The organism is Streptomyces sp. NPDC056222 (assembly GCF_042264065.1).
Taxonomy (GTDB): domain Bacteria; phylum Actinomycetota; class Actinomycetes; order Streptomycetales; family Streptomycetaceae; genus Streptomyces.
Window position 1 is genome coordinate 111,660 of record NZ_JBHJTL010000004.1, and the last position, 56,116, is coordinate 167,775.

Here is a 56,116-nt window from a genome sequence, read left to right on the forward strand (position 1 = left end):
CCTCGCGGTCGGGTGCGGTCGGAGCCGGCGGGTTGGTGGATGCGGCGGCCTCGGTTCCGTCGGCGAACGCCGGCGACGCGAGGAGGACGGCCGGAGCCAGAGCAGCAGTGGTCACAGCCGCGGCGATCCGGGACAACTTCACAGAAAATACCCCCAGAGGGAATGGTCTTTGCGCTGCAAGGACTCACCACTCCCACAGAAGGTTGTAGTGGCCAGCTGTATTCGTTTCGCATGTGGCCATCTCGCCACCCTCTGCACGAGGGCGCGATCGGCACGTACCCGGTGCGGGTGGTGTCCTGGCGACTACCTGATGCTCATTCCGCTCGGATGACTCCTCGGCGTCCGAGCCGGTTTCGGCCTGCCTGGCCGCTACATGGCCTGGACCGCGCTCTACGCCCCCATTACGTCTTGCCGATCCCCCACCACCGGCGCCTGTTCGGGCGGGACAACCCGGCACAGAAGGCGGTGTCGAAGACTCCGCACACGAAGGACCCTGACTGAGGCGGCAACTCGGTTCCCATACGCAGGTAGTGCCGCCCTTTCGCCCAGACACGGTGCCACTCTTCACGTTCTGCACTTGGCCTTCCACGCGGCGAGGGGCATCGATCTCGCTCAGCAGCGGGGCTGACACTTCTCCGCGAAAGACACCCCACGGAAGATCGCCAGTGATCGCCGCATGCGGCAGGCAGCACCTCAGGGGGGAGCTTGCCCTTCGGGCCGCGGACTCGGCTCGGCCTCCGGCGACCGCTTCTCCGCTTGTGCGACTTCGGGGCAGGAGGGGTTCTCGCAGCGGGTGTCAGCGTACTGCGGGACGTAGATGCCCATCGTCTTGTGCCGATGGACTGTCGCCGGCAGCGGCTCCTTGCAGGACGGGCAGAGATGCCCGGGGCGGGTTGCCGCATGGTGCTCTTCTTCGTACATGCACTGACTTTACGTCCATTTTGCCCTGCTTTGAAGAGATATTAGGCAATCGTTACTTGCTGTGCGCCGCGTCATCACTGTCTGTCGGCGGTGGCCGCAGCAGGCTCAAGGCTACGGACGCGGCAAGGACGACAACGATCACAGCAAGGCTCACCGGCGAGGGGATCTCCGGGATCGCGGGGCTGATGAGCTTGTGGGAGGCCTGCAGGGCCAGTTTCACGCCGATGAAGGCAAGGATCAGGGCCAGCCCCTGACCGAGGTAGTGGAAGCGGTCCAACATGCCGGCCAGCATGAAGTACAGCGCCCGCAGCCCGAGGATGGCGAACGCGTTGCTGCTGTAGACGATGAAGGCGTCGCTGCTGACCGCGAGCACGGCGGGCACACTGTCCACAGCGAAGACCAGGTCGGCCGCCTCGATCGCGGCCACCACGGCGAGCAGCGGTGTCGCGACCCACTTCCCCGCCTCCTTGACGAAGAACTTGGTCCCGACGTAGTCGTCCCGGACAGGCATGATCTTCCGGAGCAGCCGGACTGCGATGCTCCGACCCGGGTCGAAACTGTCGTCCTCCTCCTTCAGGATCTTGTACGTGCTGTAGAAGAGGATGGCGGCGAAGACGTACAGGACGGCCGTGAACCGGCTGACGACGGCGACGCCGGCGGCAAGGAACAGGCCACGGAACACCAGGGCGCCGAGCACGCCGAGGAAGAGCACGCGGTGCTGGTATGCCCGCGGGACCTTGAAGTAGCCGAAGATCAGGGCGAAGACGAAGAGGTTGTCGACCGACAGGCTCTTCTCCAGCAACCACGCCGTGGTGTACTCGACCCCGGCCTGCGTGCCCACGACGGTAAAGACGACACCACCGAAGACGAGGGCCAGGCTGATCCACACTCCGCTCCACGCGGCAGCCTCGCGGAAACCGATGACGTGGGCCTCTCTGTGGGCAAGGAGATCGACCGCCAGCGACAGCAGGACGGTGGCGGCGAAGGCGATCCACAGCCAGTAGGGCACATCGTGCACGGCGGGCCCCCGCGGGACGGCAGGTGGGGCAGCTTCCCTTACATATGAGTCTGGGGGACCCGCGCGGAGTTGTCCTCCGGCGGGTACGGTCCCGGTCCTGCCGTCGTGCAGCACCGTCCGCTGCGGCCGCAGCTGACGGTGCCCCCCTCGTCACAACGTGGTCCGTGAGGCTCACTGCCAGCGGAGGATCCCTCCGCCGACAGCGCGGGGTGACCGTGGACGAGCAGTGTGGGGTCCTGGCTCGAGCCGCTACTCCCGGAGATACGCACGAACCCGGGGCAGCTGCCGTGACAGCCGAGTGGCACGATCTCTTCCCGCTCGGACCGGGCGTTCGTGCACCCTGGTTCCAGCGGGCATCCAGGTAGGGCTTGAAGGCTTCGACTCGGATGGCTGGCCCTACCACTCCCCGCGGAACAGGTCCTTCGGGATGACCGCGTCGGCGAAGAGCTTGGCGGCGCGAAAGGTCGGCGGAGTCCCCGGCCGATGACGGATCACGGCCGGGCCGCCCGGTGGCCCGGCCGCCGGGCCCCTCTGCGCCGCCCTGCCCCTCGGCGCCGCCGGGCCTTCAGGCAGGACGGCCGGTTCCCCCACCCAACCCCCGTGCGGTCCACCAAGACGATCAACTGGGACCTGATCCACCAGCGGCACGACCCTCCCGACGGGCTCAGTCACCGCTGCGCGGTCGGTGGGTAGGAGCCCGGCGGGCTCAGCCCCAGGTCTGGCCGGCCGGTTCCTTGATGGTGCGGTTGATCCGGTTGAAGAAATTGGTCAGCGCGATCTCCAGGTTGATCGCGCCGATCTCCTCCTCGATGAAGTGGGCGTTGACCTCTTCCCAGATCGCGTCGGTAACCCCCTCCGCACCATCCTGCAGCCGGGTGGCGGCCTCGGCCAGGGCCAGTGCCGCGCGCTCCGCGTCGGTGTAGAACGGCGCCTCACGCCACGTCGCCACGTTGTGCAGCCGCTCGTCGGTGTCACCGGCCTTCTTCCCCCCGGCGACACTGGCGTACACGCACGCCGAGCAGCTGTTGATCTGGCTGACTCGCAGGTGGACCAGTGCGAGCAGCTTCGGGTCGACGCCACCCGCGGCGATCGCCTTCTGCAGGTGCCCGACCGCGGTCCAGACGTCGGGGTTGGTCGTGTTCTTGTTCTTGAGCCGGTTCTCCATGTGAGAGGTGCTCTCCTTGATCGGGGTTACGTTCCGGGGCTCGTGCCCGTCACCCCTATGACGGAGCAGTTTCGAGGAAGGTAACAACATGCCCGACGCCCACCCCACGGATACGGTCTCCGAGGCCTTCGAGGCCCACCGCGACCGGCTCCGAGCCGTCGCCTACCGCGTGCTCGGCTCACACGCCGATTCGGAAGACGTGGTCCAGGAGGCATGGCTGCGTCTGTCCCGACAGGACACCGGCACCATCGACAACCTCGGCGGCTGGCTGACCACTGTGGTCGGCCGCATCAGCCTCGATGTCCTGCGGTCGGGCCGGACACGCCCGCAAGTCGCCCTCGACGACCAGCTGCCCGAATTCACCGTGACGCTGGACGACGCTGCTGCTCCCGAAGACCTCGTGGCGCTCGGGGACTCCGTCGGCCTCGCGCTCCTCACGGTCCTCGACTCGCTGCGCCCGGACGAACGGCTGGCGTTCGTGCTGCACGACGTGTTCTCCGTACCCCACGGGGAGATAGGAACGATTCTCGGCAAGTCCGCCGACGCGACCAAAATGCTCACCAGCCGCGCCCGCAGGAAAGTACAGGCCGCCCCGCAGCCGGCGAGCGCCGGACGCCCGCAACGCGAGGTGGTCCAGGCGTTCCTGGCCGCGGCCCGCAACGGTCAGTTCGAGCAGCTGCTGCAACTCCTGGACCCCGAAGTGAAGTTCACCGTCCACGCTCCGAACGGCCGGTTCGTCACGCTCGGAGCCACCGAAGTCGCCACCCGCGCGCGGGTGGCCGGCGGCACAGCTCGAGCGCATGCGGCGACCGTCAACGGCTGCCCCGGTGTCATCGCCTGGAGCGAGGACGGCACCCCGCTCTCCGTCCTCGCCTTCATCGTCACCGACGGCCGGATCACCGAGATCACCGCGGTGATCGATCCGGCCGAACTCGCGCTCATGAACCTGCCGGATCCGGTGTGACTTCCTACCGGCGACAGGCCGCTCGCCCTCGATGTGGCCCACGCCGGACCCCGCAGAGACGGTGAACGTATCCACCTGATGGGCGGAGAGTGCTGGCTTGGGATCGCCGTGAGTGCCCCCGCACCGATCGCCAGGGTGCCCTGAAGTGAGACGACCGCCCGACCCGGTGCCGGGTGGTCGACATCCCTCCGTCGTTGAGCCCGCCGCTTCCCACCCCTGGCTCACAGGATCCTTGCCACCAGGCACCACAGACATCCGATGAACCCTGACGGCGGCGGCATGTCGATGCGGGAACGGGAGCGGGAGTGTACGCACGACGTGACGCGGTGGACCGTGCTCAAGACGATGGACTCCGCCTGGCCGGAACCCCGCCAAACCTGCTGCCGCAGGCTGAAGCACGGTCCACGGACGACCCGGCCCGCGTGGGACTTGAGAGGATCGTTCCATGGCAGACAAAGATGATCAGCTGACCCAGGTCGCCTTTGGCGTGTCAGAAGTGTCGGCCGCGGCTCGCAACCAAGCCCTGCGGCTGCTTGAAGCCGACACCTCGCTGCACGCGGCGTGGATCTCGGGGGTGGCAACGAACCGGTCGGCGCCGGAGGAGATCCTCCGCCGCGTGTTCACGCTCGACCCCCTGCCCGACGGCGTCCTCCTGTGGCTCCGTCACGGCCACCTTCCCCCCGCAGCCGTGAAGGCCGCGATCACTCACCGCGACCCTCAGGTCCGCAGGGACCTCGCGGGAAACGGCTCCCTGCCGGCGGACGCGCTCGCCGTACTCGCCGAGGACTCTGACCCGAAAGTGCGGTGGATCGCCGTCATGATGGCGGGCGAGTACAACGTCACGCTCCCGACGGAGCTGACCGTACGACTCGCCACCGGACCGGAGGCCCGGCTGCGGTTCGCCTCCATCGGGCTGCCCGGCCTACCGGACGAGACGCGGCTCGCACTGGCCGAGGACCCCGACCCTCACGTCCGAGCGGGCGCCCTCGGTTCCTGGAGCTGGCCCAGGCTGCGCCCCGAGGTCCGAGCCGCGGCCGAGGCGGACCCCCACCCCCGGGGTACGCAAGGCGGCCGAACGCGCCGCCCACATCGAAATGCCCCTGCCGACGACGCTCGCCTACTTCCTCGCAGAAGCGGACGAACGCCGCCGCAGCGACGCCGCGTACAAGGCACCCGTCGACGCCGCCCTGGCTGCCCATCTCGCCACCCACGACGACAGTTCGCTGCGCCGCGGAGCCGTCTGCAACCCGCACGTGTCCACGGCGCTCGCCCTCACGCTGGCCGCCGACCCCGAGCCCGCCGTCCGTCTTGCCCTGTCCATGCGCGGCGACATCACCGAGGAGCAGCGGGCAGCGATCGACTACACCGTGCACGAAGGCCGCTTTGGGGTGCCGGGCTGGGTGGAGGAACGCTTCGGTGACCCGGGCGCGCTGCGGGAGATCGCGGCCTCCAGTCACGTCCTGCTGCGCCGGGGCGTCACGTGCGCGCCCGAGCTTCCCGCGGATGTGATCGAGAAGTTGGCAGCGGACGAGGACTACTTCGTCAGGCTGATGCTCTGCGAGAACGACCACGCCCCGCACGAGCTGCTTGTGGAGATGTTCGCCGACTGGAAGGGGCTGAGCTGGGGGATGCTGGCCCGCCGCCGGAACTTCGCCCGGCCCGGCCTGGCCCGGTACGCGGACGACCCGAACTACCGACTACGACTCGCCGCGCTCGCCGACCCGGAGGGCACACCGGAACTCGTCGAACGACTCTCCCACGACCCGGACGACACCGTCCGCGGCCGAGCGGCCGCCGACCCACGCCTTCCGCACGCACGGCTCGTCGAACTCCTCGGCAGCAACCACATGCCGTACACAGCAGCTGCCAACCCCGCGCTGCCCACCGAACTCATGCACCCGCTACTCGACATCGCGGGTGTTCAACGCTGATGCGTCGAGTGACAGCACCAGGGTGCCGTCCACGATGAGCACAGCGTCCTGTGCCGAACCGCTCGGGAGGCTGAATTCCCAGTTTCGTAACCAGCAGCTGCGGAACGGCCCTTAAAGTGGCTAACACGATGAACTGCTTGGCCACCAGTTATAGGCATCCCGGCTCGCCATCGGCGACGAACCGTGTCAAGGACTGCTCCAGCAGCTCGAGAAACTGTCGTAGGTCATCAGCCACCTGGTCGAGCTCGGGTTCGTCCAGCGACGCAGTTCGCGTCCGGTAGATCACTCCGCCAGGGCTAGCAACATAGGACAGGCCGCCACCGTTCGAGCCGATGACCAGGCCACCGTCCTTCTGATCCGCGCCGACACCGACAGCTCCGTACTGCTGGAACCGGAGCAGGACATCGGCTGCCGGGTCGACGAAGTAGCCGTTGCCAACGTCCTCCCAGGTGACGTCGCCGATGCTGTCGTAGAAGGTGCCCAGATCGGCAGGCATGATGCTGACCTGAGCAAGCGTGCGAGCCGCGACCTGGTCGGCGTGATCGGCCACCCGGACCTCATTGGCTCCTGAGGGAAAGCCGTGCCGGCGCTCGAACTCGTCTGTCATTGCCTTCAGGGTCTTCGAGACCCTGCTGGTCCACGAGGTCAGCCAGGCGGGCGAAAGCGAACGGTCACTCATGATGCCGGATCATGGCACGAGCTGCGGACATCTATACGCGCCCGGCAACCCTGCGTTGAAGGTCAGCGCAGTGCCCTGAGCTGTCGGTGGGTGATGAGGCAGCAGGCGAGTTTGAGGAAGGCTTCGTGCATGTCGGCCCTGCGTTCCCAACGGATGCGCAGGCGCCGGAAGCCGTGCAACCAGGAAAACGCCCTCTCAACCACCCAGCGGTAAGTGCCCAGCCCAGTGCCGTGCCGTGTCCCTCGCCGGGCGATCGCCGGAACGATGCCACGGGCTCGGACCTGATCACGGTAGACGTCATGGTCATAGCCGCGGTCTGCGCACAGCGAGTCGGGCTTGCGGCGCGGCCCCGGACAGGCGGGACCGCGTCGAGTAAGGGCAGGAGCTGGGTGACGTCGTTACGGTTGTCGCCAGTCAACAGGACCGCAAGCGGAGTGCCGTGTCCGTCGGTGATGAGGTGGTGCTTCGAGCCGGCCCGCCCACGGTCGACCGGCGACGGGCCCGTCTGGCTCCCCCTTCTAGCGCCCTGACGTGTGAGGAGTCGACCACGCAGCGGGACCAGTCCACCCGGGAGGCCGCGTTGAGCTCGGCCAGCAGGACCTCATGCAAGCGGTGCCAGACGCCGGCCTCGTTCCAGTCCCGCAACCTACGCCAGCACGTCATGCCGGAGCCGAAGTCGAGCTCCTGAGGCAGATGTTCCCACTGGACTCCGGTGTGCAGCACCTACGGGATCCCGCAGAGCACCTCCCGGTCCGGCAGCGGCTTGCGGCCGGGATGTCGAAAGCGTCGCTCGCGCTGCGGCAGCACCGGCTCCAAGCGGTCCCACGGCTCATCCGACACGATCCACGGTGACGTCCCCACATGGGGTCGAAGGCTCAACCCCCGTCCCGGGCACGGCCGTCACTGCCTGCCCATCTCAATCCGTCCGTGTCGTATGGCGGGGACGGAAGGTTCCATTCGGCGTCTGAGCGGCAGACAATCTGTCGAAGTTCGCGGGCGCTTCGTGGCGATATGGCCTGCATCACGGTGTCGAGGAGGGCCCGGGCTTCGAGAGGGTTGCCGCAGCAGTACCAGTGCACGTTGCCCCACTCGTAGTCGTGCCACAGAGCGCGCTCGGGCTGGTGGACGTAGTCCTTCCACAGGCCCACCGCTGCGCTGACGTCGCCTGGCTGCAGATAGTTGCGGGTGCGCTCGAGATGGATGATCTCGGACAGTGCACGCGAAGACAGTCCATCGATGACCGGCCTTGCACCCGTTGTCTGGTGGCTGCCGGGGGCGCCGGCACGGATCTGTCCTGGCCGTCTACGCGGCATGGACCTTTCGGTTCGTCGTCATGCGGTACATGGTGCCACGTCCTCGAATGGCATCTCGGACGGATCCGCTCGCAAGGGGATTCGCCGGACCTGGGGGCGGCCTTCGTCTGATCATGCTCCGACCAAGGTGCAGGTGACCACGACGAAGGCCGCGACGGTGAGTCTGCTGCCTGATGTAGCGCGGAGGGAAGCGTTCGAGGAGGCATCACGCTTCCGGGGCGAGTCCTACGAGTGTCTGACCGCTCGGCGCGACGAGTTGTTCGAGTTGGTGGACGCGGTGCTGTGTGCGGGTGCGGTGAAGTCTGTGGTCGATCTGACGCTGTCGCCCGAGCACCGCCGTGGGGCGTAGCGATGTACGGCGGCCTGAACCACGGCCGGATCGACGTCGATCGGCTGCGGACGGTGCTGGCCGGGCTGTCACTTCCGCGCTTCGATGGCGGGCGCCTGGTCCTGTCGGTCGATGTGTCGCCGCGGTTTCGTTCGGACGCACCGCGCTCGGCCGAACGACTGTTCTGCCACGTCTACGGCCGAGCGAAGACAGCGTCACAGTTCATTCCGGGCCGGCCCTGCTCTTTCGTCGCCATTCTGGAGCCGGGCGCCACGTCCTGGACCGCGGTCCTGGACGCGGTCCGGCTCGGGCCGGCGGATGACGCGTCAGCGGTCACCGCCGATCAGCTAAGGAGTGTGGTCGAGCGGCTCATCACCGCGGGCCAGTGGGAGAACCGGGGACCCGGCCATCGTGATCGTCAGCGACGCGGGCTACGACGTTACCCGCGTGGCCTGAATCCTGCGCGACCTCCCCGTCGAGCTCGTCGGCCGGGTCCGCTCCGACCGGATCATGCGTCTGCCGAAACCACCCAGAATGCACGGCGGCAACGGCCGGCCGCCCAAGCACGGCCCGGAATTCCGCTTCACCAAGCCGGAAACCTGACCCGAGCCCGCGATCCCCACCGCCACTGATCCACCAACTACGGCAGGGCCCAGACCCAGGCGTGGGACCGGAAGGGTACACCCCCGGCTCACCCACAGGTCTTCCTGGCTAGACCATGAAGGTGAACTACCGGTGGTTGAAGAGACGTTGATGCGGCTGAAGGTCGAGCATCTGTCGAAGGGCCGGGATCCCCGGCCGGTGTGGTTGTGGTCCTCCAAGACCGGCGCCACCCGGGACGACGTGGACCGATTCTGGCAGGCACTTCTTCGCCGCTTCGATCTGGAGCACACCTTCCGGTTCGCGAAGCAGACCCTGGACCACTCCGAAATTCCGTGCTCCCGAGGCGGCGGACCGCCGGACCTGGATCCTGATCGTCGCTCACACCCAGCTCCGGCTCGCCCGACCACTCGAACCAGATGTCCGCCGGCCCTGGGAGAAACCCACCACCTCCGGCCGGCTTGCCCCGGCCCTGGTCCGCCGGGGGTTCAGGAACATCCGCGCTCATCTCGCCTGCCCAACGCGTGTTCCCAAACCCCGAGGAACCGGCGCCGGACGGCGCCCGGCGCCAAGAACAAACAGCGGGCACCCCGCTACGACGTCGGCAAGACCGTCAAACGCCCCGAAACCCTCAAGGTCATGGGCAAGCCTGGAAGATCTTGGTGGATGAAGAACAGGCTTAGACGTGGTTTCTTATGGCGTTTCCCAGGGTCACGGGCCATGCGGGGATACTGCTGTGGTGCTGTTGACGTGGATCTCTGAGGTGGCGGACGAGCCCCTGGTGCTGGAGCCGGCTGACCGTCGGGTGGAGTGGGAGACCAACACCTGGTGGCTGAGCGCGGAGGACGAGGACAGGAGGTCGTTGTACGTCTCCGCCGTGGTGGCCGCCTTCGAGCGGACTGCCTCAGCCATCCAGGTCCGTATCCGCGAGCTAGGCTTTCCCGGGGTCGCGACGTTCTACGTGTGGCATGACGAGCAGGCCGGTCAGCTCCGGTGCTCGACGGGATCGGTGCTCGCGGAAGCATTGCCGTTCGGCGGCGCCTACGAACCTTCCGACGACCTCGGGCCGGTCATCGAGGGGTTTCTGGCCGACAGCGAGCCGGGCGCCATGGACTGGTCGGGCCTGAAAAGCGGGCAGAAACACTCGGAGCCGACCGCGGCCGAGCCTGAGGTGGTGCCCATCCGGGTCTGGGCTCGCAGCGTTGGAGCAGCCTCACGCTGATCGGTGCTGTTGGCCCGGAACGAGGTGCGGGCGGCGGCAACCTGATGCGGATGGCCCGGGATGAAGCCCAGGGGTTCCCATGGAAGCACCGACAGGACGCCCGGCGGCACTTCATCGGTCCGACCCGGGCCGCAACCCGCCTGAGGTATTGGATTGTCACCGCCCCAGGATGATGAAGCAGGTTCCGCATGCAGTCGACGTGAGCCACTGCCGGCAGAGGAGGCCTGGTAGCCGGCGGGAGTTGACCACGACCAAACGCGGCAGTCCGGCAGGCCGCAGCCTCGGCGATACAGACAATCCATGCGCGGCACCGCCCCTCGCCGCCGCCCTTGGTTCCTATCCGGGGCAGTCGTCCGCAGCCCCTATTTCGGAACGCGCGGCCACATGCCCAATTCGGAAAGAATGATCTTTCCGAACACGGCCGGCCGCTGCTGCCCGAGTCGTTGCGGGGGCGGAATCGACTGGACGGTCGCAGGGTCCTCAAACGGGATCGTGTGGCGGTTCCGTACCGGGACTGCGTGGCGGGATGTTCCTGACCGGTGGGGGGCACGCTCAGCGCAGAAGGCGCCTTCCGCTTGAACCGGCAGAACTCTTCGACAAGGTTCATCGTCCCAGCTCAGAAGGCACTTTCCTATGCCTCGCCGCTTCCGGCCTCATCTCAATCGAAACGGCAAGGTCAGTCGCTGCGGACCCGCTCCCACAACAGCCCGTCCCGCCAGCTCCCGTCGAGAACGATTGAGGAGTGGGCGACGCCGTACGGGCTGAACCCGTTGCGGCGCAGCACCCGCTGCAACGGCAGATTCTCCAGATTCGTGGACGCCTCTGCTCGGTGCAACCCGAGTTCGTCCCTCATCACCCGGAGTACAAGCCCGACGGCGCGCCCGGCGTGCCCTTGATGCGCCCCGGAGCTATCCACGTCGCGTGCGGTGAACGGTTGCGCCCTATTCGCTCAGCCCCACAACTCCCCAGCCCCGCCGGGCGGCTTCGGACAGGACGCGGCCCCAGTCGTCCAGCAGGGTGGTGAACTCGTCGAAGTCACTGACCCATCCCCGGGAAACGGCGGCGTGCTCGTTGTAGGCCTCACGCAGCCCGCCGAGCCGGGGCCGTACCCGGTCCGACGTCGAGGCCAGCCCCCGGACGGTGTCCGGCGACCGCGCGAGCAGCACTCCATGGGTGCCTGATGGGTCGTCGCCGAAGAAGCCCGGATCCATGTGCTCCGCCTCGCCGTCCGGCCCTCCCCAGATCAGCCCGAGCAGCAAGGAGTCCAAATCGGCCCTCACCAACGGGTCGGCATGGTGGCGTACAGACTCCCACCGCTCCCCGGCCCAGAAGTGCGCCTTGAACGAACCGAGGGTCCCCCGGAACTCGTAGACGGCGAAGGAGGTGCTGTGAGGCCCTCGCGGCCAGTCCCAGCCACCTTCGATCACCGGTGCGTCGTGATCCCACAACCCGGTCTCGTCGGCGTACCAGGCATCCCGCAACCGCGACAACCTCTCCCTGGGCGGAACCTTTCCCAGCCAGGCCCAGTCGGCGATCAGTACATTGATGTCCAGCCCCATACCCGTGAGCGTACCGATCACCCGTTCGGCAAGGTGCCGTGCTGGAGCCTCGCCTCGGATGCCTGCCGGCGACGGCATCGCTGTCGAGTTCGGCGGTGCCGTCGTTGTTGAGGGCGTTGCTGATGCGGCCGTAACTGGTGTCGGTGTCCAGGGCGGCGAAGACTTCGCGGGGCGCCGACCTGACGTTGCCGTGGTGGGTGCTCAGGGGGCGGTGCCGCGCACGGCCTCGGTGATCCGGATGTTGCGTCTGTGAGTGCTGATTTCCCCGGGGTCGTCGGCCGACCTCGGCGTCGCAGCTACGCCTGTCACGGTGAGGCGGACGCTCGTGGCCTCGTCGATCTTGACCTGGCGGTACGCGCCTTCAAGAGCGATGCCAACGAGCCGTCCCACGCCGCGAAGCTCGGGGGTGCCGACACTCGCCTCGACGCTGGGGCCGGGGGCTGACGGTGGAGGTTGGCTAGATAGAGATGAGACCTGGCTAGGACGGTTGTTCCGCGGGTGTGAGCTCGATCGCGACGGCCGGGATCGCGGCGGGATTGCGTCCTGCAAGACGGCAACCAAGGCAGTCGGGGTGGCCTCGCCGTGCCGCTGTGTCACGGACGCGCCAGTGCTGTTGATCGACCGGACGCGGTCCGGTGGCCTTGCCCCACCCTGCCAGGTGAAGGAACCAGGTGGTGAGCGCGGCGAGGGCAACCACAGCTCCACCCAGCGCCAACCCCATGGTCGAGCGGGCTGCGAATGCCACGCCCATCGCCGTGCAGCCGGCAGTGGCTATCCCGGTGCCTGTCCAGCCGGCAACCGTGTGGCCCATGTCGTGGTCTCCGTGCACACTCACGGTCGTCTCCTCAGGAAATGGGATGCTGGGGCGGCGAGCCGTGGCTCACCCGCCAGAAACATCTTATCTCGCAAGATAATTTACTTAGATACTAAGGGGATATGTGGTGCAGGGCAAGGTGCGACCGGCGGCGACAGCCGAGCAAGCGCTGTACGCGATGGACCGGATGATCGCGACCGCACAGTTCGGGCAACAGGACATCGCGCGGCTGCTTGGCCTCAATGTCACGGATCTGACCTGCCTCGGCTTCCTCGTCGAAGCCGCCACGGCGGGCGAATCTCTGGTGGCCGGCGACCTCGCCGACCGGGCGCGGCTGACCACCGGTGCGGTGACCGGCGTCCTCAACCGCCTCGAGAAGGCCCAGTACATCCGCCGGCAGGCGGACCCGCAGGACCGCCGTAGGGTCCGGGTGGTCATGGAGGAGTCCGCACTGGAGCGCATCCTTGAGGCCTACGGCCCCTTCTACGAGCGCCTGGGCTCGCTCTTCGCCGACTACAGCCCGGACGAAATCGCCGTACTGGCGGACTGGTTCACCCGCGCCAAAGCCCTGCTCCAGGACTCATTGGACGAGATCCGCCAGGGCGTCTCCGGATGGTCTCCGTCTGACCGCTGAACACCCCGTCGATTCACGCGACCCCACCATCGCCCCCGCGGTGGAGCGTTGGTGCAGGCAACGCAACGACGAGCTCCCCCGCACGACTCCATGGCAACGGCCGGCCGGTGACAGCGCCGAAGCCGAGGCGGACTGCACCGGGCGCCGCGTGGAGAGAAGCTGGTCGCCGGGCGGGCTCATGAAGTGGCCCTCCCGCTCCTGGGGCAGACCTGTTTGGCGTTCGGCAGTGACCATCCGCTTCCACCCCTCGCTGTCCGGAGCGGGCTCGTCGGGCTGGTTGCATCACCTGACGCCGGAGGCTGCGGCGCGCCACCGGGCGCTGGTGGAGCTGTCCGCCAGCACTCCATTCTCTGCACCCGCAAGGCCGGACAAGACGACACGACTGACAAGCCGTTGCGGGAGGGCGGGCAGCGGACAGCTGGTATCGAGGGGACCCGTCGATCTGAGACGCCTCCAGCCGCTGGGCCGGTGAGGACACCGAAATTTGCCTGGTCAAGGCAGCGTTCAAGATCGTAAAGTCGGGCCATGCCTCAGGAAATACCCACCGAGACCCTGTCCGCCGCGCCGTTCCGGCCGGTGCTGACCCGTCATGCCGACGCCGAGACCTGCGCCGATCCCAGCAGTGTGATGACGCTGCTCGCCGACTCGGACAGCACGGCCGACGGCTTCACCAGCTACCGGTCCACCTTCGCCAAGGGGGCCGTGGGGGCACCCGCACACTTCCACACCAAGGCGACGGAGCTGTTCTTCGTGATCAGCGGATCACTCCAGGTGCTGGTGGGCGAGGAGGTCACTGTCCTGGAGGCGGGCGACTTCCTGGCTGTGCCGCCCCATACGCCGCATGCCTTCGCGGCCGCGCCCGGCTGTGAGGCGGACGTTCTGTTCGTGTTCACGCCGGGCATGGGCCGCTTCGACTATCTGCGGCTGCTCGGGCGGGTCATGCGCGGCGAGGCCGACCCGAAGGAGATCGCCGAGTCGGCGGAGCGGTTCGACAACCACTACGTCGACAGCCCGGCCTGGCGCGCCGCCCTGGAGGCGTCGGCGTGATCGCCTCCACTGTTCATGTCAGGGTGGCGCGGCCCTCGCGGGACCTGGCTGCGGCCGAACGCTTCTATGTCGACGGCCTGGGCCTGAACGTCCTGTGGCGTACCACCGAGCGCGTCCCCGGCAAGCACGACCTCGTGATGGTCGGCCCGTCCGACGCCGGCTGGCATTTCGAGCTGACGCACGACCCCGAGCACCCGTTGGAGCCCACCCCGACCGTGGACGACCTGTTCGTGCTCTACCTCGGCAAACCGGCGGACGAGGAGGTGGTCGACCGTTTGGTGGAGGCCGGTGGTACACGTGTCCCGGCCCACAACCCGTACTGGGACGAGCACGGAGTGACGATCGCCGACCCGGACGGCTACCGTCTGGTGCTGTGCTCCCGTACCTGGACCTGAGCAGTGTCCGGCGAGTCACGGAGCCCAGCCAGGGCCGCATGCGGCAAAGCTTGACGTGCCGTGAATGAGGTGGGCGCGCTTGCCATACCTCGTCGCGACGGCCGGCGGTTCCTGCGTACGTCGATCGTCCGCTCGACTTCATTGCTGCATTTGCAGCTCGTCTTGTCGAAGCCGGTGGGCCGTCCGCCCCGGTTGCCGCGTACCAGCAGTTGTCCTGCTGGTACGCGAGGTTCGGGACTGGTGGCGTACACGTGGGCAGTCGCGGTCACGGCAGCACGGGAGATGTCCGTTGAGGGCTCTGGAGGGGCTGCCCGGCCCCTCCTCCAGAGCCCGAATCGCCGGCAGGTCCCGGCGTCCCTCACCGGTGGGCTTCCGGTTGGGGGAAGCTGTCGATCACCTTGCTTCGATCGGCCCAAGACCCGTTCTGCTGACCGGCCTTGGTCGGATGCACCTTCAGTCGGACCCTGTCGTCGTACGTCACGCCTCCACGCCCCAAGGCTGATGCCGACGCCCCGCACCAAAGACGGGTCACATTGCCCGCCGGACAGGCATAACTCCTCACCGCTGCCGCACCCAACCGCTCACCCGACCGAAGGACGATATGAACCTCTTCGACCGCCGCGTGGTCATCACCGGTGCGGGCCGCGACTTCGGCCGCTCGCTCGCCCACCACTTTGCCGGTCTCGGCGCCGAACTCTTTCTCGCCGCACGCACCCTGGAAGCGGCCGAGCGCACCTGCGGTGAGATTCGCGACCGTGGTCACGACCAGGTGCACGCTTTCGCCTGTGACCTCGCCGACTCCGCCTCAATCCGTGAATTCGCCGCGTCGGTCGGCCGCCGCACCGATCGCATCGACGTCCTCGTGAACAACGGTGCCCGCTGGTTGGAAGGCCCCGACCTCCTTTCTGTCTCCGACGAAGACGTGGCCGACACACTCGCCTCGGGCAGCACCGGCACCATCCTCGTGACCAAGAACCTGCTGCCGCTGCTTCTCGCCTCCGACCACCCCGACGTGGTCACGATGGTCTCCGCCTGTGGTGTTCCCGGCGCTCAGCACCCCGTGGCACACGAGGCCTACCACGCGGCCAAGCACGGCCAGAGGGGCTTCACCGAAGCCCTCTCGCGACGTCTGCGCCCTCAGGGCGTCCGCGTGATCTCCCTGTTCCCGCCCGACTTCGACAGCGGCCGCGACCCGCTGTCCCCGGAGTGGGACGCCACCCCGCGCGGCGCCCAGGACCCGCTCGCGGCACAGTCGGTGATCGACTGCGTGACCTTCGCGATCCAGCAGCCACGCGACTGCTACATCAGCGCCTTCCACTTCGAGTCCCTGCACCCTTCCACCTCGGCCGACGGCACGTCGCAGCTCTGAGCGGCCCCGCCCTCTCCACGGTGTCGCGCCGACGGGGGTGAGCGCCGACGCAACAGGCTCCCGCGCGTCGGCGCCTCGGCGAACGCCGCGGCGGATGCGAGATCAACTCCGTGACCACAAACCACAGTTACGACTCACCGAACCAACCCCAGACTCACACACGCGGAGGCGCTGCCCAGCCGAAACGCTCCGCATCACGAGATCAGGGACAGAGCCGGTGGACGTGCCCCGGCCCGGGCGATTCAACGGAAGGCGTCGGCGTTCTCCGAAGCCCACTGCTGGAAGGGGCGGGCCGCCGATCCAGTGACCTGCGAGACAGTGTCGCGCACCATGAGCAGCTCATCGTTCACATCGCCGCCCGTGACGTCGAGCACTGCGTCTGCGGCCTCGGCTCCGAAGACCGCGGCCATCTGCGCGAAGGCCTCTTGGCGGCTGATCTCGGCGAAGGCAACCTCCCGCCCCAGTGCTGCCGCGATGGCCTCGACCTGCTGTCGGGCGGTCACCGGCTCGGGACCGGTCAAGGCGTATGTGCATCCCTGGTGGCCGGGCTCGGTCAGTGCCACCCTTGCCACCGACGCGATGTCGGCAGGATGGATGGTCGGCAGTGCGATCGCGGCGTACGGCGCACGGACGGTCTCACGGTCACGAATGGCAGCCGCCCACATCAGGGAGTTCGAGGCGAACTGCGTCGGCCGCAGGATCGTCCAGGCCATGCCGCTCGCCTTGAGCAGTTCTTCCACCGCCAGGTTCTCGCCCGCGGGGCCGAGGTGGAGGTGGGTCTGGACGGTGATGGACGACACCAGCACGACGTGCTCCACACCCGCCTGCCGGGCGGCTTCGAGTATGTCGGCGTCCGAGCCCAGACGCGACACAAGAAACAGCGAGCGCACCCCTTCCAACGCGGGCTTCAACGAGGCCGGCTCCGCGAAGTCGCCCTCCACGGCCTCGACGCCTTCGGGGAAGACAGCCCGTGAAGCATCACGGGTAAGGCCTCTCAGCGGCCCGACACCACGTGCCTGCAGCTCGTTCAGCAGGGCGCTGCCTATGTTTCCGGTTGCTCCGGTAACGAGGATCATGTGCATGTTTCCCGTCGTCAGATGATCAAGTAACGACACTAGAACCTCAACTGCGCTTCAGGTCAACTAAGCGCCTGGTGATCCCAGCGGCTGGGCACGTTCTGATCACTCCCATCTGCAGGTAGGGCCCACTCGGGATGCGCTGGACGTGTTCACCCGCCTTGGATCGAGCGAGGTGGGAAACGATCTCCGGTGATTCAAGAAACGATCTTCACGTAACTCCGAAATGCCTGGTCAGACACCCTGGTGGACACCCCTGTGGTGGGTGGCGACAGGCGCCGACAAGCACGCCGGCTCACCCGGGCCTAGCGTGGACGTGCAGCCGGTCCACCAGAGAAGGGATCACGGCCATGAGCAGCGCCATGGACAAGGCCAAGGGCAAACTCAAGGAGGTCGCCGGAAAGATCACCGGCAACGAGCGACTTGAGGCCGAGGGCAGGACCGACCAGGCAAAGACCAAGATCCACGATGCGGTGAAGAGCGTCCGCGAGCGCGCCGAGGGCATCAAGGACTCACTCAAGCGCGACCGCTCCTGATCGAGCCGACGCAATGAGGCCCGGTTCCGCGTGGTCTTCTTCGCCGGGTCTCCCTGACGGCCGTCCTCTTCGCCGGCGTCACTGTCTTGGCCGCGGCCTTCTTCTTCGGCTTCGACATCTCGTGGACGGTGACAGTCTCGCCGGTCTCGCCGAGGGAGGCCTTCGCCGTGGCTACGGGCCGTCGAGCGGGTGGATCCACGTCAGATCGGCCGACTGAGCGTTCGTACCGGCTGACGAAGTCCGCGCGGTTGCGAGTTTCTCTGCCGGGTGGTGCTCTCTGTGGCCAGGCGGGGGTGGTCGTCGACGGCGGAGGGTACGTAGTCGCGGCCCCTATGGCTGTGGGTGGCCGGGACGGCCTGTCGGCCCAGCGTCCTGTGTCCGACTCCGTCGGCGATCCGGCCCGGTTTCCGCACGTCAACTCGCCGCTACAGCTCGTAGTCCTGGGCCAGCTCCTCCCAACGAATGCTGCGAAGCGCAAGATCAGCATCCTCACCCGCCGGTACCTCCGGTGCTGCCTGGAACCAGGCAAGGACGAGGGTGGAACCGTCCATTGCCGGGTCGAGCGCCGTGGAGTCGAAGACACCGACGCAGGCCACTGCAGGCAGCACCTCAACGGGGCCGAAAGCGCCGGCGGTCTCGTCCGGGTACTCGCGGGAGGGCGGAACAAGATGGACCGGTGTGGAGGAAAACGCGCGTTCGGCCTGCCGCTGGAGCCAACTGACCTTCAGGTCGTTAATGCGCTTGCACGGGTATCCCTCCAGCATCCCCCCGTAGGTCGAAGACATCCGCAGCTCGGTGAGCCGGATCGAACGACCGGACGAGAGGACTATGTGACCCAGTGACATGCCGACACCCTATGCGCACAGTTCACTTCCGAGGTTCGGGTGGTGGGGAACGGGTCGCGTACAGCGATCATCAGCTGACCCGCCTGGGTGAGTCTGCGACCGCCATGCTCTTCCGCTGCACGGTCTGCATGATCCACCTCGCCTACGTCGACGCATCGTAGGAGTGGCTACGTCGGCAGTCTGCGGTAGCAGATGAGGGTGCAGGCGATGCTGGTGAAGGCGAGGAAGTGGTCGGCTTTACGTTCGTAGCGTCCTTGGAGACGGCGGCAGCCGGCGAGCCAGGCCATGGTGCGTTCGATGGTGCAGCGGTGACGGCCCAGCCGCTGCGAGGACTCGACACCCTTGCGGGCGATGCGGTGGGTGATGCCACGTTCGCGTACCCATCTCCGCAGGTGAGAGTGGTCGTAGGCCTGTTGCCGTGGAGCTTGCCCGGCTTGCGCCGTCTGCGTCTGCGGCGGGACCGGATCGGCGGTATGCCCTTCACCAGCGGAATCAGGGCCTGACTGTCGTGCAGGTTCGCCGCCGAGATCCGGACAGAGTTGGCCCGACAGAGATGGGCAGCCTGTCCGCTCAGTGATCAGGGGGATCTTCGAGCCGTACTTGCCCCAGTCGACAGGATTCGGACCTGTCAGGTGCCCCTTTTCAAGGCCCGCATGTTCACCGAGTCGATCGCACAGCGGGACCAGTCCAGCTCGCCTCGGGACCCGAGTTCGTCGAGGACCCGGCGGTAGGGCTTGGCCCACACCCTGGCCTTCGTCCACTCGGCGAAACGCCGGTGGGCCGTTGCTCCCGATGGTCCGAACGACGCGAATGGCAGCTGCTGCCACGGGCAGCCCGACGTGGCCACGAACACGATCGCGGCCAGCACCTCCCGGTCGCCTTGCCGACGCCGGCCACCACCCTGAGACCGCGAAGGAGCCTCCGGCACCACCCGCTGGACCAGCTCCCACAACTCGTCCGGCACCAGCCGCTCAACAATCCCCACCACGGCCCGCAACCTACCGACCGGCCACATGAGATGACCTCCAAGTGGTCGGCGCGCCGGAAGTCCTTCGGGGGTAGACGTGACGGTTGGCTATGTGGTCTGGGGTCTCAGGCGGCGGGCAGACCGCTAAAAGGTCGCGATCACCGTGGTTTTAGTGGGGCAGCCCCAACTCGCCTGCACGCAGCCCGGCCTGGAAGCGGGAGTTGGCCTCGAGTTTGGCCATCAGCTCGGCGACATGTCGCCGGTAGGTACGCAGTGAGAGGCCGAGCCGTTTGGCTGCCGATTCGTCGGTGAGGCCCGAAGCGAGGGCTTTGAGAATCATGCGGCCGTCGGCATCGAGGTGCGGGACGTCGCTGCGCAGATAGGTTTCGAGATCGATGGCGGCGTCCCAGGTCGCCCGGAACAGCGAGTGAACACCGTCGATCAGGATCTGAGACGTCGTCACGGTGTACTCGCGGCCGGTGGGGGTCTCCTGGCCGGCAAGAATCATCACCCGCCGGTCGATGAGGATGGTCTCGTGCGGCAGCGGCGAACGGCTGATCCGAACGAGAGCGCCCTTGCTCCGCACCAGCCGCAGATGCGCGCGGGCCTCCTCGTCGGCGAGTGCCACAGGGCTGAGCAGCTTCCGAGGGGTGAAGTCAGCGGAATCCGCAGCGCGCATCCGATTCCGGACCGCAGCCCTGGCTCCCGGTTGCGACCAAGTCTTGAGATCCCGGGCGGCGCACAGGAACTCGGTCCGCGCGGACTCGAAGAGATGACCTGCTCGCGCGGTCAGCTCTGCGTCTCCTCGCACTGAAAACACCTCTTCGTTCCGCATCCCGCCAGTCTGGCAGCAAGCTGCCACGAGCTCGCTGGGCGTCGTGACGGCGGACACCATGAGCGTCATGACGACCAAGACTTTCTCCCTCGGCGGAGAGCTGACGATCAACCGGCTCGGCTTCGGCGCGATGCGCCTGGCGATGGGCACCTTCGCCGGTCCTGCGCGAGATCCCGAGACGGGCATCGCGGTGCTCCGCCGGGCCGTGGAGCTGGGCGTGAACCACATCGACACGGCCGGCTTCTACGGCAGGGACGCGGTGTGGGCCAACGAGCTGATCCGTACGGCATTGAACCCCTACCGTGACGACCTGGTGATCGCGACGAAGGTGGGGCCTTTGCCCGGACCGAACGGTGTGCCGAGCGGGCAGGCGACGGCTGATCAGCTGCGCGGCCTGGTCGAGGCAGATCTGCGCTCTCTAGGCGTCAACCGGCTCGACCTGGTCTATCTGCGGGTCGGCGGGATGACCGGGCCAGGTGACGAGTCGATCGCCGAACGGTTCGCGGTGCTGGCCGAGCTCCGCGCGCAGGGGCTGATCCGCCACCTGGGCGTCAGTAACGTCGACCGCGCCCAGCTCGCCGAGGCCCGGGGGATCGCGCCTGTCGCGGCGGTGCAGAACAGGCACTCCGGCGACAAGGGGCTGCTGGCGGAAAGCGAGGAAGCGGGCATCGCGTATGTGCCGTACTTCCCGCTCGGCGGCGGAGTCGGCAGCGGCCCACTCGACGCCGAACGGCTCGGCAAGGTCGCGGCACGCCTGGGCGCGACCACGGCGCAGGTCGCGATCGCCTCGCTGCTGGCGACCTCGCCGACGGTGCTGGCGATTCCGGGCACCGGCACTCTCGGTCATCTGGAGGAGAACCTCGCGGCAAGCGATCTCAGTCTCAGTGACGAGGACCTGTCTGACCTGCGAGGCTAACTGGACGGCTCCGGAGGTCGGCTTGCCTGCCATGCCCATTGCCGCCGCCCGCCCGGTATCCCCGACCGCCACCGATCGGCACCGGTTGATGGCAGCTTGGGGCTCGGGAGCCGACCACTGAGTCGTCCACCGGACGGTCATCGTCGCCACGATCCGGCTCTGGCTGCACACGTGAGCCTCGCTCACCTCTACTCCAGCAAGCGTTCCGCGTCATCCGGAACCCAGGGAAAGGGGACATCGGGCCAACGTGCGGAGGCCCATACCTCGAGATCGACAGCCAGAACGGCGTCCATGAATGCCTCTGGCGGTCGGTAGCCGTGGGCGGTGACGAAGTGCGTGATCAGGAAGGGGGCGGCATAAGCGATGCCCGGCTCGCCCGGAATCCGTACCTCGCCGTTCCCTTCCGGAGCCTCATTCTCAGGACAAAGGTCGCACTCGTGGACCCCGAGACAGACGTTCATCCACTGGACCTCCTGAACAGCCTTCAGCTTCTCCACGAACACCGTGGGGACCATGCCTGTTGCGTACGGCTTACCCGCTTCCAGCCACCCGACGTTCAGGCGGGTGTACGCCGGGCGGTACCAGAGCGCGTAGAAGCCCGAATCCCTGGCCGTGAACTCATCCTCGTCCTGGTAGTCGTACTCGCTGAGATCTTCGTAGAACACCCGCACATCATCGCCGCACCGCTTCATTGACTCCTACGCGATTCCACGACCGCCGGACACGACCTAAGCCGTTTCGCTCGGAGCACCCGTGCCTGAGCAGCCACGAAGAACGAGCTGCCGCAGCGTGGACGGCTGAACTCAAGCAAGCCCTGGCCGACTACACCGGGTTCATCGCCTCATCCCAGCGTGGCTGGATCCACCGGTGGCGCGTTCGGCCCCGCTCCATGAGCACCGAGTGACGACGAAGCCATGCCGCCAGGGCCGAAGGCGGCGGGCCGGGCGCCTGAGGTCGTCGCGCTCTCCGCCATCACTCGGCTCGTACGCCAGGTAGGTCGAACCGGCGAGGAACGTACCGCGGCTGGGAATGTCGGGGATCGAGAGGCGCGTGGGCGTCCCGGCGGTCGTGCGAGGGAGAACCCCCGCCCGCTCCATGCGCAGGGCACGAAGAACGTGTGGCGGCAGCGCCCGACCTGACGGACTGCAGGGGCGCGGACCCGTTCCGACGCTGCCGTTCGCGTCAACATCAGGCTGATTCCATTCGAAAACCGTCGTACGGCAAGGGTGTTGCGGGGTGCCGTTCACATGGGCGCATTACTCTTCGTTGACTCACCCTTGGGCTTGCTTTGGTGAATTCTGGCGATGGCGCGACCGGATGGAGGAGCGTTCACGATGCCGTCCGTCCGCACGTCCGTGGCCCTGCGCGCGACCCTCCTTCTCATCATCGCCCTCGTCTGCGGCACCTGCGTCCTGCCCGGCCCCGCAGGGCCGGCGCCCCGGCTCCAGCAGGCAGGCGTCCAACAGGCTGCACCGGCCGCGGCGTACGAGTCCGCGCACGCCGGGGGCGGCGAGGCCGACGCCCCCAGGGGCTCCGTCCTCCACCGTGACCGACGGCGGGCGGTCACCGCGCCCGCAGGCCCTCCCGGCCCGCCGCCGCTCGTCACCCGCACCGACCCGCTCACGGACCTGCCGACCGGCCGCACCGGCGGCCCGGACGCCCGGCCGAGACCGTTCACCGCCTACGACTCCTCCGTCCTCCAGGTGTTCCTCTGCTGACAGGCGCGCCACAACCCCGCGCCGATCTGTCAGCCCGACGCGCCCACCGCGCGCCAGGAGGAAACATTCATGCAGCCCCTCATCGACAACGCCCGCCGATTCGGACAGCGCCCTGAGGAGTTCGCCCCGCATGCCGCGGGCCAGTCCCCGGCCGTCCTGTTCGTCACCTGCTCCGACTCCAGGGTCGTACCAGCCCTCATCACCGGCGCCCGACCCGGCCAGCTCTTCGAACTGCGCACTGCGGGCGGCATCGTGCCTCCGTACGACACCGGCAACCCCACCGGGGAGGCCGCCACCATCGAGTACGCCGTCGAGGTCCTCGGTGTCGAGGACGTCGTCGTCTGCGGCCACTCCCACTGCGATGCGGTGGGTGCCCTCGTCCGCGGCGACGACTTGAGCGCCGTGCCCGCCGTACGGGACTGGCTCGCCAACGCCGCCCCCGACGGCGCCCTGGGGCGCTCCGAGGACCCTGCCCTCACCGACGCCGTCCTCGGCCACATCCTCGCCCAACTGCTCCGCCTACGTTCCTATCCGTGTGTCGAACGGAGGCTGACGGACGGTCGGCTCCGCCTGCGCGGCTGGTACTACGAGGTGCACACCGGCGCTGTCCTGGAGTACCGCTCCGGGGCCGACGCCTTCGAGGCGCTGTGAGGAGGGGCATCCGGATGCCGCGCTCCCTCCCCTTCCTGCGGCAGGACTTCGCCGCCTCGCTCGTCGTCTTCCTCGTCGCCCTCCCGCTCTGCCTCGGCGTCGCCGTCGCCTCGGGCGTCCCCGCCGAACTGGGCCTCATCACCGGCATCGTCGGCGGCATCGTCACCGGCCTGATGCGAGGCAGCAGCCTCCAGGTCTCCGGCCCGGCCGCCGGCCTCACCGTGCTCGTCCTCGAGGCGGTCCGCGCCTTCGGCCTCCCCGCGCTCGGAGTCATCGTGCTGGCGGCCGGCCTGCTGCAGATCGCCATGGGCCTCCTCCGGTGGGGCCGATGGTTCCGTGCGATCTCCCTCTCCGTCGTCGAAGGCATGCTCGCGGGCATCGGCCTGGTCATCATCGCCGGGCAGCTCTACGCCGCAGCGGGCATGCCCGCCCCGGACTCAGGTCTCGACAAGCTCACCGGCCTGCCGGGCGCCCTGGTCGAGGCCTTGGGCAGCCGCACGGCCCTCGTGTCGCTCACTGTCGGTGCCGGCACCGTCCTCCTCATCGTCGGCTGGCGGCGGATGCCGCGCCGCGCCCGGGCAGTGCCCGGTGCCCTGGTGGCGGTCTTTCTGGCAGCCCTCGCGACCGCCGTGTTCGACCTTCCGGTGGAGACCGTGCGGGTGAGCGGCGTACTGGAGGCAGTCCACCTACCGGGGTCCGAAGCCCTCTCCTCCCTCGCCGACCCGGCCCTCCTCGGCACGGTCCTCGCCTTCGCTCTGATTGCCTCCGCCGAGTCGCTGTTCAGCGCGGCGGCCGTCGACCGGCTCCACTCGGGGCCGCGCACGGACTACGACAAGGAACTCGTCGCCCAGGGCTCGGGCAACGCCCTGTGCGGCCTGCTCGGCGCCCTGCCACTCACCGCGGTCATCGTGCGCAGTTCGGCCAATGTCGAGGCCGGCGCGCGGACGAAGGTGTCCCGGGTCCTCCACGGGATCTGGCTGCTGCTCTTCGTCGCCCTGCTGCCCGCCGTACTCGCGTACATCCCGCTGGCGGCGCTGGCCGGGATCCTCGTCCACGCCGGCTGGAAGCTCATCCCGTTCAAGGGCGTACTGGTCCTCTGGCGCCGTCACCGGGGTGAAGCCCTCGTCCTCGTGGCGACGGCGACGGCGATCGTCGCGGTCGGCATGTTCGAGGGTGTCCTGATCGGCCTCGCCCTCTCGGTCGCGAAGGCCGCCTGGGAGGCCTCGCACCTGCGGATCGAGCACAGCGACGACGGACGCGACGCGATCCGGGTACGGCTCCAGGGGACGGTCACCTTCCTGCGGCTGCCCCAGATACTCGACAGTCTGGAAGCCCTGCCCAGCGACCGCCGGGTGGTCCTGGACCTCTCGGGGGTCCACCACCTCGACCACGCCTGCCGGGCGGCGCTGGAGACATGGGCCGAACGGCACAGCGGCGCCGACGCCGAGGCCGTCCGCGCCGACACGGCCCCGGACCGCCACGAGGGCGCCACCGCGGGCTCTGTGAGCACCCCGCACTGAATCCGGAGGGTCTACGGGGGGGCGACGCGCGCTGCGTCGCCCCCCGTTCGCGGTGGGGCGTGCGAGAGGTCCCGACAAGGCGCTGGATGTGTGTGGGTAGGTGCCGCCGGCAACGCCGATGGCCAAGGCCGGCACCCTCGTCGCGCGGCGCGAACGGTCCGAGGGTGCGGGCTGGTGCCGGGCGCACGGTTGGCAGCTGCTGCCTCCGGTCTGTCTGCAACGCACTGACTCGCGATGACGAATGTTGAACATGTTCAACCATCCTGGCGGGATGCGCTTCGGGGGTGGTGGGCCTTGGTGGAGGCGCGAAATGAATGGCCCGACAGCCGGATGCTGTTGGTCGCCGCCGTGATTCTCGGTTCCGGCCCCGGCGTGTCGGGGTGAGAAACACCTGAACGGCTACAGTCGGGAGCCCGTCCCTCGCCAGCAGAATTGGAACGCCGTGTCGACCGGACAGCGCCGCCCCACCATCCGCCCTGCGACTGGAGGGGATCTCGATGCGCTCCAGACTCTCGCACGGCGCACGATCGACACCTGCTACCGGCGCTTCCTCGGCGACGAGGCCGTGGACTGGTTCATCCACAGTGGTGCTTCGGACGCGCACGTGAAGAGTCATCTGGAGCGGGGCGGCGTGAACTGCCTCTGCCAGGACGACCAGATCGTCAGTATTTCCATCCTCGATGGCCCCACGATCGACCTGATGATGGTGGACCCGGATCATCATCGTCGAGGGCTGGGCCGCTTCCTGCTCCGGCAGTCGGAGGAAACGCTCTTCGCCCAGTACCCGTCCATCCGGCTGGAAACCTTCGCGGACAACGCACCGGCCAACTCGTTCTACCAGGCATGCGGCTGGGTTCACGGGGATCGCATGGAGGACGAGGGGCCGGCCAAGGTCGAGTACACCAAGAGCGGGACGGCCGGCTGAGGCCGCCCAGGTCGGATCGGGCGACGTTCGCCCTGTCGATGACGGCGCTCGGGTTGCCGGTCGCCGGCGTTGCCTGTTTCGCCGGAGGCGCCATCCGCAGCGCCGCAAGTCGCCCACTGACGGGGGGGGCCACCGACCTGCGGCACCATCACGGAGACGACGGCTCGGCCGTCATCCCCCGCCACCGGCTCAACAACTTCCGCTGACCACGTCTCAGACTCCTGCCGACGGCGCCGCCCGGGTGTGGCCCGGGCGGCAGCTGCGGATCGGATCAGATCAGCGCGTTCTTGTAGAAGATGCTGGAGCGCCGGTCGCCCACCTCGCCCGTGGCGAAGCCGATGAAGAGTCGCGCCTCGCCCGCGTCGGTGCGGTAGATGGCCAGGCCCTCGGGCTCACGGTGGTGGAGGGTGGAGCCGGCCTTGGTAAGGACGGGGCCCTGCTTCACGGTTCCCGTGTTGATGTCGATGCTGCTGAGGTAGGTGTTGCCGTCACCCACGGGAGTGCCGGGATCGGGGTAGGCATCGCCCGTCTGGAAGTACATGTACGAGCCGTAGAGGGTGTAGCCCTGCGGCGTGCCGGAGATCGTCGGCTGCTTGAAGTCGACCAGCGGCGAGCCGAAGTTGCGCGTCTCGAAGGCGGAGAGCGGGTACACGGCGATGCGCTTGCCGGCGCTGGTGTGGTAGCGCACGATCATGCGCTTGTAGACCGGATCGACGGAGCAGGTGTACTCCGTGGCTCCGGAGATCGGCTGGTAGGCGGCCGAGGCAGCCGGCGAGCCGAGGGTCGTGTTGGCGGTGTAGCGGATGGGGGCGAGCGCGGTGCCGTACCCGTTGGTGTTCGCGGCGCACTCGATCCACAGCTCGGTGTCGGAACCGTTCGGCAGCGCGGCGAAGGCGACGCCGTGGCCGAAGCCGTTGAGGTGCATGTACGAGATGTAGTTCCCGTCGAAGTCCATCTTGTTGATGCACAGGTCGCCTGCGGACTCGGGGCTTCCGTCCCGCTTGGTCGCGATGTAGAGGTACTTGTTCACCCAGTCGAAGGCGAAGCTCTGCTGCACACGCGGACCGTGCGTGTTCGCGGACCGGAACAGGTCGTACGACGGCTGCGTGAGATCGAAGCGCTTGGTCACGGCCACATCGGCCGAGGCTGTCTGCGCGCCGACACCGAGCCCGAGCGCGGCGAGCGAGGCGCCGGCACCGGTGCGTATGAGACTGCGGCGGGAGAGGGGGGAACCCGGGGTGCGGTTCAAGGTGTTACCTCCGAAGGCATCAACTGGGCAGCAGGAACAGGTGATCCTACCGGGCCGCCGAGCGAGGCGGGCCCCCTCCCCCACTCCGCGCGGCCCGCAGGACAGCGAGCTCGCAGGCACCTCGAGCTGACACGGAAATGTCACGACCTTGCCGACAATCCAATGGCACGCACCCCCCGAACCGGACGAAGGCGACCCCGCGCAACGGCACGCGCATGCCCGGATATTGACACCGATTTAGCAGTTGCGAATATTGTCACGGTGCCGGCGCTCGCCCTCCCCTTGATATGCGCGGGCGGCACGAAGGGAACGGGGTAGCGCGAGTGGCTATCCCAGGAAGGCGCTGTCCAGGGGGCGGGTTCAGGGAGCCCCATCAGCCGTATCCGCTCCAGCCGCGATGGCGGGGTTCGTCATGGTGGTGCTCCTTGTCGGTGCTGTGGGTCGGGGGTTGTGGGTCACAGGCTGTGGGCGGCGATGTCGCCCTGGGAGGTGGTGGCGTGGATGGCGAGTTGGGTGGTGCCGTCGTTCTTGAGGTGGTTGCTGACGCGGCCGTAGGAGGTGCCGGCGTCCAGGGAGGCGGAGACTCCGGTGGCGGCGCCGACGGTGATGTCGCCGCAGTGGGTGTTCAGGACGACCTTGCCGTGCTTGGCTTCGGTGATCCGGATGTCGCCGCGCATGGCGGTGATCTGTGCGGGTCCGCCGAGGCGGCCGACCTCGACGTCGCCGTCGGTCGCGGTGAGGCGGAGGCTCGCTGCTTCGTCGATCTTGATGTGGTGGTAGGCGCCGTCGAAGGCGATGTCGCCGAGGCGGCCGACGGCCCGGAATTCGGTGCTTGCCGCCTTGGCGTCGATGTGGGAGCCGGCGGGCAGCTGCACGGTGACCTCGATGGAGCCGGAGGGGCCGAGGTGCTGGTTCCTGGCCGGGACGGCGATCTTGAGGGCTCCGTCGGTGTACTCGACGGTGGTCTGCTCGGCGGCCTTCACGTCGCGGCTCTTCGAGGCGTTGGTGGGCCGGATCTCCACGGTGGTGTCGGTGCGGTCGGCGGCGATGATCTGGACGCGTCCGGCGGGGATGTCGAGGACGGTGGAGACCGGGGCGGGGGTGTCGAACTTCTGCATGGTGCTTCTCCTTCTTCTGCGGCGGGCGTTCCGTCCGCCCGCTGTTTCCGATGAGGGAAAAGCTACGTTGCGTTCACAAGTCTGGCAACACATACGTTGCGCAGGATCATCATCACCGCAGCTCAAGGCAGGGAAATCGTTGCAACGCTTTGAAAGGTAATGCAATGCACTCCGGCTTGGCATTGCAATGGATTGCAGGTGAACGCTACGCCCGGAGCACCACGGGCTTGTTGAGCGTCACCGGTCCTGGCGAGATCTGGGTCCGTGACACCCGACCGCACGAGGCCCCGATCCCCTCCACCGCCCACAGACGCGAGATCCAACGGCTTCGGCAATCATGTGCGTCCGGCGGGCCGGGCCGCCGAACTCGGTCGCCTCTCACGGGCAAGTCGAGGACACCTACGAAGCCGACGTTCTCACCGCCTGGTGAGAACGCCTGATGAGGAACCGGCCCGCCGACGGGGACCCAGCCCGACCGCATCCCGCCCCGACTCAATGGCCCGAGCTCCACCTACGAGGTGGAGCACTCCTCCAGGCGCCCCGTCAGCCCTTCGGCCTCGGCGACTCGCTTGGCGCACAGGTACGGGCGAGCGAGGAGCAGGCCCGTGGCGGTCATGGCGATGCCGAGGTAGACCGGCGCGAGGTGGATGAAGTCCGTGTAATGGATCGCGCCGTGCACCACGACAGCAGGCAGGAATCCGGCCGCTCCCGCCACGGCCAGGGTCCAGAACACCCAGGCTTCACCCCGCCGCCAGCCCCACGCGCTCAGCAGAAGGATCGCCACCGCGGCGGACATCAGGGCGCCTCCGAACCCCGCACGGTCGTGAGCGACGAACGGCACGAGCCGGGGATTGACGGCTTCCAGCATCTCCGCGCTGGTGCCCAGGAAGGTCAGATCCGTCGGCACGAAGACACCGGTCAGTCCGACCAGCGAAATCACTGCCCCGCCGGCGAACAGCCCCGCTCCCGTGACGATCAGCAGCAACTGGCCCGCCAGCGCACGTCGGCGCTCACGTTCCGGGCCCTCGGGTGCCAGGCGCCACCGCGGGGCATGCCCGGTCCGACGGCGGACCGCGGCCACGAACATCGGGAACAGCACGATGGTGGTGGCTGTGTGCAGGGGTTCCACGAAGCCGGTGGCCAGGAAGTAGAACAGGGTGGGAAAGCCGATCGCCCCCGACAGCAGATACACCTCGCGAGCCCACGGCCAGCCACGTCTGATCCCGCCCACGGCAAGGCCGGTGTAGAGGGCGCCGATCGCCACCATCGTGCCGGCCATGGTGATCCGGTCGTGCTGGAGGAAATGCACCAGGTGGTGGTTGGCGGCATGCAGTTCATGCAGCGTCATACCGAGATAGTCACGGTCGTACCAGAGCAGTACCGGCCCCAGCGTGATCGCCGCGGCTCCGAGTCCGGCGCCCGTCATACCGAGCCCGACAATCAGCGCCCACCACCAGGCCGGCCAGCGTCGGGGGTCTCGGCCGACATCCCGTATCCCCGGAGCGGGCTCGGTGGGCGTGGCTGCCTCGGTGACCCGTGCGAACCAGCCGGGTCCGGCCTCGACGAGCACCCCGGGCCGGGCGAGTACGACAGCGCCCCCTTCCACGATCGCGGCGGCCGCGGCGGCGACCGACGGGTCGGACACATGGACCACGTGCGGGTCGTCGCCGTCGGTGAACCCGTCGACATGGGGCCTGAGGGCTGCCTCGGCCTGCGGATCGCAAGCGCGGACGACCAGCGGGATCGAGCGGCCGGCAGCGGCCTCGCGTACGGTCTCCGCTTCGACCGCCGAGACGGGCGACACCTCCACGAAACCGGCACCGAGCGGGGCCATGGCGCGTACCGCCTCACGGGCCAGCGAGGGAGGGACGGATATACCGAGGCGGACGGCGACCGGCACGCCCGCGATCTCACCGGCAAGGCTCTTGGGGGGATGGAGGTGACCGAAACCCCGGGCGATCAGCCGCGCGCCGACAGGACGCGAGCCGATCCAGGCCAGCAGCCGCAGTGCCGATCGCTGCGAACGTCGCCGGCCAAGGACGGCAGCGGCCGCGCCGCGCAGCGGGTGATACGTCCAGTCCGGCATCAATGCCTCTCACTCTTCGTCGCGGCCGGCGGGGCATCGGGGGGCGTCCAGCCGAGCACCGGCGTCATGGAACGCAGCGTCGCCCGCGTCGGCATCAACCGGGCGGCCGTGTCCCGCAGCAGCACCGCAGGCGGCCACGACAGCTGACCGACAACGCCGAGCCGGGCGGAACGGCGCGCGATGGCGCGGGTCCTCGGGCGGCGCAGCTGATCGTACGAACGGAGCGCGGCCGCCACGTCCGGCGTGCCGTCAAGGCAGTGGGCGAGGGTGACCGCGTCCTCCAACGCCTGGCACGCGCCCTGTCCCAGATTCGGGGTCATGGCATGGGCGGCATCCCCCAACAGCGCGACCCGGCCGCAGGTGAAGGAGGACAGCGGCGGGAGGTCGTACAGGTCGTGCCGCAGCACCGCGTCCACGGGGACGGCGTCCAGCAGAGCGGGCACGGGATCCGGCCAGGACCCGAACCGGCGCACCAGCTCGGCGTACTCGGACTCGGACGATCCGAAGGCCCTTCCCTCGGGCAGCGACGCGGTCGCGAAGCAGTACATCCGCCCGCCCGGCAGCGCCGTGTATCCGAACCGCTCCCCGCGGCCCCAGGTCGCCGCGCCCTCCAAAGGCGGCTCGGCGATGGGTTCGGTGACCATGCGCCAGGCGGTGTAACCGGCATACCGGGGACCCGCCGCCTCCGGCCACAATGCGCGGCGGACCACACTGCGCAGCCCGTCCGCGCCAATGACGACATCGGGCCGCGACCGACCCCCACGGTGATCCACGACCAGGCGCTGCCCGTCCTCGCGGACCGCGGACACCTCACTCCCCGGGCGCAGGGTGTCAGCGGGCAGCGCCTCGGCCAGCACCCGCAACAGATCCGCGCGCTGCAGGACCACCAGGGGATGGCCGAAGCGGCGCGCAAGCTCCGCATTGTCCGTACGCGACAGCCAGCGGCCCCGACGGTCCCGTACGCCCCCGCCGGCCTCGATCGCGCCCAGTGCCCGGACGGCGCCCGCCAGGCCGAGCGCCTCGAGCGCGTGCAGCGCGTTCGGCCACAGGGAGATGCCGGCGCCGATCTCAGTGAACTCCGGGGCCCGTTCCAGTACCTCGACGTGCCAGCCACGGCGGTGCAGGGCGACGGCCGCCGCGAGGCCGCCGATGCCACCGCCGACGATGGTCGCGACGCGCTGCGGCATGAGTCCTCGCTTGGGGTACGGGGGCGCCCCCTGGTCAGGCGGCCATCGATCCGGTGCCCGAGCGGCACACGGCAAAGGCGCAGGTCCGGCTGAGCAGCGCCTCATAGCAACATGTCGACAGATACCTGTCAACGCGCCCCCGGAGCGGACGGGCCAACCCAAGGACGCTGCGGCTGCCGGTGTCACGCCCGTTCCGCACCGAGGTCGGCAAACGTGGGGTGCAGCTCTGCGGTGAGCTTGTTGATCAGACGGCCACTGCAGGCATGAGCGCACGTGGTGTTGCTCCGTGGTGGCTGATCCAGCAATCCAAGATCGTGATTCCCGCGTCCGCGCTTCCAGGCCGGGACTACAGTCGCGAGCATGGTCGAACACGATGTCTTGAGTGCCACCCGCCAGGCCTACGACGCGGCTGCCGCCCAGTATGCACAGCTGTTCCGTGACGAGCTGGGTGGCATGCCTTTGGACCGTGCGATCTTGAGTGCCTTCGCCGAGGTCGTGAGTGCGAGCGGGGACGGGCAGGTCGCGGACCTGGGTTGTGGACCTGGCCATGTCACGGCTCATCTGGACAGTCTGGGGCTGGCGGCGTTCGGCGTTGATACCTCCTCCGCGATGATCGAGTTGGCACGACAGGCATATCCGGCCCTGCGGTTCGACGTCGGCTCGATGGCCGCGCTGAACATCCCTGACGGCGTGCTGGGCGGCGTACTCACACGTTGGTCCATCATCCACACTCCGCCGCAAGAGCTTCCCGGCATCTTGGCGGAGTTCCACCGCGTGCTGACACCTGGCGGCCACGTTCTGGTCGGCTTCTGGGCCGGCGATGATCCGTCCCACCCGACGCAGGTCTTTGATCACGCAGTCGCGCCGGCCTATCGGTGGTCGCCCGATCACCTCGCGGGGATGCTGCGCGAGTCCGGGCTGGCCGAGGTAGCCCGCATGGTCCGGCAACCCCAGCCCACCGAACGGCGCCAGTTCCAGGCGGTTCACCTGCTCGCCTGCAAGGCGTAGGCGACTGTCCGACCGACTGGCCTCCAGGCTTTACGTCCACGACTGCTTGTACGACGCGGCGATGTTGTCGGCAAGAGCGGCGCCGATGACAGCTCCTGGACCGGCTCGGGAACCGATCCCCCGGGTCCTGCGTGACCTCTTGATGTGTTGTCGGCTGGTGGTGAGGCGACCGGAGGGAACCGGATGAGGGCGCAGACGATGGTGAGCGTGGCGGTATCGGCCTGTGTGGCGCTGGTGGCATGCGCGTGCGGCCCGGACAAGGCGAAGGAGGGCACCGACGCGAGGCCTTCGCAGTCGTCCGCGTCCACGCGGACAAAGGAGCCGTCGGCCACGCCGTCCGCGTCCGCCCGGACCGAGAAGCCGTCGGTCACTCCGGGCAGCGACCAGCGCATGCCCAGGACCAAGGAAGCCGCGATCCAGCGGTACGAGCAGTACCTCCACGCCCTGGGCCGTGAGGACATCGACATGGTCTGCGAAGTGGCCGCGCCCGCCGCGAAGAAGGCACAGGACCAGGGATTCGGCCCGTGCACGTCGACGTACGCCGTCGTGTTCCAGATGATCTCGCCCGCGCAGAAGAAGGCCCTGCAAACCGCGACGGTCGACCCGCAGCGCATCGTCGTGCGCACTCCCGACAAGATCGAGATGCCGGTCGAGGCCGTCAGGTCCTCCGCCACCTTCTCCGAGAGCGACCTCGGCAGCTACACCCTGGAGTACCTCAAGAACAACTGGTACATCACCGACTGAACCCGACGCGTCATTCGTGCTGCCGCCCGACGGCAGTAGCGGACTCATTGCCACGGTCTTCGTCGCTGATCAGAAGCTACTGGGCACCTATCATCGACTCCGTGATGTCGCGAAGGTCTGATGCCGCGTAAGTCCCCGCGCCTGGTGCGCGCCCGCCTCTCTGATCGCCAGGGGCACGACGCAGTCAGCACGCTGCTGGTCACTGCCTGCCCTGGGCCACCCATGTGCAGCGCCGTACACACGTACCTCTATGTCGATGGCCTCGATCTGATCGCGCGCAGTTTCGATGGCGCAACCGGCGGTCATCCGAATCAGCTGCTCAGGCCTGGAGGCCCCCTCTATCCGACTGACCAAGCCCGGAACGTGGATGTTGCGGCCCAAGGGCAGGGCACCGACGCCGCCCCGACGGTCTGTATCCGGATCCGGCTCCGGGGTAGGACCGTGATCTGGGGCAATCTGATGTACCCAGGAGCTGATGACGGTGTCATCGAGGAAGTTCGCTTCGACCTGCCCCAATACCTGGCTGAGATCGAGCGCGGCTACTCGCGATGGGGCGGCGGGGCGTAAGGGGTTCATGCGGAAGCGCCGGCGTCTCTCACCGAGGTGCGTGGACGCTCCTGTACGGTCGTGCGAATCGCGGAGAGTGATTCCTTCAGGTGCCGAAGAGGTCGATCGTGGCGGATGAACGGCTTGACGCCGAGTGGGTCCGCGGCTGGTGCGAGCGGGCGGACGCGGCACTCACGGAGCTGGTTCAGTCGTTCCAGGCCCGGCGCGGCTTCCCGCCCGGCGGCAACGTGGTCGCGCGCGCAACGGACGAGAGCCATAGGGCGACGGACGCGCTCGTGGAACTGACGCCGATCCCTTCGGACCTGACCACGATGTACTGGGTGCTCTGCGAGGTCTGCCTCCCCGACGTGGACGGCGGCTACTTCGTTCACCCGGCGTCAGAGGTCGCACACCACTTCCGCGAGTACGGAGCCATCCGGATCGACGGGGAAGAGCCCGCGCTGGTATTCGCCCGCGAAGGCGGCGGCCACCTCTTCGCGCTGGCAGGATCCGGCCGCGTCTGGAGGTCCACCACCGCCTCGTGGTTCGGGCAGTTCGACCTTGCCGCTTCCAGCCTCCAAGAGTTCCTCGAAGAGCTGGTTCGACGGATCAGCCGTCAGCTCTGACCGGCAGCGGCGGAGGGGCGTTCGGTTTTCGTCGGTGGGGTTGCGGCCCCGTTCAGGCAGCGGTCGAGGAGTGCGTGCATGCGGGGTACGGGGAGGGACGGGTTGGCCGCGGCGCCCTCTGCGGTACGGGGGTCGGTGAGCAGGCTCTCCAAGTCCCCCGGTGTCAGGCTCGGGTTGGCGGCGGCTGCCCGGCACACCGACTCGTCGGAGTCGTCCACCGGGGCTACCGGCACGGTGGGATCCGCTGCGGCCAGGGCGCGTACCGCGGGGTCCGCGTGGCCGATGAGGTGGGTGAGGCCGGTGCGGGGGAACGCGGGCAGGGTCAGCAGGTGCGGACGGTGGGCCGGGCGCGTGACGAAGACGTCCAGAAGGAGGTGTGGCGGAGCGAGGGGGTGGTGGCAGGCCAGCCGGATCCGTACCTCCTCGTCGTCGTCCTGCGCGAGTGTCTCGACGATTTCCGCGGGCAGGCCGGGCCAGGTCGCCGCAACCCGGCGGAGCACCGGTTCTTCGGACGTCGCGCAGGCGGCGAACCAGTGGGGCGACGGCTCGGGCCCCGGCTCGGTGATCGGGCAGAGGCAGTCCGGACCGTACCCAATGACCCCGTCGATGGCCCAGTACTCTGCCCAGGTGCGGGGGAAGGGGTGGAGGCGTGCGCGCAGCCGCACGCCCTCGTCCGGGTCCTCCCTCAGCTCGGTGACAAGCTCCGGCGCCAGGTCGGGCCGGGCGGCGACCCTCTTGCGGACCTTCGCCTCGGGGTGGCGGGCGAGCCGGGTGACGGTGTCGGCCGGGGTGTGCCGGTTCCAGGTCAGGGGGTTGACCGTGCCGTCCGCGAAGCACTGCTCGATGAGCGCGGGAGACAGTGCGCACGTGCCGAGCACGGACGGCTTGCTGTGCGAGCCGATGAACGGCAACTTGGCCTCCACCGCTTGCGGGTCCAGCTCCCAGCTGCGCCTCTGGGCCGCTTCTCGTACCGCGGGGTCGGGGTCGTCGAGCAGGGCTTCGCGCTGTGCGGGGGTGAGCACCCGCCAGGCAGTGGCGTGGATGCGGATCCGGGGATCCTGGTGCTCGGCCATCGAACGCTGGAAGGACAGAGGGATCTGCCGAGAGAATTCGAGGGACTGAACGATCTCGCCTTCGGTGACCATGCCGTCCTCGCCGCCGTCCTGGGCGGTCAGGAAGGCGACGAGGATGTCGTCCGGCAGCGGCCGGACCCATCGGGTGCGGTAGTGGGGGCCGCCGGCGAGCCCCGCGCGGACGATCCCCGACGGGTCGGTTGCCAAAGGGGCGAGTCGCGAGGGATCGACGTGCCGGTTGCGGGCGAGGGCGCGGCGGATCCCGCTGGCCGGGTGGCGAAGGGCCGCGTCGATGACGGCGTCGGGCAGGTCACGACCCTCGCACATCAGCAGGCCGGCCTCACCGGCCGCTTGATCCATCAGGCGTATCAGTACGTCGGAAGGCGCCGCCGGATTCAAGGCGATCCCGCGCAGCCACAGTTCATGCAGAGAGTCGGACACCGCGTCATCCTGCCGCCTCGTCGCTCCCGCGTGATCCGGCGTCGGACCCAGCAGTGGCAGCAGCGTGGCCGCAGCCCTCCCCTGCCCGAAGCGGGGAGCAGTCGTCGGGAGATCGGCCGGAGAGGATCTCGCAGCTTCACGGTGCCCAGGTCCTACCGTGCTGATACGGCCGCACCTGTCGGCGTTCTGGGTACGGCAGCCGCGCGAGTTGAGTACGAGCGCTCAATCCGGCGGTCCCCCACCACATCGAGGATGGGAAGCATCGTCGAACACGAAGGAGGCGCCAGATGCTCAGCCGCATCGCCGACATCCTGGTACCCGCGGTGGGCCGCCTCGGCGTGACCGTGAACGCCCGAGCCGAACTGGCGCCGGGAAGCATCATTGCCGCGAACCACACCTCGCTGGCCGACCCCGCCATCGTGCTCGCCGCCCTCCGTCGGCTCGGCGTCTCGCCCGTCGTCCTGGCCGCCGCGGGTCTGTGGCGCATCCCGGTGCTCGGCCGGGCGCTGGCCCACGAAGGCCACATCCCCGTGATCCGCAACGATCGTCGTGCCTCGGACGCTCTCGACCTCGCTGCGAAGGCCCTCGAACAGGGGCGCCTGGTCCTCATCTACGCCGAGGGCGGCCTCCCCCACCGGGCCGACGCCGCCGAAGCACCTCCCGGCGCCTTCCGCAGCGGCCTCTCGCGTCTCGCCCACCGCACGGGCGCGCCTGTCGTTCCGGTGGGCCAGGCCGGTGCCCGCCGTGTCACCTCGGGCAGCACGGCGAAACAGCTCGCGGGAATGGCCACCGCACCGCTGCGCCGGCCGGGGCTGCATGTTCACGTGGGCGCACCGCTCACCCTGACAGGGGACAGCGCGGCGCGCACGGCCCAGGCCCACAGGGCGGTGACCGCGGCGTGGAGGACCGCGGCCGACCACCTCGGGTGATCTGCTCCCCCGGGAAGTCGCACCGAGAGAGCCGCCCCTCCCCTAGAACGCCTCCGTCTGCGTCCGGTCACCAGCGCCCGGGCCCGGGCGCCGACTTGGAGGGGTGACGCGTCGCCATGCGCCGGAACTGCCCAGCCGACCCATGAGGAAGGCGAAGGGTATCGACACGAGGACGACCGTCTGGAGCGGGAACCAGTCGACGTGCCAGTCGGGGAAGAGCGCCAACGGGTTGCCCGAGAAGACCGGGCCGGACAGTTGCAGCCCGACGGCGCAACCCAGGCCTCCGTACAACGTCCAGAGCAGGCCGGTCCGGGTGTAGCCCTTCCAGAAGAGGGAGTACACCACTGCCGGAAGCAGGGAGGAGGCGGCCACCGCCAGGGAGAGAGCAGTCAGGAACTGGACGTTCCACCCCTGGACCCAGACCGCCAGGGCGATGCTGAGTACGCCGACACCGGCGGACGCCAGCCGTGCGGCGGCCACTTCCCGGCCCTCGGTGGTGCGCCCACGGCGCAGGACGTGGGTGTAGAGGTCGTGGGCGATCGTCCCCGCTGCCGCCAGAGTGACGCTGGCGACGACGGCCAGTGTGGTGAGGAAGACGCCGGAGGCGACCAGGACGACGAGCAGCGCCCCGCCGGCATCGGCGTTCGAACCCCCCGCCAGTTCGCCGGCGAGCATGACCAGCGCACCGCTTCCGCCCGGGTCGGCGGCCAGGATCGCCGGTGCGCCGATCAACGCCGAGGCCGCGAAGCCCATGAGAGCCGTGGTGAAGCAGAACGCGCCGACGATCGTGAGGGTGTGGCGCACGGTACGGCGGGCGGTGGCGGCGTCGGGAGCCGTGCCCAATTGCAGGGCGACGTGAGGCAGACAGGCCGCGCCCAGGACGATGGTGACCACGAGACCGATAAAGTCCAGGGTGGCCGCGGGCTCGGCGCTGCCGCTGAAGCGGAGGCCGGGGCGCAGGTAGTCGGCGGGACGCCCGCTTCCCTGTTCGGCCGCGGAGATGAGGGAGTCGGCGCTCCAGTGGAAGCGGTGCAGCAGCACGGCGGACACTCCCAGGGCCACGCAGAGCAGCACCACCGTCTTGATCACCTGGATCACGACCGTACCGCGCATGCCGCCGAACGCCGTGGTGCAGACGACAAGAGCGCCGATCATGACGATCGCCGTCTTCTCGATGCCTGGACCGGAGAGCCCCAGCAGCGCCGCGGTGGTCACTCCCGCACCGGAGAGCTGCACGACGAGATAGGGGACGCAGATGCAGAGGGTGACGGCGGCGACCGCGATCCTCACCGCGCGCCCGGGCGCCCGCAGCCCGAACGTGTCGCCCAGGGTGTAGCCGGCACGTTCGCGCAGGGGCGCGGCGAGGAGAAGCAGTACGCCGAGGGAGAGCACGGTGCAGAGCGCGATGAACAGGCCGTCGTACCCGAAGACGGCGACGCTTCCCGTGGTGCCGAGCACCGTGGCCGAGGAGAGGTAGACGCCGGAGAGGACGAGAGCCCCTCGCAGGGGCCGCAGCGTGCGGCCCGCCGTGTAGAAGTCGTTGACGCGGTCCCTCGGTGCCCCGCTGAGGACGCACAGGAACAGGATGGGCACGATGAACGCCACGAAGCAGCCGAGGATCAGTGCCTGGGTCTCCGTGTCGAGGGTGCCGGGCGCGGCGAGCGGGATCTCGGGTCTCATCAGTACTCCCCACGCTCGTGCGCGATGTGCCCGCGGCCGGTCCGGGAGTCGTCCGCGCGGCGGTCGTAGCGCGCCGCCGTCCACACCAGCAGCACGGCCTGGAGGAGGAGTGCGGGCACGCCGATGCCGGTTTCGCCCAGGACGGGGTCGGCCATGAAGTCGGCGGCGGAGCAGACGAGCAGCAGATGCACGGCGAAGGCCGTTGCGTTGACCACGGCGAAGGACATGCCTGGACGGCGAGGCCGGGAGCGATGGGGGGAATGAGGGACGTGCGGGTGGGTCATAGCGGTCTCTCCTGGCGGGCCTGGGTGCGGGTGGATCGCCTCTGAACGAGGCTCACCAGAGCACCGGCCCCCTCGGCCCGTCCATGCGCTTCGCCCGCACCGGTGTCCGTTCCCAACGCCCGGCAGGTGTGACTGTGCGGAGGCCCAGGGAGAGGAGGGCGAGGGAGGATCAGGCCGGGCGACGCCGCTGTTCGTCGTCGGCAGAGCGCACAGGGGCCACGGCCGGTCCCAGCAGGAGGTGGGCGTCGAGCGCGAGGGTGAGTTGCACCAGGTCGCGTGGGCGGGACAGCGCGAGGCCGGTGATCTGCTCGACACGGCGCAGACGGTTCAGCACGGTGTTGCGATGGCAGAACATGTGCCGAGCCGCCTGGCCGGTGGAGCCACCGCATTCGATCCAGACGCCGATGGTGTCGAACAGCAGATCGCGGTCGGCGGGGTCCAGGTCGTACAGGGGACGGAGCACCTGGCGGACGAGTTCGTTGGACAGGTCGGGCCGCGAGACCAGAAGTCCGTCGGGCAGGCGGGTGTCGAGCCGGGCGACCTCCCCGTCGCCCCGGCAGGTGCGAAGAGCGAGCCCTGCCATGTCGCGCGCGCGGGCCAGACTCTCCAGACCGGGTACCACCAGGCTGATCCCGATGCGGAGCCCCGGGCCGGCGGCGAGGCCGGAGGCGAAAGCTTCTAGCGGGCGGTCGCCCAAGTGGGCGACGAATACGGCCCGTTGACCCCAGGCATGACGCAGGATCCGTATGCCCCTCAGCTCTGGAGCGGTCCGGGGAACGCGGCCGTACGGCGGTGTCGCCTCCGCGACCGCCACCGCGTACCGGCCACCGAGCGGCAGATCGAGGGTGTCGGCCGCGCTCCGGGTGAACTCGGGTTCGGGGCGCTTCTCCAGCAGGGCGGCGAGGATCAGGCGGACGCGTTCGGCGTGTCGGCCGGCCACCCCCTCGATGACCTGCCGGTATGCGTCGGCGACCAGGACGGCGTCGCGGTCGTTGCTCTTCCACACCAGTTCGGCGACGTGGACGAGCCGGTGCATGTCGCCCAGGCTTTCCCGTTCCACCACGCCGATCATCCCGCTCCAGACCTCGGATCCGGCGACACGGAAGGCGTGCAGGACCTCGTCGAGGGGACGGCCCTGTTCCGCGCGCCGCATGCCCAGCTCTCTGGTGAACCGCTCGACGTCCACGATCCTGCTCGGGTCCACCCCGGTCTCCAACCCGTGGCGGATGCCGGTTCCCACGGTCTCGCGCACGTCGGGCGGTGCGAGCACCGGGTCGGCGTAGTACGGCACCTCGACTCGGATGGTCTCGAGGACGGCATCCGTGAACTCCGTGCCGTACCCGAGAAGCCGCCGGCATGCGCGGTCGAAGAGCTCGACGGAAGACGGGTCCGTGGCGCTGCCGGGGGCGGAACTACGGTACATGGACGCTCCTGGTGGACGGGGTGCAAGAGCACCACGCGAGGTGCCGACGTGCGGCGCCGGCGTGAGCTGCCGACGTCCGACGGCTACGTGAGCTGTCGTCGTCGGGCGGCTACGTGAGCTGCCGACGTCCGGTGGCCACGTGAGCTGCCGACGTGAGCTGCGCGGAGCGCGGGGAGTCCTCCGCCTGGCCGGTCGCCGTAGGCGAAAGCCGGCGGCGTCCTTCCCGACGAGCATCATGCTAAGCGGTCGGTCAGGGAGTGGTGGGGTCTCAGCCGGATCGTGATGTTTCCGCATCCGAATCAGTCGACGAGCCGGTCGCCGCCCCGGGGCCGGACCGGCACACCTCCGAGCGCGTCGACGGGCGGTGGACGATGGGAACGCGCCTGTCGGCAGATGGCACTCTGATGCCATGGAACGATCCGGGGCTCAAGAGCTGAATGACGCAATCACGCAGGCAAGCTCTCCTTCATGGTCCGCCAGGGCCGCGGCAGGGCGGCGACTGGCGGCAGAGCCTCGGATCGAGGCCGTCGTCGCCGACGTCCTCCACCGTCTCCTCCTCGACGAACACGACACAGGCGTGACCTCGGACACGGCGGTCGCCCTCCTGGCGCGCGGGGACCTGTCGGGTCTACGTGCCGTTCTCGCGGCCCGCGCCCAGGCGACCGAGACTGCCACCGCCGACCAGCTCAGCGCGGAACTCGACTGCGATCCACGCTGGATGACCAGCGAGGGTGTCGCCCCCGAGCTCATTCAGCAACTCCGTGAACTCTCCACCGATGCAGACCCGGAGGTTCGCGACGAGGCCCGGCGACGACTCTCGCCCTTCCGCAGTTGAGAAGGCGAACCTGAGCCGATCGGCCCTCGACGGCTACCGATCGTCACCCGAGCCGAGGACCGGCCGACCGCCCTCGCAGAAGGTGAACCCCCAGATCCGCGCCAGGGGAAGAGCGTGGACCTACCCCTGGGGGCACATCTCCCGTCCACGCTTCAGGGCCCCAGGTCCGGACATGCGGCATCGACGACCTCATCGCCCACCCAACTCCCACCCGGCTGGCAGACACTCACCTGGACCGAAGACCCGTCCTGGAAAGTATGATCAAGCGATGTCTGACATGACGGAGACCACGCCCGGCTGGCTGTCCACGGACGAACTGGACAGCGCCAGGGCCCGGATGCCCATCCTGTACGTCGAGGCCGTGCCCGTGCGCGTGGACGACAGCGGCGAAGTCACCAGCATCGGAGTGCTGCTGCGGATCCGTGAGGACGGAACGATCAACCGCACCCTGGTATCCGGCCGTGTCATGCACCACGAGCGGGTCCGAGACGCGCTGCTCCGCCATTTGGAGAAGGACCTCGGCCCGGTGGCACTGCCTCGTGTCCCCGCTTCCTTGCAGCCCTTCACGGTCGCCGAGTACTTCCCCACGGCGGGCATCACCGCCTACCACGACCCACGCCAGCACGCTGTTTCGCTCGCGTACATCGTGCCGGTGACCGGTGACTGCCGCCCTCGGCAGGACGCACTGGATCTGGTGTGGTTCAGTCCGCAGGAAGCTGCCTCCCCAGCTGTGCAGGGCGAGATGACGGGCGGCCACGGGGTGCTGCTGAAGCAGGCCCTTGCCCATGTGGGACACGCATACTGAGGCCTCCCTGCGTGACCGCCGGGCAATGAGCGATGGTCCAGCGAGTCAGCGGAATCACGGCTTGGCGGAAGTGCCGCACGAAGAACCGATCCACCAGCGGATCCACGACGGCACGGACGGCAGGGCGGGGTGCCCGTATGCGCTCGCGCCTGGCGGCGATTCGCCTGTCCTCCGCGCCATGCCGGCGTGGCGCCGAGGACGGACCGCCTCGTGGGGATCGACGGTCTCACTCACAGTCCGGAGCAACTCCCACAGCCTTGCGGCACCAGCCCCTCAACGAAGGCCGTCGCGTACAGCCCCCTCCCCCCGCGCCGGAGTCACCGGTCTGTCAGTGGCCTTCCGGCGCGCCCCGAATCGCGCCAGGTAGTGCCACACCTTCTTGATCGCCTGGGGGTCGTGGCGGCCGGCACGGGCAGCATCTCCGACGATCCGAGGATCGAGCACGCCGTCGACCGCGATCTGCGTGCCCAACTCGACGCACTCCTGGCCGCGGTAGCCGGGGTGACGCCGGAGTTCTTCGACCCCGAGCCGGAAGCCGGGGTGCCACTCCACCGGGCAGCCAAGACGCAGCGCCGCCGCCTCCACCATCGTGCCTCGGTAGCAGCAGTCCATGACCAGCGCCTCCACATCACACTGCAGCCGGATCGGCCCATGCACCTGAGCCTCGATGTAGTCGTCGAGCTCGTCCTGACGATCGGCAAGGGCAAGCTCGATGAGCCCCATGCGGGACACGACACCGAAATCAGAAGGTTCAAGGACACTGTCCGGATAGCAGAACGTCGTCCGCGCGAGCGTCTCGGCAATCAGCCGGAAGTGGGCCGAGCCGAACCGCGGCGCCCCGCCGGCCGGCTTGCGACGGAAGTTCAACGCCCCGTAGACGGGGCGCTCATGAGCGGGTGCTTCGTCATACGCCCCGGCGAAGATCCGGCTCTCCCACCGCCATCGGTCGCCACCTGGATGCGCGGTCAGTCCACCGTTGCTGGTCCCCGTGACGAACTGCGAGCGGTAGACGCCACCCTCGGCCATGGCATCCAGGATCGGCTTGCCGTGCAGCAGACGGTCCGGGTGGAAGTTGAGGGTCACCCGCAGCGCCGGATCCATCGGCGGGCCCGACGCCAGTTCCGCGACATGCCGAAGGGCCCGTTCGTGGGCTGCCTGGGAGGCTGCAGAGCTCATCGGCACAGTGTTCCCCCAATTGATCAACCGGTGCACGTGGATTGTCCGCCGACAGCCCGCTCCGCCGCCACGGAGCGTTGATCACCAAACGAGACGATCTCTAAGTCGCACTCGACGCGTGTCGCACGCCGCCCCTTCCGTGGCGAACATGATGATGGCAAACGCAGGTCAAGGCGGACTCTGCCAGACCCCTCTCCCGTACCGTGCAACTGGAGACACAGATGAACCCCGAGTGCACCATCGAACGGCGCAAAGCGCTTCAGGTGGGAGGGGTCATCGCACTCGGGGCGCTCACCGCAGGCGTGGGCGCCTCCAGGGATGGCGGGCTTCCGGCATCCAAGCCGACGGGGAATTCTGAAGCTCTGCCGGCGCTTACGGGGCGTAACTACATCTTCGGGTACGGTTCCCTGATTCAGCGGGAATCACGGACGTCCACCTGGCCCGGGACGGAGGAAGCTGTACCCGTCATGGCGCGGGGAATCAGTCGCGGCTGGTACGACCGGGTGGACACGGCCAGTTGGAGCCCTACGTATCTGGGCTCCGTTCCCAAGAAGGGCGCCACATGCAATGGCGTCGTCTTCTCGGTCACCCCGGAGGAACTCCAGGCATTCGCGCGACGTGAATCCGGGTACCGGCTTACGCGGATCCCGTCACGCGACATCTCCATGCTGGACGGCAGCAATAGCCCTCCGGTCGGGACCATTTGGTATTTCGCCAATGCCACCCGCCACTACCCGAGCGAGCAATTCCCCATCGTCCAGTCGTATGTCGACGTTTGCCTGGCGGGCTGCCTGGAGACCGAGGACCGCTTTCCAGAAGCCCGAAAGGCTCAATTCGCCAAGGAATTCATCAGAACCACGACGGACTGGCGGACGCCATGGTTCAACGACCGGATCTACCCCTGGCGGCCCTTCGTGCATGTTCCCCGCGCCAACGACATCGACACACTGATTCGTGACGAGCTGGGGGAGGACCTCTTCGAGAAGATCACCCTCCCCCCTCGTTGAACGCACTCCATCACCGGACCGGCACCGATTCCCGCCGCCTCGCCGCTGCGCGGGCCCGGGCCGCCCTGGGGCGTATCCGCCGTGGGGCGGCTCGGTCGACAGCAGTCCGGGACGTGGTCAGCGACAGTCGTTGAGCCAGTCGCCCGGAATCAGGTCACGAACGCGGTCGAGGTCCTCCACTGTCCGGCCGCGGGCCATGATGGCCATGCCGTCGTCACGCAGCAGCACGTCCTGGCCGAGGAACCACCGGCTTCCATGCTCTTCCTCCCCGATGGGATACGCAGGGAACGGCAGCCGGACGGCGTTCGCCTCCAGCAGCTCCCCACTGTCGTCATCCGGCTCGAGGTAGTCGCAGAGCTCTCCATCGGCCTGAACGGACTCGGACAGAACGATCTCGACGAAGCAGAGGGACAGCCGCTCCAGCCAACCCTCCCACCTCTCGGCGCTCTTGTCGGCGAGGTCGGGCCGGATGAACACCGCGGGATCTTCGTCCTGGAGGCTGTCGAGGAGGACGCCCCAGGACGCGGCTCCCTGGTTCTCGTGACGGAAGACCAGGGCCTCCTCGGCGTCGTCCACATGGAGTTCGGCCGGGCCGAGCAGCACATCATGGTTGCTGGTGAGGTCCCGGCGGCGACCGAACAGCAGATAGGCCTCGCGCAACGTCGTCGGCAGCCGGACACCCAGCCTCTCCTCGGCGGCGACCAGATCGGTCTCCGCCCATCCGTCACCGCTCTCGATGGCGCCGGCCCAATGGACGGCGAAGCCCTCGATGAATCTCCACGCACCACTGCGGCCTTCGACGCCTCCGGCGAGAGACGCGGCAAGATCGAACTCTTGTGTCATGCCCGGACGATATCCGTCCGCCTCGTCAGCCCTCTCCACACGACCGGCCGACCGCGGCCAAAGGATCCTTCACTTCCGCGATCCGATCGCGGCGTCGCCGTCTCGGAGCGTGGATTCATACGAGACCGCCCCCGACTACCCCTGTCGCGGTTGGACATCGGCCTCGAGGCGGTTCGATCGGCCTCGCACGAAAAGGGCCGCGAAGACCCTGTGGAATCGCGCGGTCATCTCGTCGGCGGTCTGTTGGGGGTGGTGCCGCCACCAGCCGACCGCCGAGCTCACCGTCCCGTACCAAAGGTGCGTGACGAGGTCGGCATCGAGCGGGTCGGTTGCCTGTGAAGCGCTGAGAACGTCGGCCACGCCGACCGCCCCCATGCGGTTCAGTTCCCGCCGGTACACCGAGGCTGCGGCATGGAGGTCGCCACTGGCCGCCACGGTGGTGTCGTAGACGAGTTCCCAGTCGTGCAGACGTGATTCGAGCGCTCGGAAGATGGCCTCCATGGTGCGTGCGGCGCGCGCGAGGTCCGGTGACCCGTCCTGCGCCGATTCGACCGCTGCGACGAGGCGGGATCCTGCGCGGTCCAGGCAGGCCAGGTAGAGGCCGTCCTTGGACCCGAAGTACTCGTAGATCATGGGCTTGCTGATCCCTGCCCGCGCCGCCACGACCGCGGTCGACCCACGTACGTAGCCCTTGGTGCCGAACTCCTCCGCCGCCGCGTCCAGGATCAGCAGTTCGCGGTCCTTGCGGGGCATGCCCTTGGTGCCCACACCGCGCGCGTTCTTCTCCTGCTTGCTCATGGCTGCATCCTATGCCAATCTTACCGCGCGTTAACTTACCCAGCGTTCAGATCGGTGGTGTCGGGCAATGCAAGGCAAAACGCGTTCGTGGTGGGGATGGGGAAACGTCGAGGATGCGGTGGTCGGCCCGGAGCGTGACGCGCTCACCCGCAGGGTCTCCGAACTGCTGCCGGGTGCGGACCTGACCCCGCACACGGCTCCGCCGGTCGAGTCGTTCGCCGTGGGCGCGAGCAGGGTCCAGGCGCCTGCGGCTCTGGCGTCGATCGTTTCCGAGGACGTACAGGACCGGCTGGCGCACAGCCACGGGCAGGCGTTCCGCGACGTGGTTCGGGCCCTGCTGGGCAAGCTGCCGCATGTGCCCGACCTGGTCGTGCGCCCGACCTCGGAGGCCGAGGTGGTGCAGGTGCTCGATTGGTGCAGCGACGCCGGCATCGCGGCCATCCCCTTCGGCGGAGGCTCCTCGGTCGTGGGAGGTGTCGAACCGCGCGTCGGCGGCGACTACGCAGGGGCGGTCAGCCTGGACCTCACCTCCATGGACCAGGTTCTCGAAGTCGACCGCACCAGCCGGGCCGCGCTCGTCCAGGCCGGAGTGTTCGGCCCTCACCTGGAAGACCAACTGAGGCCCCAGGGCTACACCCTGCGGTTCTTCCCCCAGTCCTTCGAGTTCTCCACCCTCGGCGGCTGGCTGGCCACCCGGGCCGGAGGCCACTTCGCCACGGTCCTCACCCACATCGACGACCTCACCGAGTCGCTCCGGGTCGTCACCCCCGCCGGCACCGTCGAGTCCCGCCGGCTTCCCGCTTCGGGTGCGGGCCCCTCCCCCGACCGGATGTTCCTCGGTTCCGAGGGCGCCCTCGGCGTCATCACCCAGGCGTGGGTACGGCTCCAGGAGCGCCCCCGGTGGCGGGCAGGGGCGTCGGTGGGGTTCGCCGACTACGACGCGGGCGTGAACGCGGTCCGCGCACTGTCGCAATCCGGACTGCACCCTTCCAACTGCCGCCTCCTGGACCCCGTCGAGGCGTTCATCAACGCCGGCTCCCCCACGGCCGTCCTGGTGCTCGGCTTCGAATCCGCGGATCACCCCGTCACCGCCTGGATGGAACGCGCCCTGGAGCTCTGCCGTGACCACGGCGGCACCCTCGCCGAGCCGGCGCGCCATACCGATACGGCCGACATCACCGAGATCGCTGACCGGTCCGCGCACAGCGGAGCCGCCGACACCTGGCGCTCCTCGTTCGTGCGGATGCCGTACCAGCGGGACGCGCTCGCGGCTCGGAGCATGATCGTGGAGACCTTCGAGACCGCGTGCACCTGGGACCGATTCGACGGCCTCCGCGCAGCCGTCAACGAGGCAGCGCAGGACGCCATGCGCCAGGTCGGGGCCACCGGCGTGGTGACCTGCCGGTTCACCCACGTCTACCCCGACGGCCCTGCACCGTACTTCGGGATCTACGCCAGTGGGGTCTGGGGGAAGACGGTGGAGCAGTGGGACGAGATCAAGGCAGCGGTCTCCGACGCACTGATCGTCTCCGGAGCCACCATCACCCACCACCACGCGGTGGGCCGCGACCACCGGCCGTGGTACGACCAACAGCGCCCCGACCTCTTCGCCGCCGCACTCCAGGCCGGAAAGGCGACGCTCGACCCGGCGGGCATCCTCAACCCCGGCGCCGTGATCGACCCCTTGCGAATGCCCTGAGCGGCGCAGCCCCCGCGTGCACCCGCCGAGGGCGGCGAGGGCGGCGAGGGCGGCGAGCGAGCGCATCTCGCTGAACTGGCCGTACGACACCGCCACCGGAACGGTCACGCCCTGCGAACTGCCACTTCAAGGTTCCCGCAGCCTGACCGCACGCAGCCCGCAAGCCCGGTACGGGCACGCTGCCGCCGAACGCCGCGCTCGGTCAGAACCGGTGCCAACGGGGTGACCGAGCGCGGCAGTCGGAGGCTCTCGCGAGGAACCGGGCGCTCGGAGTCCGATGCCGCAGGGGTCGCTACTCCGATGCCGACCCGTCGCCGCAGGAATGCCACGAGTCGGAGCGCGGAACCCGCTCGTGGCTCACTCCCAGAGGAAGGTCCACCGTGCGGCCGCCGTCCTCCCGCAGCACCTTCGTCTTGAGAACGCCTCCCGTCCAGCCGTCGAAGTCCATCACGTAGACGGTGCGCTCTGCTCCGCCCATCGCAGAGACCCGGATCTTACGGAGCGGCACGGGCGCCCCTCCGCACGTGGCGGACAGGATCGTTTCCCGGTCGGCGGCCACGATCAGGCCGTACCCGCCGTGTGTGCTGAACGAGTCCCCCTCGTAGAGGCGGTGCAGCTGCGGGGTGCGCCCCATGGGCACCCCTGACCTGCACCTCGAGGTCGAGAGACCGGAAGAGGCGAATGTCGCCACGCAGTAGCGCCGGTCCGCGGTCGACCAGAAGAAGACGATCTTCTGCGTACCTGGGCCGGCCACGGTCAGGCCCTCGCTGTCGGGAGCGTTGGCGCCCTTGGCGAACTGCGTCAGCAGCTGCTGTCGATGCGACTCGACCTGGGCCTGCGTCGGAGGCGGGGTGGACTTGTGCGGCGCCGGTTGTGAGGTGCGCGCAGGCGGCTTCGTCTCGTGCCCGCCCTGCGAGCACGAGACGAGAAGTGCCCCGGCCAGTCCCGCCCCCGCCGCCCTCAACCAAACCTGTCGCCTCATGGCACCTGCTCCCCCGCAGCCGAGTCGAGATCATCATAGGTAGCCGTCGGGTGCGTGTACGCGAGATCCGGAAGCAGCTTGCATGACGTTCCAGCCGCCAGGGGAGCTTCAGAGCGGTGCTGCCAGGCGGTACAGCACGCACCGGCGAAGCGGTCCTTCGGGCACGCTCGGGTCCTCGAAGTCGTCAGCCGGGTCGCGTGTCATGCCGATCCGGCGCATCACCGCCTGGGAACGGACGTTGGTGACGGTTGTCGACGCGATCACCTCCGGCAGCCCTACGGTCTTGAAGCCGAAGGCCAGGCAGGCCAGGGCAGCTTCGGTGGCGTAACCGTGGCCCCACGCCGAACGCCTCAGACGCCAACCGATGTCCACTCCGGCGAACGGCATGTCCGCGCCCACCTCGTCCAGGCCGACGCGGCCGATGAAGTCGCCGGTCTGCCGTGATTCCAGCGCCCACCAGCCGAAACCCCGCTCGTCGAAGGCTGCCTGCATGGATGCCACCACGGCGTCGCTCTGCTCCCGTGTCAACAACTCCCCGAGATGTTCTCGGACTTCGGGATCTGCGTTCATCGCCGCCCATGGCTCGAGGTCGGACTCCCGCCACCGGCGGAGCAGAAGCCGATCGGTTCGCAGTTCTGGCATGTCGCCCAGCCAACCCGATCGGGAGCAGGGTGTCGATCGGATTTGTCGTGCCGCTGCCGTCTCCACCATGCCTGGCACGTTGCGTAGATCCTCGCGGGATCTCGCTTGAGTCGGACACCAACTGCCGACCCTGGCACGGGGAGCGCTGACACCGGTCGTCGGATGAGGGCGGCGCGATCATCTCCCCCGCGGTCGGCTGTGTCTTTGTGAGATCGGCCAACGTTGTGGCCGAGGGACGCACGGCGATTCCGTTGTTTCGCCCGTGGCCCGGCCACAGGATCCACGGTGCCCCGCGGAACTGCGGGTCACGCAGGATCCCAAGGAGGAGCCATGGGCTCGATGGCCGACGAGTTGCGCCGACGTAAACCCCTGAACGAGATGGTCGCGGAGGCCGACGGCGACTACTCGGGACCTCCGCTGCGACGCAGTATGGGGCTGTGGCAGCTGACTCTGCTGGGCATCAGCTCCGTCGTGGGAACCGGGATCTTCTTCGTACTCGGCACCACTGTGCCCAAGGCCGGTCCCGGCGTCGTGCTCTCGTTCGCCGTCGCCGCGGCCGTCGCCGGGCTCGGGGCGCTGTGTTACGTGGAACTGGCGGGCGCCGTCCCGGTGTCGGGCAGCACGTACTCCTACGCCTACGCGTCACTCGGGGAGGGGGCCGCGTACCTCGTCGCGTGGTGCCTGATCCTCGAATACGGAGTCGCGGTCTCCACCGTGGCCGTCAGCTGGGGTCAGTACCTCAACGAGGTCGGCGACGCGCTCCTCGGCGTCACACTGCCGGACGTCATCAGTCAACCACCGGGCGCGGGTGGCCTGGTGAACGTGCCGGCGCTGGTCGTGGTGCTGCTCTGCTCCCTGCTTCTGGCTCGTGGGACGAGGGAGTCCGCGCGAGTGAACGCGGTCATGGTGTGCGTCAAGATCGGCGTGCTCGTGTTCTTCGTCGTCGTGGCACTGACCGCCTTCACCGCCGACAACTTCTCCGACTTCGCGCCGCACGGCGTCGGAGGGGTGACGGTCGCCGCCTCGGGTGTCTTCTTCTCCTACGTCGGGTTCGACACCGTCTCCACGGCCGGCGAGGAGGTGCGCAACCCCCGGCGCACCATTCCCCTGGCGCTCCTGTTCACCCTGCTCGCGGTCACCACGCTGTACGTGACCGTCGCGGTCGCGGCAGTGGGCGCCCAGCCTGCGAGCCGGTTCGGAGAGCAGGCGGACGCGGGTGAGGCCGTCCTGGCCGAGATCCTCCGGAACGTCACCGGCCTGGGATGGCCGGCGCTGCTGCTCTCGGCGGGCGCGGTCGTGTCCATCTTCAGCGTGGTCCTGGTCACCTTGTTCGGGCAGACCCGCATCCTGTTCTCGATGGCCCGTGACGGCCTCGTTCCGGAGATCTTCCGGCGCGTCGACCGCAAGCGGCACACCCCCGTCCACAACACCTGGATCGTCGGTGCGGGCGTGGGTCTCCTCGCCGCCTTCGTGCCCCTGCAGCACCTCGCCGATCTCACCAGCCTGGGCACGCTGATCGCGTTCGTCGCCGTCGCGGCGGCGGTGGTCGTGCTCCGCCGCATCGCGCCGGACGCGCCGCGTCCGTTCCGCGTCCCCTTCTACCCCGTGGTGCCCGCGCTGTCGGCGCTGTCCTGCCTGTACCTGGCGTATCTGCTGCCGGGCATCACGTGGACGCTGTTCGCGGTCTGGCTGCTTCTGGCGGCCGTTCTGTATCTCGTGTTCGGGCGACGTCATTCGCGGCTGCGGCGCAGCGGGGCGGCACCTGACGACGCGCACGGGGTTCCGGGTCAGGTGGGCACGGGCGCCGACGCGGTCACGGACGGCCGGGTCCCGCCGCCCGCCGGTGGGAGCGGTCCGACGGTGCCGCGCGCCTGAGTTCCAGCCAGGCGGCGAGCCGCATGTCCGGGTCGTCGAGATCGATCCGGAACAGTTCATGGATCCGCCGCAGCCGGTGGCGCAAGGTGTTGGGATGCACCTTCAGCCGTGCTGCGGCGGATGCGACGTCGCCGGTCGCATCGAGCCAGGCGATGGCCGTGGTCCCGTAGTCGGTCCCCTGGGCGCGGTCGTGGGCCAGCAGCGCGTCGACCTCCGACAGACGCAGCCAGGCGTCCCGCTCGAGTTCGTCGCCCAGGCGGTCCAGCAGGATCCGGTGCCGCACGTCGGACGTCGCGGCGGCCGGCTGTCCAGGTGCCTCGTGGGCCGTGGCCCGTAGGATCCCGTCCGTTTCGCGACGCAGGGCGGCGGACTGGGCGAGATCGGTGTACGGCCTGGACACCGCGGCCCGTGCGCCGTCACCCGCCGATCGCCGTACGACCGCGAGCGCGCTGTCAGCGAATCGCCGGCCCGCCGCATGACCCGTCGCGGGCAGCAGGACGTACACGGCGTTCCCGTCGGCGGCCACGGTCGCCGTCGCCCGGTGCGCCGCGCAGTGCCGCATCAGCACCCACTCGACATGGGTGAGCAGCGCCGAATCGGCGCCCGTCGTCGCGGCCTCACGTGCGGCGGCCGGGCCGGGTCCTGGGGCGGCAGGCGCGAAGGCGGTGAGGCAGAACTCCACCCCGGGGCGCAGCCCGAGCAGGTCCGCGGCCTCGTCGGCGGGCGGCCCCGAACGGTGGAGGACCGCGCGCAGCGTGTCCCGCCGCATGCGTCGCTCGGCCTCCGGCAGGTTGAGGGCGCGCAGGAGATGGGGAGCCGCGAACCGTGCCGCGTCCAGCAGTTGGAGCGCGGCATCGCCGCTGAGCCCCTCCTCCGGTTCGATAGCCCACAGCGTGCCCAGCGGGAGCGCCCCGGCGCGGATGGCGACGGCCGCTCGCGGCAGTTCGTCCCCCATGGCGGGGAAGCGCACGGCGCCGGTCGCGGCGAGGACCTGGCGGTACTGGCGGCGCTGTTCCGGTACGTCCGGGACCCGGCGGTGCAGGATGCCCCACTCTCGTACGGAGTCGATGCGAACCCCGGCCACCTTGGAGTACGCGACCACGTTCTGGTCCAGATCCTCGATCGCCACCGAACCGCCCACGGCGGCGGCCAACGCGTCCGCGAGGGCGAAGAGTTCCTCACCGCCGGCCGGTGCGGAGCCGGTCGGCGCCCCACTGCCGTGGGCGGCGAGCGCACAGCTCACCCCTGCATCGACGTTCCGCCAGGGCATCGCGTCATCGGCGGTGAGCACGGCGATGCCGCACGCCCGCGCCTCTTCGACGAACGGCTCCGGGTCGTGGCCTCGCCGTTTGACCACGACGGCCGCGAACTCCCGTTCCGCCGCCTGGCGCAGCACCTCGCGCGCCCGGCTGTCGGCGAGTCCGACGCCGACGAGCAGGAGGACGGCCGCGGGGGAATGCGGCATCGGCTCCTCGGGGTCGTGGATCACCGTGCCGCTCACCCGCACGTCCAGGCCCTCGGGCGCCACCAGCACCCGCACCGGGGACACATCGACGTCTTGCGCCAGGACCCTCAAGGTGACCGGATCCGTGCTCTCCTGCGGCGTCGTGGGCGTTGTCGGATCGGACAACGGGTACCTCGTTTCGTGGGGAGATCGACCACGGTGACGTGGGGTGCGGGCTGCCAGGATAGCCACGTATCCGCAGTCGATCCGAAGAGGGAGACCTCGCGCATGACCGTCGCCGAGCAGCCCGCCCCGCCCGCCACCGCACTTGTCGGACTCTTCCCTGAGGGCTCTCACCTGGATAAATGTGGTGAGCTCGTCGTCGGCGGGTGCCGCGTGTCCGACCTGGCCGACCGCTTCGGGACCCCTGCGGTCGTGGTCGACGAGAACGCTCTGCGCCGCCGGGCCCGGCGGTACGTCAGCGCCATGGCGGAGCATTGGCCGAACAGCCAAGTGGTCTTCGCGTCGAAGTCGTTCCCCTGCACCGCGGTCGTCCGCACTCTGGTCGAGGAAGGCCTGGGAGTGGACGTGGCCGGTGGCGGCGAACTCGTCACCGCCCTCGCCGCGGGTGTCGATCCGGCGCGGCTCGTCGTCCACGGAAACGCCAAGACCGAGGCGGAACTGGTGATGGCGGTGGACGCGGGCGCCGGCACGATCGTGGTGGACAACTTCGACGACATCGACCGCCTGGAGCGTGTGGTGGGTGACCGGCGGCAGCGGGTGCTGCTCCGGGTCATCCCGGAGGTGTCCGCCGACACCCATGAGGCGATGGTCACCGGACAGCGCGGCTCGAAGTTCGGGCTGTCCGTCCCGGACGCGGTCCGCGCTGCCGAGCGCCTCCGGTCGAGCGACCGGCTTATCCTCGAGGGCCTGCACGTGCATGTGGGCTCGCAGCTGCTCGACACCGAGCCGTTCCGGAAGGCGGTCGAGGCTCTGGCCGGCATCGGGGAGCTGGGCGAACACGCCGTCTACGACCTCGGCGGAGGACTCGGCGTTCGCTACACCTATGACGACCGCCCGCCGACGGTCGAGGACTACGTACGGACCCTGACCGACGCGGCGCGCAAGCACCTTCCGTCCACGGCTCGCCTGATCATCGAGCCCGGCCGTTCACTCGTGGCCGAGGCGGCCATGACCCTCTACCGCGTGGTCACGGTCAAGCCCGGACCGCGCACCCTGGTGGCCGTGGACGGCGGAATGGCCGACAACCTGGAGCCGATGCTGTACGGCCAGCGTTTCGAGGCGACCGTCGCCTCCCGCGTCGGCGGCGGCGAGCGCTGCGATCTCGTCGGACGTCACTGTGAGTCGGGGGACACGCTGATCCGTGACGTACGCCTGCGGGACCCGCGGGTCGACGACGTCGTCGCGGTGCCGGTGACCGGGGCGTACTGCTCCTCGCTCGCCAACAACTACAACGGCGCCAGGCGACCGCCCGTCGTGTTCTGCCGCGACGGGGAGGCGCGTGAAGTGGTCCGCAGGGAGACGTACGACGATCTGCTGCGGCGCGACATCGGCGTTGACGGTTGCGACGAGTAGGACGGGCGGGAGCGTAGAGGCCGGTGGTTCGGACGCGCTCAGTCGCCGACAGGGGCGTTGTCGACAAGCCGTCCGGCCGTCTCGGCCGCCAACTCGTCGATCTCCTGCTGAAGCGCCCGGGCCTGCGCCTCGAGCTCCGCGATCCCGGCTTCCCGCTGGTCGGCCACCGCGGTGATCCGCGCGGTGTCTGCGGCGATCACGGCACAGGCCCGATCGACAGCGGCGTTCAGCTGCGCGTCGTCGGCGGTACGGGCGAAGTCCTCCAGAGCGCGCTTCACGGCGTCGGAGCCTCCGCGCGCGAAGATCCGCTGCAACGCGTCGTAGTCGAGGTGGTCGGTCACAAGGCCCCCTGGGTGCGCTCGTTCTTGTGGACAGACTAACGACAGGGCCGGGCTGAGGACGCGGCTGTGCCCCCGCACGAACCGGTCGGGGCGACGAAGTGGTCCTGCCCCATCGCCGCCGGGTCGGCGCGGCTGCCCGACCCGGAGTTGCGTACGTATATCGATGTCCGCAATCTCCGCTCCGTGCCACCATGCGGGCATGGATGCTTCTCCCGCGGCAGGCACGGCCCACCAGGTGCACCGGCGATGGCGTGCATGGGAGGCGCCTGACGGAGACTTCATCACGTTCGCCGACGGCTCTCTGTCGGTGATGAGCCTCGTACGACTCTCCCCACCCGGTCAGCACGACAACGCACGGAGTGAGCGATGGCAGTGGGTCGAGCAGCTGCGAGCGACTGAGTGGAGCGTCGACAACTGGGTGGAGGTCGACTGCGTGCTCTCCTCCCACACTCATGCCGGAAGCCGTGCCTTGGCAGGAGAGTCGGCTGCTCACGGGAGTATCGGCTGGGTCGCCCTGACACGGGACGACGACCAGGGCACCTTGGAGTGGGTCGCGACGTCCCTCTGGTCCAATCCGTTTTCCAAGGTCACCTTGGACGAGACCACGGTGACCGCTGTCAGTACGGCAGGCCGTATCTGGGCCTTCCCTCGCAACGCACCGCAGCAAGTCAAGATCACCGAAGATCCCGCCTACCCGTGGGGTGGTTGAGAAACGCGTCGCCTCAAGGGCTGCGCATTCCCCCGTAACGCTCCGGGACGCATGGCGCTGTCAGAGCCGCACGATGACGAGAGCGGTGTCGTCGGTGGCGCCCACGGCCGGGAGCAGGTCGAGAAGAAGCGCGTCGGCGAGCGGCTCGGGTTCGGCTCCGCGGTGGTGGGTGAGGGAGTCGGCGAGGCGGGTGAGGCCGGCGTCGATGTCCTCGTGGCGGCGTTCGATCAGGCCGTCGGTATAGAGGACGAGGGTGTCGCCTTCGGTGAAGGTGCTTGCGGCCTGCGGGCGGGGAACGTGGTCGGGGCGGGCGCCGAGCGGGGGGTCCGTGGCCTGGTCGAGGAATTCGACGGTGCCGTCGGTGCGGAGCAGGGCGGGTGGTGGGTGACCGGCGCTGCTGTACGTAATGGTGTGGGTGTCCCAGTCGATGAAGGTCTTGACGGCTGTGGCGTTCTCGGCGCCTTCGACGGAGCGCGCGTAAAGGCCGAGGACTTCCAGCGCCTGGGCGGGGCCGTCGGCGACGTGGGAGGCGGCGCTGAGGGCGCTGCGGAGCAGGCCCATGACGCCTGCGGCCCGGAGGCCGTGGCCGACGACGTCACCGACGGCGACGCCGATGCGGTCGCCGGGCAGGTCGACGAGGTCGTACCAGTCGCCGCAGACGTTGAGCGTTCCGATGGCGGGCCGGTAGCGCACGGCGGCCCGGTGGTGGCCGAACGGTCCGGGGGCGGGCAGCATCGCGTCCTGCAGGGCGAGGGCGACCTCGCGCTCCCGGGCGTGGGCTTCACGGAGCCGTTCGTTGAGCTCCTGCAGCTCCCTGGCCCGGGTGTACAGCTCGGCCTCCAGCACCCGGGTACGGCTGCCCCGTGCGCCGCGGGCCTTGATGAGCTCGGTGACCTCCTCGACACGGTGCAGCAGCAGCACCACCTGACCGTCCGGTCCGAGCACCGGTACGTTGACGGGGCTCCAGTACCGCTCTTCCCACTCGCCCGGCCGTTCGAGGGACTCCACGTCGTAACGCTGCA

The 56,116-nt window shown here is 68.9% G+C and carries 52 protein-coding genes and 4 pseudogenes (2 of these 56 only partly in view); 26 read left to right on the forward strand and 30 right to left on the reverse strand.

The window, feature by feature from the left end; genetic code table 11:
* From ACFC0D_RS03640 to ACFC0D_RS03650, 3 genes are all read right to left on the reverse strand, one after another.
* Positions 1 to 115 carry the 5' end (the start) of an ALF repeat-containing protein gene (locus ACFC0D_RS03640; protein WP_376430817.1) on the reverse strand. Its footprint begins 1,058 nt before the window's first position, so only the first 115 of its 1,173 coding nucleotides appear in the window; it begins with the start codon at positions 113 to 115; its stop codon lies beyond the left edge, outside the window.
* A gap of 858 nt (positions 116 to 973) precedes the next feature.
* Positions 974 to 1,939 (reverse strand): TerC family protein, encoded by a 966-nt coding sequence (locus ACFC0D_RS03645; protein ID WP_376430818.1) that lies wholly within the window; start codon positions 1,937 to 1,939, stop codon positions 974 to 976.
* 706 nt (positions 1,940 to 2,645) lie between these two features.
* Positions 2,646 to 3,104 (reverse strand): carboxymuconolactone decarboxylase family protein, encoded by a 459-nt coding sequence (locus ACFC0D_RS03650; protein WP_376430819.1) that lies wholly within the window; start codon positions 3,102 to 3,104, stop codon positions 2,646 to 2,648.
* 88 nt (positions 3,105 to 3,192) lie between these two features.
* Between ACFC0D_RS03650 and ACFC0D_RS03655 the strand changes: the two genes are divergently transcribed.
* Positions 3,193 to 4,068 carry a sigma-70 family RNA polymerase sigma factor gene (locus ACFC0D_RS03655; protein ID WP_376430820.1) on the forward strand — a complete coding sequence of 292 codons (876 nt, stop codon included), beginning with the start codon at positions 3,193 to 3,195 and terminating at the stop codon, positions 4,066 to 4,068.
* A 1,094-nt stretch (positions 4,069 to 5,162) separates the two neighbouring features.
* Positions 5,163 to 5,999 (forward strand): hypothetical protein, encoded by an 837-nt coding sequence (locus ACFC0D_RS03660; protein WP_376430821.1) that lies wholly within the window; start codon positions 5,163 to 5,165, stop codon positions 5,997 to 5,999.
* 148 nt (positions 6,000 to 6,147) lie between these two features.
* Here the strand turns inward: ACFC0D_RS03660 and ACFC0D_RS03665 are convergent, their stop codons facing one another.
* The gene (locus tag ACFC0D_RS03665; RefSeq protein ID WP_376430877.1) at positions 6,148 to 6,606 is read right to left on the reverse strand and encodes an SMI1/KNR4 family protein; all 459 of its coding nucleotides are present in this window, start codon (positions 6,604 to 6,606) and stop codon (positions 6,148 to 6,150) included.
* Between the two features lie 134 nt (positions 6,607 to 6,740).
* Positions 6,741 to 7,539 (reverse strand): annotated as a pseudogene (locus tag ACFC0D_RS03670) (IS5 family transposase).
* A gap of 609 nt (positions 7,540 to 8,148) precedes the next feature.
* On the opposite strand from ACFC0D_RS03670, the pseudogene ACFC0D_RS03675 reads away from it, so the two are divergent.
* Positions 8,149 to 9,582 (forward strand): annotated as a pseudogene (locus ACFC0D_RS03675) (NF041680 family putative transposase); the annotation flags it as partial.
* Positions 9,583 to 9,655: 73 nt separating this feature from the next.
* Positions 9,656 to 10,141 carry a hypothetical protein gene (locus ACFC0D_RS03680; RefSeq protein WP_376430822.1) on the forward strand — a complete coding sequence of 162 codons (486 nt, stop codon included), beginning with the start codon at positions 9,656 to 9,658 and terminating at the stop codon, positions 10,139 to 10,141.
* Between the two features lie 676 nt (positions 10,142 to 10,817).
* Here ACFC0D_RS03680 and ACFC0D_RS03685 read toward each other — a convergent pair.
* The 4 genes and pseudogenes from ACFC0D_RS03685 to ACFC0D_RS03700 all read right to left on the reverse strand — a co-directional run.
* Positions 10,818 to 11,039 (reverse strand): annotated as a pseudogene (locus ACFC0D_RS03685) (GNAT family N-acetyltransferase); the annotation flags it as partial.
* Positions 11,040 to 11,082: 43 nt separating this feature from the next.
* On the reverse strand, positions 11,083 to 11,700 hold the full coding sequence (locus tag ACFC0D_RS03690) for a hypothetical protein (RefSeq protein WP_376430823.1): 618 nt from the start codon (positions 11,698 to 11,700) through the stop codon (positions 11,083 to 11,085).
* A gap of 201 nt (positions 11,701 to 11,901) precedes the next feature.
* Positions 11,902 to 12,090: a hypothetical protein gene (locus ACFC0D_RS03695; protein WP_376430824.1), complete on the reverse strand. Its 189-nt coding sequence runs from the start codon at positions 12,088 to 12,090 to the stop codon at positions 11,902 to 11,904.
* Between the two features lie 88 nt (positions 12,091 to 12,178).
* Entirely contained in the window at positions 12,179 to 12,535 is a 357-nt protein-coding gene (locus tag ACFC0D_RS03700) for an HGxxPAAW family protein (RefSeq protein WP_376430825.1), read from the reverse strand.
* Positions 12,536 to 12,641: 106 nt separating this feature from the next.
* On the opposite strand from ACFC0D_RS03700, the gene ACFC0D_RS03705 reads away from it, so the two are divergent.
* From ACFC0D_RS03705 to ACFC0D_RS03720, 4 genes are all read left to right on the forward strand, one after another.
* Entirely contained in the window at positions 12,642 to 13,148 is a 507-nt protein-coding gene (locus ACFC0D_RS03705) for a MarR family transcriptional regulator (RefSeq protein ID WP_376430826.1), read from the forward strand.
* A gap of 525 nt (positions 13,149 to 13,673) precedes the next feature.
* Positions 13,674 to 14,195, forward strand: coding sequence for a cupin domain-containing protein (locus ACFC0D_RS03710; RefSeq protein ID WP_376430827.1), 522 nt, complete (start codon positions 13,674 to 13,676; stop codon positions 14,193 to 14,195).
* A complete protein-coding gene (locus tag ACFC0D_RS03715; RefSeq protein ID WP_376430828.1) occupies positions 14,192 to 14,590 on the forward strand; it encodes a VOC family protein in 399 nt (132 codons plus the stop codon). Before ACFC0D_RS03710 ends, ACFC0D_RS03715 begins: the two co-directional genes overlap by 4 nt.
* 601 nt (positions 14,591 to 15,191) lie before the next feature.
* Positions 15,192 to 15,959 carry an SDR family oxidoreductase gene (locus ACFC0D_RS03720; RefSeq protein ID WP_376430829.1) on the forward strand — a complete coding sequence of 256 codons (768 nt, stop codon included), beginning with the start codon at positions 15,192 to 15,194 and terminating at the stop codon, positions 15,957 to 15,959.
* Between the two features lie 242 nt (positions 15,960 to 16,201).
* Here the strand turns inward: ACFC0D_RS03720 and ACFC0D_RS03725 are convergent, their stop codons facing one another.
* The gene (locus tag ACFC0D_RS03725) at positions 16,202 to 17,035 is read right to left on the reverse strand and encodes an NAD(P)H-binding protein (RefSeq protein WP_376430878.1); all 834 of its coding nucleotides are present in this window, start codon (positions 17,033 to 17,035) and stop codon (positions 16,202 to 16,204) included.
* Positions 17,036 to 17,385: 350 nt separating this feature from the next.
* On the opposite strand from ACFC0D_RS03725, the gene ACFC0D_RS03730 reads away from it, so the two are divergent.
* Complete coding sequence (locus ACFC0D_RS03730) at positions 17,386 to 17,571, forward strand: CsbD family protein (RefSeq protein WP_376430830.1); 186 nt, start codon at positions 17,386 to 17,388, stop codon at positions 17,569 to 17,571.
* Between the two features lie 425 nt (positions 17,572 to 17,996).
* Here ACFC0D_RS03730 and ACFC0D_RS03735 read toward each other — a convergent pair whose 3' ends face one another.
* The 3 genes and pseudogenes from ACFC0D_RS03735 to ACFC0D_RS03745 form a co-directional block, all read right to left on the reverse strand.
* Positions 17,997 to 18,416, reverse strand: a complete 420-nt coding sequence (locus tag ACFC0D_RS03735) for a hypothetical protein (protein WP_376430831.1) — start codon at positions 18,414 to 18,416, stop codon at positions 17,997 to 17,999.
* Positions 18,417 to 18,583: 167 nt separating this feature from the next.
* Positions 18,584 to 19,431 (reverse strand): annotated as a pseudogene (locus ACFC0D_RS03740) (IS5 family transposase).
* A gap of 121 nt (positions 19,432 to 19,552) precedes the next feature.
* Positions 19,553 to 20,218 (reverse strand): response regulator transcription factor, encoded by a 666-nt coding sequence (locus ACFC0D_RS03745; protein WP_376430879.1) that lies wholly within the window; start codon positions 20,216 to 20,218, stop codon positions 19,553 to 19,555.
* A 67-nt stretch (positions 20,219 to 20,285) separates the two neighbouring features.
* On the opposite strand from ACFC0D_RS03745, the gene ACFC0D_RS03750 reads away from it, so the two are divergent.
* Positions 20,286 to 21,134, forward strand: coding sequence for an oxidoreductase (locus tag ACFC0D_RS03750; protein WP_376430832.1), 849 nt, complete (start codon positions 20,286 to 20,288; stop codon positions 21,132 to 21,134).
* 188 nt (positions 21,135 to 21,322) lie between these two features.
* On the opposite strand, the gene ACFC0D_RS03755 is transcribed toward ACFC0D_RS03750, so the two are convergent.
* Entirely contained in the window at positions 21,323 to 21,799 is a 477-nt protein-coding gene (locus ACFC0D_RS03755) for a hypothetical protein (protein WP_376430833.1), read from the reverse strand.
* A gap of 669 nt (positions 21,800 to 22,468) precedes the next feature.
* Between ACFC0D_RS03755 and ACFC0D_RS03760 the strand changes: the two genes are divergently transcribed.
* From ACFC0D_RS03760 to ACFC0D_RS03775, 4 genes are all read left to right on the forward strand, one after another.
* Positions 22,469 to 22,852: a hypothetical protein gene (locus ACFC0D_RS03760; RefSeq protein ID WP_376430834.1), complete on the forward strand. Its 384-nt coding sequence runs from the start codon at positions 22,469 to 22,471 to the stop codon at positions 22,850 to 22,852.
* Between the two features lie 69 nt (positions 22,853 to 22,921).
* Positions 22,922 to 23,503, forward strand: a complete 582-nt coding sequence (locus ACFC0D_RS03765; RefSeq protein ID WP_376430835.1) for a carbonic anhydrase — start codon at positions 22,922 to 22,924, stop codon at positions 23,501 to 23,503.
* 14 nt (positions 23,504 to 23,517) lie between these two features.
* A complete protein-coding gene (locus ACFC0D_RS03770) occupies positions 23,518 to 25,023 on the forward strand; it encodes a SulP family inorganic anion transporter (protein WP_376430836.1) in 1,506 nt (501 codons plus the stop codon).
* Between the two features lie 442 nt (positions 25,024 to 25,465).
* Positions 25,466 to 25,948, forward strand: a complete 483-nt coding sequence (locus ACFC0D_RS03775) for a GNAT family N-acetyltransferase (protein ID WP_376430837.1) — start codon at positions 25,466 to 25,468, stop codon at positions 25,946 to 25,948.
* A 271-nt stretch (positions 25,949 to 26,219) separates the two neighbouring features.
* Here ACFC0D_RS03775 and ACFC0D_RS03780 read toward each other — a convergent pair whose 3' ends face one another.
* The 4 genes from ACFC0D_RS03780 to ACFC0D_RS03795 form a co-directional block, all read right to left on the reverse strand.
* Positions 26,220 to 27,197: a teichoic acid biosynthesis protein C gene (locus ACFC0D_RS03780; RefSeq protein ID WP_376430838.1), complete on the reverse strand. Its 978-nt coding sequence runs from the start codon at positions 27,195 to 27,197 to the stop codon at positions 26,220 to 26,222.
* Between the two features lie 455 nt (positions 27,198 to 27,652).
* Entirely contained in the window at positions 27,653 to 28,315 is a 663-nt protein-coding gene (locus ACFC0D_RS03785; protein ID WP_376430839.1) for a DUF4097 family beta strand repeat-containing protein, read from the reverse strand.
* 511 nt (positions 28,316 to 28,826) lie between these two features.
* Positions 28,827 to 30,401, reverse strand: a complete 1,575-nt coding sequence (locus ACFC0D_RS03790; protein WP_376430840.1) for a hypothetical protein — start codon at positions 30,399 to 30,401, stop codon at positions 28,827 to 28,829.
* Entirely contained in the window at positions 30,401 to 31,588 is a 1,188-nt protein-coding gene (locus ACFC0D_RS03795; RefSeq protein WP_376430841.1) for an FAD-dependent monooxygenase, read from the reverse strand. The genes ACFC0D_RS03790 and ACFC0D_RS03795 overlap by 1 nt, the downstream gene beginning before the upstream one ends.
* Before the next feature lie 360 nt (positions 31,589 to 31,948).
* Between ACFC0D_RS03795 and ACFC0D_RS03800 the strand changes: the two genes are divergently transcribed.
* From ACFC0D_RS03800 to ACFC0D_RS03815, 4 genes are all read left to right on the forward strand, one after another.
* Positions 31,949 to 32,596, forward strand: coding sequence for a class I SAM-dependent methyltransferase (locus ACFC0D_RS03800; protein WP_376430842.1), 648 nt, complete (start codon positions 31,949 to 31,951; stop codon positions 32,594 to 32,596).
* A 183-nt stretch (positions 32,597 to 32,779) separates the two neighbouring features.
* Positions 32,780 to 33,340, forward strand: a complete 561-nt coding sequence (locus ACFC0D_RS03805; protein WP_376430843.1) for a hypothetical protein — start codon at positions 32,780 to 32,782, stop codon at positions 33,338 to 33,340.
* Positions 33,341 to 33,460: 120 nt separating this feature from the next.
* Positions 33,461 to 33,907: a hypothetical protein gene (locus ACFC0D_RS03810; RefSeq protein ID WP_376430844.1), complete on the forward strand. Its 447-nt coding sequence runs from the start codon at positions 33,461 to 33,463 to the stop codon at positions 33,905 to 33,907.
* Positions 33,908 to 34,014: 107 nt separating this feature from the next.
* Positions 34,015 to 34,512 carry a hypothetical protein gene (locus ACFC0D_RS03815; protein ID WP_376430845.1) on the forward strand — a complete coding sequence of 166 codons (498 nt, stop codon included), beginning with the start codon at positions 34,015 to 34,017 and terminating at the stop codon, positions 34,510 to 34,512.
* Here the strand turns inward: ACFC0D_RS03815 and ACFC0D_RS03820 are convergent.
* Positions 34,503 to 36,026 (reverse strand): hypothetical protein, encoded by a 1,524-nt coding sequence (locus ACFC0D_RS03820; RefSeq protein WP_376430846.1) that lies wholly within the window; start codon positions 36,024 to 36,026, stop codon positions 34,503 to 34,505. The two genes, ACFC0D_RS03815 and ACFC0D_RS03820, sit on opposite strands and share 10 nt — an antisense overlap.
* Before the next feature lie 287 nt (positions 36,027 to 36,313).
* On the opposite strand from ACFC0D_RS03820, the gene ACFC0D_RS03825 reads away from it, so the two are divergent.
* A complete protein-coding gene (locus ACFC0D_RS03825) occupies positions 36,314 to 36,955 on the forward strand; it encodes a lysophospholipid acyltransferase family protein (RefSeq protein WP_376430847.1) in 642 nt (213 codons plus the stop codon).
* 42 nt (positions 36,956 to 36,997) lie between these two features.
* Here ACFC0D_RS03825 and ACFC0D_RS03830 read toward each other — a convergent pair whose 3' ends face one another.
* From ACFC0D_RS03830 to ACFC0D_RS03840, 3 genes are all read right to left on the reverse strand, one after another.
* Complete coding sequence (locus ACFC0D_RS03830; protein ID WP_376430848.1) at positions 36,998 to 38,635, reverse strand: cation acetate symporter; 1,638 nt, start codon at positions 38,633 to 38,635, stop codon at positions 36,998 to 37,000.
* A complete protein-coding gene (locus ACFC0D_RS03835; RefSeq protein WP_376430849.1) occupies positions 38,635 to 38,862 on the reverse strand; it encodes a hypothetical protein in 228 nt (75 codons plus the stop codon). The genes ACFC0D_RS03830 and ACFC0D_RS03835 overlap by 1 nt, the downstream gene beginning before the upstream one ends.
* Positions 38,863 to 39,088: 226 nt before the next feature.
* The gene (locus tag ACFC0D_RS03840; RefSeq protein ID WP_376430850.1) at positions 39,089 to 40,342 is read right to left on the reverse strand and encodes a PucR family transcriptional regulator; all 1,254 of its coding nucleotides are present in this window, start codon (positions 40,340 to 40,342) and stop codon (positions 39,089 to 39,091) included.
* A 577-nt stretch (positions 40,343 to 40,919) separates the two neighbouring features.
* On the opposite strand from ACFC0D_RS03840, the gene ACFC0D_RS03845 reads away from it, so the two are divergent.
* A complete protein-coding gene (locus ACFC0D_RS03845; RefSeq protein WP_376430851.1) occupies positions 40,920 to 41,177 on the forward strand; it encodes a hypothetical protein in 258 nt (85 codons plus the stop codon).
* A 277-nt stretch (positions 41,178 to 41,454) separates the two neighbouring features.
* Entirely contained in the window at positions 41,455 to 41,982 is a 528-nt protein-coding gene (locus tag ACFC0D_RS03850) for an NUDIX hydrolase family protein (protein ID WP_376430880.1), read from the forward strand.
* A 273-nt stretch (positions 41,983 to 42,255) separates the two neighbouring features.
* Here ACFC0D_RS03850 and ACFC0D_RS03855 read toward each other — a convergent pair whose 3' ends face one another.
* On the reverse strand, positions 42,256 to 43,083 hold the full coding sequence (locus ACFC0D_RS03855; RefSeq protein WP_376430852.1) for a DUF3626 domain-containing protein: 828 nt from the start codon (positions 43,081 to 43,083) through the stop codon (positions 42,256 to 42,258).
* A 296-nt stretch (positions 43,084 to 43,379) separates the two neighbouring features.
* On the opposite strand from ACFC0D_RS03855, the gene ACFC0D_RS03860 reads away from it, so the two are divergent.
* Entirely contained in the window at positions 43,380 to 44,165 is a 786-nt protein-coding gene (locus tag ACFC0D_RS03860; RefSeq protein WP_376430853.1) for a gamma-glutamylcyclotransferase family protein, read from the forward strand.
* 117 nt (positions 44,166 to 44,282) lie between these two features.
* Here the strand turns inward: ACFC0D_RS03860 and ACFC0D_RS03865 are convergent, their stop codons facing one another.
* Positions 44,283 to 45,008 carry an SMI1/KNR4 family protein gene (locus ACFC0D_RS03865; protein ID WP_376430854.1) on the reverse strand — a complete coding sequence of 242 codons (726 nt, stop codon included), beginning with the start codon at positions 45,006 to 45,008 and terminating at the stop codon, positions 44,283 to 44,285.
* 135 nt (positions 45,009 to 45,143) lie between these two features.
* A complete protein-coding gene (locus ACFC0D_RS03870; RefSeq protein WP_376430855.1) occupies positions 45,144 to 45,806 on the reverse strand; it encodes a TetR/AcrR family transcriptional regulator in 663 nt (220 codons plus the stop codon).
* A gap of 67 nt (positions 45,807 to 45,873) precedes the next feature.
* On the opposite strand from ACFC0D_RS03870, the gene ACFC0D_RS03875 reads away from it, so the two are divergent.
* Positions 45,874 to 47,505 carry an FAD-binding oxidoreductase gene (locus tag ACFC0D_RS03875; RefSeq protein WP_376430856.1) on the forward strand — a complete coding sequence of 544 codons (1,632 nt, stop codon included), beginning with the start codon at positions 45,874 to 45,876 and terminating at the stop codon, positions 47,503 to 47,505.
* A 292-nt stretch (positions 47,506 to 47,797) separates the two neighbouring features.
* On the opposite strand, the gene ACFC0D_RS03880 is transcribed toward ACFC0D_RS03875, so the two are convergent.
* Both ACFC0D_RS03880 and ACFC0D_RS03885 read right to left on the reverse strand, forming a co-directional pair.
* The gene (locus tag ACFC0D_RS03880; RefSeq protein ID WP_376430857.1) at positions 47,798 to 48,487 is read right to left on the reverse strand and encodes a hypothetical protein; all 690 of its coding nucleotides are present in this window, start codon (positions 48,485 to 48,487) and stop codon (positions 47,798 to 47,800) included.
* Positions 48,488 to 48,595: 108 nt separating this feature from the next.
* Positions 48,596 to 49,129 carry a GNAT family N-acetyltransferase gene (locus ACFC0D_RS03885; RefSeq protein WP_376430881.1) on the reverse strand — a complete coding sequence of 178 codons (534 nt, stop codon included), beginning with the start codon at positions 49,127 to 49,129 and terminating at the stop codon, positions 48,596 to 48,598.
* A 339-nt stretch (positions 49,130 to 49,468) separates the two neighbouring features.
* Between ACFC0D_RS03885 and ACFC0D_RS03890 the strand changes: the two genes are divergently transcribed.
* Positions 49,469 to 51,004: an APC family permease gene (locus ACFC0D_RS03890; protein ID WP_376430882.1), complete on the forward strand. Its 1,536-nt coding sequence runs from the start codon at positions 49,469 to 49,471 to the stop codon at positions 51,002 to 51,004.
* Here the strand turns inward: ACFC0D_RS03890 and ACFC0D_RS03895 are convergent.
* The gene (locus tag ACFC0D_RS03895) at positions 50,943 to 52,634 is read right to left on the reverse strand and encodes a PucR family transcriptional regulator (RefSeq protein ID WP_376430858.1); all 1,692 of its coding nucleotides are present in this window, start codon (positions 52,632 to 52,634) and stop codon (positions 50,943 to 50,945) included. The genes ACFC0D_RS03890 and ACFC0D_RS03895 overlap by 62 nt on opposite strands.
* Positions 52,635 to 52,736: 102 nt before the next feature.
* On the opposite strand from ACFC0D_RS03895, the gene lysA reads away from it, so the two are divergent.
* Positions 52,737 to 54,044 (forward strand): diaminopimelate decarboxylase, encoded by a 1,308-nt coding sequence (gene lysA / locus ACFC0D_RS03900; protein ID WP_376430859.1) that lies wholly within the window; start codon positions 52,737 to 52,739, stop codon positions 54,042 to 54,044.
* Between the two features lie 38 nt (positions 54,045 to 54,082).
* Here the strand turns inward: lysA and ACFC0D_RS03905 are convergent, their stop codons facing one another.
* On the reverse strand, positions 54,083 to 54,385 hold the full coding sequence (locus ACFC0D_RS03905) for a hypothetical protein (RefSeq protein ID WP_376430860.1): 303 nt from the start codon (positions 54,383 to 54,385) through the stop codon (positions 54,083 to 54,085).
* 199 nt (positions 54,386 to 54,584) lie between these two features.
* On the opposite strand from ACFC0D_RS03905, the gene ACFC0D_RS03910 reads away from it, so the two are divergent.
* Positions 54,585 to 55,094 (forward strand): hypothetical protein, encoded by a 510-nt coding sequence (locus tag ACFC0D_RS03910; protein WP_376430861.1) that lies wholly within the window; start codon positions 54,585 to 54,587, stop codon positions 55,092 to 55,094.
* A gap of 60 nt (positions 55,095 to 55,154) precedes the next feature.
* Here the strand turns inward: ACFC0D_RS03910 and ACFC0D_RS03915 are convergent, their stop codons facing one another.
* Positions 55,155 to 56,116: the 3' portion of a PP2C family protein-serine/threonine phosphatase gene (locus tag ACFC0D_RS03915; RefSeq protein ID WP_376430862.1), read on the reverse strand. The gene runs 262 nt beyond the window's last position; only the last 962 of its 1,224 coding nucleotides appear in the window; its start codon lies beyond the right edge, outside the window; the stop codon is at positions 55,155 to 55,157.

Coding starts and splice junctions, on each gene's coding strand:
- ACFC0D_RS03650 (WP_376430819.1), bottom strand. CDS start 3,104: ATGGAGAACCGGCTCAAGAACAAGAACACGACCAACCCCGACGTCTGG.
- ACFC0D_RS03655 (WP_376430820.1), top strand. CDS start 3,193: ATGCCCGACGCCCACCCCACGGATACGGTCTCCGAGGCCTTCGAGGCC.
- ACFC0D_RS03660 (WP_376430821.1), top strand. CDS start 5,163: ATGCCCCTGCCGACGACGCTCGCCTACTTCCTCGCAGAAGCGGACGAA.
- ACFC0D_RS03665 (WP_376430877.1), bottom strand. CDS start 6,606: ATGACAGACGAGTTCGAGCGCCGGCACGGCTTTCCCTCAGGAGCCAAT.
- ACFC0D_RS03690 (WP_376430823.1), bottom strand. CDS start 11,700: ATGGGGCTGGACATCAATGTACTGATCGCCGACTGGGCCTGGCTGGGA.
- ACFC0D_RS03710 (WP_376430827.1), top strand. CDS start 13,674: ATGCCTCAGGAAATACCCACCGAGACCCTGTCCGCCGCGCCGTTCCGG.
- ACFC0D_RS03720 (WP_376430829.1), top strand. CDS start 15,192: ATGAACCTCTTCGACCGCCGCGTGGTCATCACCGGTGCGGGCCGCGAC.
- ACFC0D_RS03725 (WP_376430878.1), bottom strand. CDS start 17,035: ATGATCCTCGTTACCGGAGCAACCGGAAACATAGGCAGCGCCCTGCTG.
- ACFC0D_RS03730 (WP_376430830.1), top strand. CDS start 17,386: ATGAGCAGCGCCATGGACAAGGCCAAGGGCAAACTCAAGGAGGTCGCC.
- ACFC0D_RS03735 (WP_376430831.1), bottom strand. CDS start 18,416: ATGTCACTGGGTCACATAGTCCTCTCGTCCGGTCGTTCGATCCGGCTC.
- ACFC0D_RS03745 (WP_376430879.1), bottom strand. CDS start 20,218: ATGCGGAACGAAGAGGTGTTTTCAGTGCGAGGAGACGCAGAGCTGACC.
- ACFC0D_RS03750 (WP_376430832.1), top strand. CDS start 20,286: ATGACGACCAAGACTTTCTCCCTCGGCGGAGAGCTGACGATCAACCGG.
- ACFC0D_RS03760 (WP_376430834.1), top strand. CDS start 22,469: ATGCCGTCCGTCCGCACGTCCGTGGCCCTGCGCGCGACCCTCCTTCTC.
- ACFC0D_RS03765 (WP_376430835.1), top strand. CDS start 22,922: ATGCAGCCCCTCATCGACAACGCCCGCCGATTCGGACAGCGCCCTGAG.
- ACFC0D_RS03770 (WP_376430836.1), top strand. CDS start 23,518: ATGCCGCGCTCCCTCCCCTTCCTGCGGCAGGACTTCGCCGCCTCGCTC.
- ACFC0D_RS03785 (WP_376430839.1), bottom strand. CDS start 28,315: ATGCAGAAGTTCGACACCCCCGCCCCGGTCTCCACCGTCCTCGACATC.
- ACFC0D_RS03790 (WP_376430840.1), bottom strand. CDS start 30,401: ATGCCGGACTGGACGTATCACCCGCTGCGCGGCGCGGCCGCTGCCGTC.
- ACFC0D_RS03795 (WP_376430841.1), bottom strand. CDS start 31,588: ATGCCGCAGCGCGTCGCGACCATCGTCGGCGGTGGCATCGGCGGCCTC.
- ACFC0D_RS03800 (WP_376430842.1), top strand. CDS start 31,949: ATGGTCGAACACGATGTCTTGAGTGCCACCCGCCAGGCCTACGACGCG.
- ACFC0D_RS03805 (WP_376430843.1), top strand. CDS start 32,780: ATGAGGGCGCAGACGATGGTGAGCGTGGCGGTATCGGCCTGTGTGGCG.
- ACFC0D_RS03810 (WP_376430844.1), top strand. CDS start 33,461: ATGCCGCGTAAGTCCCCGCGCCTGGTGCGCGCCCGCCTCTCTGATCGC.
- ACFC0D_RS03825 (WP_376430847.1), top strand. CDS start 36,314: ATGCTCAGCCGCATCGCCGACATCCTGGTACCCGCGGTGGGCCGCCTC.
- ACFC0D_RS03830 (WP_376430848.1), bottom strand. CDS start 38,635: ATGAGACCCGAGATCCCGCTCGCCGCGCCCGGCACCCTCGACACGGAG.
- ACFC0D_RS03835 (WP_376430849.1), bottom strand. CDS start 38,862: ATGTCCTTCGCCGTGGTCAACGCAACGGCCTTCGCCGTGCATCTGCTG.
- ACFC0D_RS03840 (WP_376430850.1), bottom strand. CDS start 40,342: ATGTACCGTAGTTCCGCCCCCGGCAGCGCCACGGACCCGTCTTCCGTC.
- ACFC0D_RS03850 (WP_376430880.1), top strand. CDS start 41,455: ATGACGGAGACCACGCCCGGCTGGCTGTCCACGGACGAACTGGACAGC.
- ACFC0D_RS03855 (WP_376430852.1), bottom strand. CDS start 43,083: ATGGATCCGGCGCTGCGGGTGACCCTCAACTTCCACCCGGACCGTCTG.
- ACFC0D_RS03860 (WP_376430853.1), top strand. CDS start 43,380: ATGAACCCCGAGTGCACCATCGAACGGCGCAAAGCGCTTCAGGTGGGA.
- ACFC0D_RS03865 (WP_376430854.1), bottom strand. CDS start 45,008: ATGACACAAGAGTTCGATCTTGCCGCGTCTCTCGCCGGAGGCGTCGAA.
- ACFC0D_RS03870 (WP_376430855.1), bottom strand. CDS start 45,806: ATGAGCAAGCAGGAGAAGAACGCGCGCGGTGTGGGCACCAAGGGCATG.
- ACFC0D_RS03875 (WP_376430856.1), top strand. CDS start 45,874: ATGCAAGGCAAAACGCGTTCGTGGTGGGGATGGGGAAACGTCGAGGAT.
- ACFC0D_RS03880 (WP_376430857.1), bottom strand. CDS start 48,487: ATGAGGCGACAGGTTTGGTTGAGGGCGGCGGGGGCGGGACTGGCCGGG.
- ACFC0D_RS03885 (WP_376430881.1), bottom strand. CDS start 49,129: ATGCCAGAACTGCGAACCGATCGGCTTCTGCTCCGCCGGTGGCGGGAG.
- ACFC0D_RS03890 (WP_376430882.1), top strand. CDS start 49,469: ATGGCCGACGAGTTGCGCCGACGTAAACCCCTGAACGAGATGGTCGCG.
- lysA (WP_376430859.1), top strand. CDS start 52,737: ATGACCGTCGCCGAGCAGCCCGCCCCGCCCGCCACCGCACTTGTCGGA.
- ACFC0D_RS03910 (WP_376430861.1), top strand. CDS start 54,585: ATGGATGCTTCTCCCGCGGCAGGCACGGCCCACCAGGTGCACCGGCGA.